The organism is Telluria sp. ZB4P34 (genome assembly GCF_059686055.1).
In genome coordinates, this window is record NZ_JCASIF010000010.1 from 1 (window position 1) to 56,537 (window position 56,537).

The window sequence follows — 56,537 nt, forward strand, 5'->3', positions numbered from 1 at the left end:
GCATGCCGCCAGCGTTCAATCTGAGCCAGGATCAAACTCTTCAGTTCAATCTCTGTTTGTTGACACTTTCGTGTCACCCTTATTTCTAAGGGGTCGCTCACTCAAGATACTGACCGTTATCCCATTGCTGAGACAACGCTTAATACTTTTGTGAACATTTGATAATTTAAGTATTCAACTGACCGGAGTCAGTTGGCACCTTCATCAAACGCCCACACTTATCGACTGTTGATTGTTAAAGAACTGTATTCTGTACTACCTTGCCGTGTTCGACGAAGCGTTGTGTTCGTCAGCAGCAGAGGAACGAGATTATGCAGTGTTTCGCGCTTCTCGTCAACCCCCTCTTCCACTTCGTCGCAAAAACATCTTGCTGGGCTTATCAACTTAACCATCTGATTTCGTTGATCTTTTTCGGCAACTCCCGAAGCGGAGGCGAACTATAGCAAACCGAAAGGGCGTCCGCAAGCCCCTGATGCGTGAACGCATCAGGGGCCCTGGATAGCCGACCTCGCGCTCGACAGCCCTACACATGGGGTAGGACGCGGCGCCATGCCACGAGGCACCATGAGGGGAACGCGGTCACAGCAGCCAGTCGATCGGCAGCCATGACAGGACCCGGACGCCGGTCCGCAGCCAGATCGTGGCGCCCGGCTCCTGGTCGTGGCGCACAAGCTTGCCCTCGGAACGCTCCAGCCAGTACAGCTTGCCCTGTTCATCGAGTCGCACCTCGTAAGCGGTGCCGGGCATGCTGTCGTCCAGCGTCCGGGCCAGTTGCCCCGCCAGGGCAGGACTGTCGATGACGAGCCCCATCTCGGTATTCAGGTCGATCGACCGCCTGTCCATATTGAACGAGCCGACATACACACTGCGACCGTCCACGCCGCTGGTCTTGGCATGCAGGCTCGACGCGGAGCTGCCGAAACGCCGCCTCCCTGCGGCTGGAAGTTCCGGTCCCCATCGGCGGCGCAGCTCGAACAGCGACACCCCGGCCGCGAGCAGGTCGCGCCGCCACTTCGCATAGCCTGCGTGCACTGCCGCCACGTCGGTCGCCTCGAGCGAATTGGTCAGGATACGCACCCGCACGCCGCCGCGGGCGATGTCGCAGAGCGCCTGTGCCCCCTCCTTCCCTGGCACGAAATATGGCGACACGATGTCGAGCTGCCGCGTCGGCTCACCGAGCAGCTTGCGCATGCCGACGGCCATCCGCTCCTCCGGCGCCGCCTTACCAAGCACTTTGCCGGGAGAATCGCTGACGAGGCGGGCAGTGCTCCACTCCAGGGGCAGCCGGCCCTGCACCAGTTGTTCGAGAAAAGGCGAGGTCCTGATCGCCTCCATGTAGCGCTGCGCCTCGGGCTGCGCGCCCAACCGGGCGGCGCCTGCGGCCAGTGCGGCGGAGTCCTCCGCCTTGGCCGGATCGACCAGCGCCGCGACGGGGTAGGCCGATGCGCTATTCCAGTAGCGGTCGAAGTCGCGGGACACGTCGCGCACCACCGGGCCGACTGCGAGCACGTCGAGGTCGACGAACAGCATCTCGCCTGCCGCCCCGAAGTATTCGTCGCCGACATTGCGACCGCCGACGATGCTGGCCTGGTTATCGGCGGTGAAGGACTTGTTATGCATGCGCCGGTTGAGCCGGCTGAAATCGGTAAGGTAGCCCAGCATGCGCCAGCGGCGTAACGCGAACGGATTGAACAGACGCACCTCGACGTTCGGCTCGCGGTCGAGGCCGGCGAGTACTGGGTCGAGTCCGGCCGTATTGTTATCGTCCAGGAGCAGGCGCACGCGCACGCCGCGCGCCGCGGCACTGCGCAGCGCGTCCGCCAACAGGGTGCCGGTCAGGTCCTTGCGCCATATGTAGTACTGGACGTCGAGGCTGCGCTCCGCGCTGCGGGCGAGCAGGATGCGGGCAGCAAATGCGTCGCGCCCATCGATGAGGGAATGGATGCCGGAGCGGCCGGGGTGGGCCGCCGCCAGCGGTGCGATGGCGAGGCCCAGGCGCGTGGCGCCGGTGTTTTCCAGCGCCACGGTGGCGGTACGCACGCCAAGGGGCGGCAGCGAAGTGCAGCCGGGAACAGCGACAGCAAGAATGACGAGCGCCGCCGCTCCCCACCGCCAGGCCGCTGCGTGAGCGCCGGCCGCCGACATCGCTTACATCCCTTCGAAGTTCGGCTTGCGTTTTTCGAGGAAGGCCGACATGCCTTCTTTCTGTGCCGGCGTGCCGAAGCCGGCATGGAAGTAACGGCGCTCGTAGCGCACGCCTTCGGTCAGCGGCATCTGGTAGGCCTGGTTGACGCAATCCTTGATCTGCATGGCGACCGATACCGGCATCTCGGCGATGCCCTGGGCGATCTTGATCGCTTCTTCCATCACGGTATCCACGGGGTACACGCGCGACACCAGCCCGGTGCGTTCCGCTTCGGCCGCGTCGATCATGCGGGTGGTCAGGAGCATGTCCATCGCCTTCGACTTCGAGATCGCGCGCGGCAGGCGCTGGGTACCGCCGGCGCCTGGGGTCACGCCAACCTTGATTTCCGGCTGGCCAAACTTGGCAGTGTCCGCTGCGATGAGGAAGTCGCACATCATGGCCAGCTCGCAGCCGCCGCCCAGGCAGTAACCCGACACCACGCCGACCACGGGCTTGCGGATGTTCAGGATGTGTTCCCAGTTGCGGCCGATATAGTTGCCCGGATAGGTATCCGCCGCGTAGGTGTAGTTCGCCATGGCCGCGATATCGGCGCCCGCGGCGAAGACCTTTTCGCTGCCCGTCAGGACGATGACGTTCACGGCCGGATCGGCATCGAACTTGTGCAGGGCCTCGCCCAGCTCGTTCATCATGTTGTCGTTCAGCGCGTTCATCGCCTTAGGACGGTTCAGTCGGATCACGACGACCTTGCCGTGGTTTTCGATCAGCAGATCTGCATATTCCATGTGAATCCCTTTTGAGGTTGGACGGATTGCCGGGATTGTAACGTCTCGCGCGGCGCGGAACACGGTATGATTATTTGTTCAGCAATATCCTGTGCGAGATCACCATCCTGTCATCCCTCACGCATTGGTTCACGCATCGCCTCAACCACTGGCTGCAAACGCGCATACGCGCCGACTCGGTGATGCGCAACCCCGACTTCCGCCGCTTCTGGTTCAGCAGCATCCTGGCCCACTTCGGCGCCCAGATCACGCTGCTGGCCCTGCCGATCTGCGCGGTCCTGATGCTGCATGCGACGCCGGCGCAGATGGGGACCCTGGCCGCCTTCGAATCCCTGCCTTTTCTCTTGTTCGGCCTGCCCTCCGGCGTGCTGCTCGACCGCAGCCGGCGCCTGCCGGTGATGATGGCCAGCGATGCGGTAGTGGCGATCGCACTGGCCAGCGTGCCGCTGGCCTGGTGGCTCGACATGCTGACGATCCCCTGGCTGTACGCGGTCGGCTTCGTGATCGGCGCCGGCCACGTGGTGGGCGGCAGCGCGGAACAGGTGTTCCTCACCTTCCTGGTCGGACGCAACGGCCTGGTCGACGCCCAATCGAAGTTCGCGACCACCGAATCGGCTGCCCGCGTCGTCGGCCCGGGCATGGCCGGCGGACTGGTGCAGCTGCTCGGCGCGCCGATCGCCATCCTGTGCAATGTGGCCGGTTTCATCGTCTCGCTGCTCAACCTGCGCCGCATCCGCGCGCGCGAACCGCAACCGCCGCCTTCGACCTCCCATCCGCTGCGCGACATCCAGGAAGGCCTGGCTTTCGTGTGGAACCAGCCCCTGCTGCGCACCCTCGCCTGGGTGTCGGCCTGCTGGCACCTGCTCTTCTATGGCTACACGGCCTTGCACGTACTTTTCGCCACCCGCGTGCTCGGCATGACGCCGGGAACCATGGGAATGGCGAACATGCTCGGCGGCCTGGGCGTGCTGGCCGCCTCGCTGCTGGTCAAGCCGCTGTCGCAGCGTTTCGGAACCGGGGGCGGCATCCTGGTCGGCCTGTGCGTGTCGGCGTTCGGCTTCGCGCTGGTGCCGGCCATCCCGCCGGCGCTGTTCGGCAGCGCGGGATGGACCGTGGCGGCCTACGCCATCGTGGTGTTCTGGATCGATTGCGGGGCGACGCTGTTCTTCGTTCCCTACATTGCGCTGCGCCAGCGCGTGACGCCGGACGCCGTACTGGGCCGGATGGTGGCGACGATGCGCGCCCTCACGGTGGCCGCCGCGCCGCTTGGCGCCCTGCTGGCGGGCGCCCTGGGCGAAGGCTTCGGCGTACGCGAAGGCATGGGCTGTATTGCCGCCGGCGCCGTGCTGCTGGCGGCCGGCGGCGTGTTCGGCACACGCCTGAAGGAGGCGAAAGCGTAAACGGCCTACTGCGGCGGGCGCGGCAACAGCACCCAGATCGTGCCGCGCTGCTTCATCTTGCCTGCCCGGTCCATGGCCTCCGGCCCGAAACCGTAGAAGAAGTCGGCCCGCACCGCGCCGCGGATGGCGCCGCCGGTGTCCTGCGCCATCATCAAGCGCTGCATCGGCACCTCGCTGCCAGCTTCCGTGGTCGCCAGGAACAAGGGGGCGCCGAGCGGCACGAAGGACGGATCGATCGCCACCGACCGGCCCGGCGTAAGGGGCACGCCCAACGCGCCCTTCGGGCCGAGCGAAGGGTCGGGCAGCTTCTCTTCACGGAAGAAGATCGTGCTGGGGTTCACGTTGAACAGCTCCTGGCGGCGCCCCGGATTGGCCGCGATCCAGGCCCGGATGCCCTGGGCCGTGGCCTGCTCGGCGGTGAGTTCGCCCTGCTCCACCAGCCAGCGTCCGATCGCCTTGTACGGATGGCCGTTCTGGTCGGCATAGGACACGCGCACGGTTTCCCCGCTGTCGAGCTGCACCCGGCCCGAACCCTGCACCTCGAGGAAGAAGGCCTCGACCGGATCGTTCACCCACAGCAGTTCCTTGCCGGCGAACGCTGCGCGCGCGATCTCGGCGCGGCTGCTGTAGGGCACCACGGTTTTGCCGGACAGGCGGCCGCGCAGGCGCATGCCCTTCAGTTGCGGATACAAGCCGCCCAGGTCGACCGTGAGCAGGTCGTCGGGCACGCGATAGAGCGGGGTCTGGTAGGCGCCGCCGCGCTTGCGCGAGCCGTACAGCATCGCCTCGTAGTAACCGGTGATCAGGCCGGTGTCGGCGCCGTCGGCGGCGCGCACCAGGTTCGGTACGAACCAGCTCTCGAAGAAGCGGCGCACGACGGCGCCATCGCGGGCATCGGTAGCGCGGGCCGCCGCGCAGACCGCTTTCCACTCGGGCTTGGCGGCGAGGCCGCGGCAGGACTGCAACAGGGCCGGCCACGCCTGGCGCAGGTCGTCCTGCTCCCAGCCCGGCAAGGCGCTGAAGCTCGCCGGCGTCATCAGGGGAGCGGGAGGCGCCGGAGGCTGGGCAGGCGGCGTCGGCGGGATTGGCTGGACGGGCGGCGCCGGCTGCTCCGGAACATAGACCGGGCCGACCGGCGGCGGCATCCGCACCGGTTCGGCGGGCCTGGCCGGCTGCTGTGGCTGCGGCGTGGTCGAGCAGGCCGCCAAAAAGGCGACGAGGGCAAGCGAAGCGGTTACACTGCGGCGTGTTGATGGCATAAGAACCTGAGGACTGAAGGACCGATATGTGGATCTTGATGGTGGAAGCCGGGGTGGCGCTGTTCCTGCTTGTCTTTATCGTCTGGTGGACGATGTTCGCGGGCCGCAAGGACGTGCCGCACGATGAGCCGGCGCAGCAGCCGGCGCAAAAGGATGGCGACGCCGGCGAACAGTAATCAGTGCAGCGCGCCCGGCTGGGCCAGCACGAACTCGGGAATCGGCACCTCGAAGCGGTGTCCGTCCTCGGCCACGCAAAAGTATTCGCCCTTCATCGAGCCTTGTGGCGTTGCCGCCTGGGTGCCGCTGGTGTACTCGAACTGCTGGCCAGGCTGCAGCAGCGGCTGGTGGCCGACAACGCCCAGGCCGTTGACTTCCTGTACCGCGTTGTTGGCGTCCGTGATCACCCAGTGACGCGAGATCAGCTGGGCGGCGACGCTGCCGGTGTTCGTGATCGTGATGGTGTAGCTGAACGCGTACTGGTCCCGTTCCGGGCTGGACTGCTCGGCCAGGTACTGGGTCCTGACCTTGACAGCGAATTCATAGGCGGGCATGGTGATTCCTTGCGTGATCGTCAACATTGGTGAAAGCGCCACGTGTGGCGCAAACGACAATCATACCGCGCGGCGCTATTCCCGGTCGCCCCGGGGCGCAGCGGGCATGCGCTTCCTCAGCGTAAAATAGCGGATTCTTCTTACCAGCACGACGCCATGACCACCTACCGCATCGCTCCCAGCATCCTGTCCGCCGATTTCGCCCGCCTGGGCGAGGAAGTGCGCAACGTCGTCGCCGCCGGCGCCGACATCATCCACTTCGACGTGATGGACAACCACTACGTCCCGAACCTGACCATCGGCCCGCTGGTATGCCAGGCGATCCGCCCGCACGTGCAGGTGCCGATCGACGTGCACCTGATGGTCAAGCCGGTCGACCGTATCATCCCGGACTTCGCCAAGGCCGGCGCCGACATCATCACCTTCCACCCGGAAGCCTCGGAACACATCGACCGTACCCTGCAGCTGATCCGCGACAACGGCTGCAAGGCCGGCCTGGTGTTCAATCCGGGCACGCCAATGCACTACCTCGAGCATGTGATGGACAAGATCGACATGATCCTGATCATGTCGGTCAACCCCGGCTTCGGCGGCCAGTCCTTCATTCCGGAAGCGTTGAAGAAGATCGCGATCGCGCGGCGCATGATCGACGAATCGGGCCGCGACATCATGCTGGAAGTCGATGGCGGCATCAAGGCCGACAACATCGCGGCGGCGGCCGCCGCCGGCGCCGACACCTTCGTGGCCGGCTCGGCGATCTTCGGCAAGCCGGACTACAAGGCCGTGATCGACGCCATGCGCGGCGAACTGGCCAAGGTCGGAAAATAATGCGGAACGGCGCCGCGGCAATCAAGGCCGCCATCATCGACCTGGACGGCACCATGCTCGACACGGTGCCCGACTTCGAGGCGGCCCTGAACGGCATGCGCGCCGACCTTGGCCTTGCGCCCATCACGCAGGACACCATCAAGCCGCTGGTCGGCAAGGGTTCCGAAAAACTGGTGCGCGACGCGCTGCTGCTCGACTGGGACGCGGCGCGCGTGGATGAAGTTTTCGACGAGGCATTGGCGGGCTACCAGCGCCACTACCTCGCCATCAACGGTCAGCGCAGCACGCTGTACGAGGGCGTGATCGAAGGCCTGCAGGCCATGCGCGACATGGGCCTGCGCCTGGTCTGCGTGACCAACAAGCCGATCGCGTTCACGCTTCCCCTGCTGGACCAGAAAGGCCTGGCGCCGTATTTCGAGCGCGTGTTCGGCGGCGATTCCTTCGCGAAAAAGAAACCGGACCCGATGCCGATGCTGGGCGCCTGCGCCGCACTCGACCTGCCGCCCTCGACGGTCGTGGCCATCGGCGATTCAGTTAACGACGCGGAAAGCGCGCGCGCCGCCGGTTGTTTTGTGCTCGCGGTGCCATATGGTTATAACCACGGACGGCCTGTACAAGAAATTAATTCTGATGGTATAGTGGGTTCGCTGTTCGAAGCAGCCGCGCTCGTATCTGCGCATAACCAGACCTCAACTTAAGTCATCTATACATGTTTTTCACCAAAAAACACACTGTCAACCAGACCGGCGCCCTTGAGGCCTGGCTGTGGCGACGCTGGCAATCCTGGGCTAACTGACCCGTCCCGATTGCTGCCGGTCGTGCTCGCGATGTGCGTCGACCTGCAGGTTTTTTGAAGTGAACCGCCGCCCCTCCCTTCCCCTGGGCGGTCTGGAGAAAAGCATGACCGAACTCGAATTCAAATCGCTGGCCAACCAGGGCTACAACCGCATCCCCCTCATCGCGGAAGCTTTTGCCGACCTCGAAACCCCGCTCACGCTCTACCTCAAGCTGGCCCAGTCCCAGCAGACCGGCAAGAACACCTTCCTGCTCGAGTCGGTGGTCGGCGGCGAACGCTTCGGCCGCTATTCCTTCATCGGCCTGCCCGCCTCGACCCTGATCCGCAGCACCGGCAAGCATCTGGACGTCGTCAGGAATGGCGAAGTGATCGAGACCTACGAGGGCAATCCGCTCGAATTCATCGAGGCCTACCAAGCGCGCTTCAAGGTGGCGCTGCGCCCTGGCATGCCGCGCTTCTGCGGCGGCCTGGCCGGCTACTTCGGCTACGACACGGTGCGCCACATCGAACGCAAGCTGGAACACAGCTGCCCGCCGGACGAACTGGGACTGCCGGACATCCAGCTGATGCTGACCGAAGAACTGGCGGTGATCGACAACCTGTCGGGCAAGCTCTACCTGATCGTCTACGCTGACCCGTCCCATCCGGAAGCCTTTGGCCGTGCGCGCCAGCGCCTGAAAGACCTGCGCGTGATGCTGCGCCGGAGCGTCGATGCGCCGGTCACTTCCAGCTCGGTGCGTACCGAGGCGGTGCGCGACTTCAGCAAGGAAGATTATTTGAAAGCGGTGGCCAGGGCCCACGAATACGTGATGGCGGGCGACCTGATGCAGGTGCAGATCGGCCAGCGCATCCGCAAGCCCTATGTCGATTCGCCGCTGTCGCTGTACCGCTCGCTGCGTTCGCTGAACCCGTCGCCCTACATGTACTACTACAACTTCGGCGACATGCAGATCGTCGGCGCCTCGCCGGAGATTTTGGTGCGTAACGAAGCCCTTCCCGACGGCGGCAAAAAGGTGACCTTGCGGCCGATCGCCGGCACCCGTCCGCGCGGCGCCACGCCGGAACGCGACACCGAACTGGCGGCCGAACTGCTGTCGGACCCGAAGGAGATCGCCGAGCACGTGATGCTGATCGACCTGGCGCGCAACGACATCGGCCGCATCGCGGAAACCGGCAGCGTCAAGGTGACCGACCGCATGGTCATCGAAAAATACTCGCACGTGCAGCACATCGTCTCCAACGTGGAAGGCAAGCTGAAGGACGGCATGTCGAACCTCGACGTGCTGCGCGCCACCTTCCCGGCCGGCACCCTGACTGGTGCACCGAAGGTGCGCGCGATGGAAGTCATTGATGAGCTGGAGCCAGTGAAGCGCGGGATTTACGGCGGCGCGTGCGGCTACCTGAGTTTCGGCGGCGAGATGGACGTGGCGATCGCGATCCGCACCGGTGTGATCAAGGACGGCAACCTGTACGTGCAGGCGGCGGCCGGCATCGTGGCCGATTCCATCCCCGAGATGGAATGGCAGGAAACGGAAAACAAGGCGCGCGCCGTGCTGCGCGCGGCCGAACAGGTGCAAGACGGCCTGGATGGGGAGTTCTGACATGCTGCTCATGATCGACAACTACGACTCGTTCACCTACAACATCGTCCAGTACCTGGGCGAACTGGGCGAGGACGTGCGCACCGTGCGCAATGACGAAATCACGCTGGCCGAGATCGAGAAGATGGCGCCCGAGCGCATCTGCATCTCGCCGGGCCCAAAGGCGCCGCAGGATGCCGGCATCTCGCTCGACATCTTGCGCGAATTCAAGGGCAAGCTGCCGGTCCTGGGCGTGTGCCTCGGCCACCAGGCGATCGGCGAAGCCTTTGGCGGCAAGGTCATCCGCGCCAGGCAGGTCATGCATGGCAAGACCTCGCTCATCGCCCACACCGGCGAAGGCGTGTTCAAGGATTTGCCCAGCCCATTCACCGTGATCCGCTACCACTCGCTGGCAATCGAGCGCGCTTCGCTGCCGGACTGCCTGGAAGTGACTGCATGGACCGACGACGGCGAGATCATGGGCGTGCGCCATAAGGAATACGACATCGAGGGAGTGCAGTTCCATCCCGAGTCGATCCTGTCGGAGCACGGCCACGCCCTGTTCAAGAATTTCCTCGCGCGCTGATGCGCCCGGCGCATCCGCCGCAAGGCGGCGCTGCGCCCATGCATTACGGCCACATTACGTCTAGTTGACTGGAACTGCCATGCCGATTACCCCACAAGAAGCCCTGCTGCGCTGTATCGAACACCGCGAGATCTTCCACGACGAGATGCTGCATCTGTTCCGCCAGATCATGTCGGGCGAGATGTCGCCAACCATGGTCGCGGCCCTGACCATGGGCCTGCGCGTGAAGAAGGAAACCATCGGCGAGATCACCGCCGCCGCCCAGGTGATGCGCGAGTTCTCGACCAAGGTGCCGATGGCCGATACCACCAACCTGCTCGACATCGTCGGCACCGGCGGCGACGGCGCCCACACCTTCAACATCTCGAGCGCCGCGATGTTCGTGGCGGCAGCCGCCGGCGCGCGCGTGGCCAAGCACGGCGGACGCAGCGTGTCTTCGTCCTCGGGCAGCGCCGACCTGATCGAGTCGCTGGGCGCCCAGATCGACCTGAAGCCGGAGCAGATCGCCCAGTCGATCGCGCAGACCGGCATCGGCTTCATGTTCGCGCCGAACCACCATGCCGCCATGAAGCACGTGGCGCCGGTGCGCCGCGAGCTGGGCGTGCGCAGCATCTTCAACATCCTGGGCCCGCTCACCAATCCTGCCGGCGCACCCAACATCCTGATGGGTGTGTTCCACCCCGACCTGGTCGGCATCCAGGTGCGCGTGCTGCAGCGCCTCGGCGCCCAGCATGCGATGGTGGTCTGGGGCCGCGACAACATGGACGAAGTCTCGCTCGGCGCGGGCACCCTGGTAGGTGAGCTGGTGGGCGGCGAGATCCGCGAGTACGAGATCCACCCGGAAGACTTCGGCATGGCGATGATCTCGAGCCGCAACCTCAAGGTGGCGAATACCCTCGAATCGAAGGAGCGTGTGATGGAAGCGCTGCGCGGCGAGCCTGGCCCGGCCACCGACATCGTGGCGCTCAACGCCGGCACCGCGCTGTATGCAGCCGGTGTCGTCGGGTCGATCGAGGAAGGCCTGGCGAAAGCGCGGGCGACGATCGCGTCCGGCGCGGCCGTCGCCAAGCTCGAGCAATTCGTCAGCGTCACGCGCCAGCTCGGCGGCCAGGCCTGAGGGGAGCAGCATGTTCGGCATCCATGACCTTCCCCTTTTCGTGATCTCCGGACTGCTGCTCAACATCATGCCGGGGCCGGATTCGCTCCTGATCATGACGCGCAGCGCCACCCAGGGCTGGCGCGCCGGCGTGGCGGCCTCGCTGGGCATCGGCGCCGGCACGCTGGTGCACATCTTCGCCGCGGCGCTGGGCCTGTCGGCGGTGCTGTCGACATCGGCGACCGCGTTCACGATGGTGAAGCTGGCCGGCGCCGCCTATATCTTCTACATGGCGGTCGGCCTGCTGCGGGCCCGCAAGTCCGACGGGGCCGTCGCGGCGCCGGTGCTGGCTGCCCTTCCCTACCGGAAGATCTTCGCGCAGGGTTTCCTGACGAATGTGCTGAACCCGAAGGTCGCCCTGTTCTTCCTGGCCTTCGTCCCCCAGTTCATCAGTTTCGACGCACCGAACAAGGCGCTCGCCTTCATCATCCTCGGCGCCATCTTTAACTTCAACGGCATGCTGTGGTGCTGCTTCCTGGCCTTGAGCACGGCCAAGGCCAGCGAACGCCTCAAGCTCAACCCGACTGTCGCGCTGTGGCTCAACCGGGTCACCGGCGGCCTGTTCGTCTGGCTCGGCGTGAAGCTCGCACTGTCCAGGCAACACTGAAAATTCTTATGTCCGATATCCTGAACAAGATCCTGGCCGTCAAGGCCGACGAAGTTGCCGCAGCGAAGAAGCGTCGCGACCTGGCCAGCCTGCGCCGCGAGGTGGAGAGCGACCTGGAAGCACGCCGCGCCATCCGTGGCTTCGAGAACAGCCTGCGCCAGCATATCGCTGCGGGCCGGGCCGGCATCATCGCGGAAGTGAAGAAGGCCTCGCCTTCCAAGGGCGTGCTGCGCCCGGACTTCCAGCCAGCAAGCATCGCACTAAGCTATGCCGAACACGGCGCCGCCTGCCTGTCGGTGCTGACCGACGTGCAGTTCTTCCAGGGCTCCGTGGACTACCTGCGCCAGGCACGCGCGGCCTGCACCCTGCCCGTCATCCGCAAGGACTTCATCGTCGACCATTACCAGGTGTACGAGGCGCGCGCGATGGGCGCGGATGCGATCCTGCTGATCGTATCGGCGCTCGACCACGGTCTGATGGCGGAACTGGAAGCCTGCGCGATCGAGCTGGGCATGGATGTACTGGTCGAGGTGCATGACGGCGAAGAACTGACGGCGGCGCTGAAACTGAAGACGCCGCTGGTAGGCATCAACAACCGCAACCTGCGCAGCTTCGAAGTGTCGCTCGAGACGACGCTCGGTCTGCTGCCCAGGATTCCGGCGGAGCGCCTGGTGGTGACCGAGTCGGGCATCATGGGCCCGGCGGATGTGCAGCGCATGCGAGAGGCGGATGTGCATGCCTTCCTGGTGGGAGAAGCGTTCATGCGCGCGCCGGAACCCGGGGTGGAACTGCAGCGCCTGTTCGGCTGACTGTACGCCAGCACCTGTCTTCACTGCTGATTCCATCGCCATTGCAACTCAGCGGAACTCCGGACGGCCTAAGCTTGCGTCGGAGAGCTGCAAAAGAAGAGGCAGGTAAACGGCGCCTGTCTCTTCCCGCGATGCCTGCCGGTCTGCCGGAAACGGTTCCAGCGCGCGAAGCGTCTAGTGCGATCCGCCGACAGCAGACGGTGCCGGCGGAATCACCCCTGCCTGTCCCGTACCCGGCGTTGCAATGGTTGTGGTCTGGCCCATCATCACCTGGAACACGTTCGGATAGTCATAGGCCGCGCCGGAGGCCATGTCCACGCCCGCGCCCACGACACCACCGAAGAGGACGTTGCCGAAGGCCATGCCCTTGGTCGACGACTTGACGGAAGCAAGGCCTGCTTCCATGCCCGGCTTCTCGCAGCGCACCGTCATGTCGCCGTAGGCGCGGCGCACGGTGACCGTACCCGGCGTCGTCACGTAATAGACCCCTTTGTCGTTCTCCAACTTGCACATGGCGCCATCCACTTTGCCGGTCGCTTGCAAGGTTTCGACCGAAACGATCTGGTTGGTGCCGCTGACGATGGAAGCACAACCGGTCAGGCTGGCGGCGACCCCGGCGATTGCAAGCGGAAAAATGGAGCGGAGAATGGTGGACATGTCGTTTCCCTGTCAGGAATACCGGCTCTCGGCCGGATTGTTATAGGAAGGACATTTATAAGGAAAGCGCACTGCGGAAGCAATATATATTTACCACGGGTAAATACTTGTTGCTTCAGCCTACCGGCGCCGGGCGTGCCGGCGCGAGAAGGGATTCACCGGCCGAGAACGTTCAACACCGCCAGGCTCATCGCCTGCGCGGCCGTCTTGATCGACGGCTCCGGCACCGGTGCATAGAAGGGAGAATGGTTGAATGCGATCGGCTTGCCCCCGGGACGCTCGGCATCGAGCACGGCCTTGGGGTCGTAAACGCCGGTAAAGAAGAACATCGAGGGCACGCCCTCGTTGACGAACAAGGAGAAATCTTCGCTGGCAGTCATGGCCGGCATGCGTTGGGCATTGGCGGCGCCGAAGGCGTCCTTGAACACGGCCTCGGTCTTGGCCACCAGCGCCGCGCTGTTAACGATGGCCGCGCCGCCGCTGATGAGCTGCACGTCGGGCGCCGGCGCCCCGGCCATGGCGGCGGAGGCGTTGGCGACGCGGCGCACGCCCTCCAGCAGCTTGGCGCGCACCGCCGGGCTGTACGAGCGGATGGTGCCGCGCACCTGCACGCTGTCGGGGATGATGTTGCCGACCGTGCCGCCCTGGATCGCGCCGATGGTCACCACGCCGAACTCCTTGGGATCCTTCTCGCGGCTCACTACCGTCTGCACGTCCACGACGAAGCGCGCGGCGATCGTGATCGGGTCGATCGACTTGTCCGGCGCCGAGCCGTGGCCGCCGCGGCCCTTGAACACGATCTCGATCGCGTCCGAGTTGGACGAGACGGGGCCGTCGTTGAAGCCGACGGTGCCGTGTGCCAGCGGCCAGGAATGCAGGGCAAACGCATAGTCCGGTTTGGGAAAGCGCTTGAACAGGCCGTCGTCCAGCATGGCTTTGGCGCCGGAGACGATCTCTTCGGCCGGCTGGGCGATGAAGACCAGAGTGCCCTTCCACTTCGCCTTCATCTCGGCAAGCGTGCGCGCCGTACCGAGCCAGCCCGCCATGTGGACGTCGTGGCCGCAGCTGTGGGTGACGAAGCTTTCGCGCCCGTCGCTCACGGCCCTGGCGCGGCTCGCATACGGCAGGCCGGTCTTCTCTTCCATCGGCAGGCCGTCCATCTCGGTGCGCACCAGCACCGTCGGGCCGGCGCCATTCTTCAAGACCGCCACGATGCCGGTCTTGCCGACCTTTTCCGTCACCTCGAAGCCGAGCTTGCGCATTTCAGCAGCCAGCTTGCCGGCCGTGCGCACTTCCTGGAAGGCGATCTCGGGATGGGCGTGCAGGTCCTTGTAGACCGTGTCGAGCCAGGGGTACATGGCGTTGACGCGGGTGCTGATGTCGGTTTTCAGTGCGGAGGGGAGTTGGGCGGATGCGGGTGCGGTGCACAGGGAAAGGACAGCGGCGATCAGGGCGGTTTTCAAATGAGCCTCAGGGCGGATTCTGGTTGAACGCGCGGTCGGCGGAGCCGACCACCCTACGGAAGGCGAAGCGGCAGCCACACCGCCGCATCTGGTCAGACGCTGCTCGGTCGCGTCAAGGCAGCCGACTTCTTGCCGGCGACGGCCTGCGACAGCGTGATGCAGGGCACCCGCTCGCCTTGCAAGGTGAGGTCGAAGGCCATCAGTTCGTCGCGGCGGAAGGCGTGCACGGTGACTTTGTCGCCGACGCGGTAGCGGCACAGCAGCGTGTCCACATTGGACGGGTTGCCGGTAGCGCGCAGGCCGTCGATGGCGATCACGACGTCGTGCGCCGACAGGCCGGCGCGGTGCGCGGCACCGCCTTCGTGCACCTGGGTCAGCTTGGCGCCCAGCGGGTCGCGGCCGATGCCGGCGTCCAGCGACGGCTTGCCGCCCTTGCGCTCGTCCACCAGCTTGACGCCGAACGGGGCGTACAGCTTGGCCAGCGGCAGGTCTTCGGTGCCGCGCACCCAGCGCTCGAACAGGGACCGCAGGCGCGCGCCGCCCACTTCGTCGAAGATCGCCTCGACCTCCGCTTCCGTCACGCCGCGGCCGGCGCCCTGGTAGAAGTCGCGTCCGAAGCGCTCCCACAGCGCCCGCATCACGTCGTCGAGCGACTTCGCACCGTTCGTCCTGGCGCGGATGGTCAGGTCGAAGGCCAGCCCGATCAGCGAGCCCTTGGTGTAGTAGCTGATGATCGCGTTCGGCGAGTTCTCGTCCTGGCGGTAGTACTTGCTCCAGGCGTCGAAGCTGGAATCGGCCACGCTCTGCTTGAGGCGGCCGCTGCCGCGCAGTACGCCGCCGACGGTCTTGGACAGCAGCTTGAAGTAGGTCGCTTCGCCGATGATCCCGGCGCGCACCAGCATCAGGTCGTCGTAATAGCTGGTGAATCCCTCGAACAGCCACAGCAGCGGCGTGTAGTTCTCCACCTGCAGGTCGTAGGGTGCGAAGGCGGCCGGCTTGATGCGCTTGACGTTCCAGGTATGGAAGTACTCATGGCTGCACAGGCCGAGGAAACGCAGGTAGCCTTCGCCCGGTTCGGCGCTCTTCGGGGTGGCCAGGCTCGGCAGGTCGGCGCGTGCGCAGATCAGGGCGGTGGAGGCGCGGTGCTCGAGGCCACCGTAGCCGTCGCCGACCGCCATCGTCATGAACACGTAGCGGTCCATCGGCGCGCGCTTCGCTTGCGGCTCGAAGAAGGCGATCTGCGTTTCGCAGATGGATTTCAGGTCCGCCTGCAGGCGCGCCAGGTCCAGGTTCGGTACACGGCCGGTGACGACGATGTCGTGCGGGATGCCGTGCGCCTTGAACGTGGCCAGCTCGAAGTCGCCCATCTCCACCGGGTGGTCGATCAGTTCGTCGTAGTCGCCCGCCACGTAGGTGCCGAAGCCATAGCGCTTGGCGCCCAGCTCCTTCATCGCGGTGGCGACGCGCCAGCCTTTGGCGACCGGGTCGCCCGGGCGCTGGATGTCGACCTGGTGGGCCAGGGCTTCCTGGCCCACCACGCGCAGGAACACGCTGGTACCGTTGAAGAAGCCGTGGGTCTGGTCGAGGTGGGCGGCGCGTACCGACAGGTCCCAGGCGTACACTTCGTAGTGCAGGGTCAGCGGACCGCTTGCCCGCGCGGCGCGCCAGGAATGCTTGTCGAGTTTCGTGAGCCCGACATCCGCCCCGCCGCTCTCGGCGCGGATGCGCACGATGTTGCGGGCGAATTCACGGATCATGTAGCTGCCCGGGATCCAGGCCGGCAGCGCGAAAACCTGCCCTTCGGGATCGGGCGCGGCCACCGTCACGCTGACGTTGAACAGGTGGCCGGCAAGGTCTTTCGGAACGATGGTGTACAGGATGGCGGGCTGCTCGGGCTTCTTTTTTTGGGAAGATTTTTTCATGTTGGTATGAAGGTCATGCGGCCGGAATATGCGCCCTAGTGTAATCGGATTCGATCAGGTCTGGAAAGAATGACATGCCTATCTCATGCCGGCAGGTCCGCGGGCGTGTCGATGTCGCGCAGGATGCCCGGATCGTTCACGGCGACTTCCCGTACCGGATGCGCCAGCAGCAGCCGGCGCGCGCCCTGGTCCCCGTGCATGGCGAGCAGCGCGACGCGATGAAGGGCGCTGAAGGCGACCGGATTGCCGCGCCTTCCCGCGTGTACGGGTACGGCAATGCCGGCACCGGCCAACACCGCGTCGCGCAGCAGCATCAGCGTGGATGCGTCGACCCAAGGCATGTCGCCCAGCCCTACCAGCCAGCCGTCGGCCGGCAGCGAGTGGCGCACGGCATGAGTCAGCGAGGCGCCCATACCGGTGTCGGCGTCAAGACACACGGTCACGTCGCAGCCGAGCGCGCGCAGGATGCCAGCCACGCCGCCGTCATCGGGCGGCACGACCGCAATCACGCGGGAACAGCAGGACAGGAGCAGGCGGCTACTCGCGGCCACCACCGGCTCGCCGCCAGGCAGCGCCTGGAGCAGCTTGTTGCGCGCGCCGAGTGGATCGAAGCGTCGGCCCCGGCCGGCGGCAAGCAGGATGCCGGTCAGGGCCTTCGTCATCAGGCCGAGGCCAGGTCGAACGGCAGCTTGCGCAGGCGCTTGCCGGTCAGCTGGAACACGGCATTGGCAAACGCCGGCGCCAGCGGCGGCAAGCCCGGCTCGCCGACGCCGGTGGGTTTGTCGTTGGACGGCACGATGTGCACCTCGACCTGCGGCATCTCGTGATGGCGCGCCACCACGTAGTCGCCGAAGTTCTGCTGCTCGACCACACCGTCCTTGAGCGTGATGGCGGCGCCCGGCAGGGTCATGCCCAGCCCCATCAGTGCGCAGCCCTGTACCTGCGCCTCGATCGACAGCGGGTTGACCGCCTGGTTGCAGTGGACGCCGGCGACCGCACGGTGCAGCTTGGGCACGCCGTCGACCACCGAGGCCTCGACCACCCAGGCAACCACCGTGCCGAAGGATTCGTGCATCGCCACGCCCCAGGCGCGGCCCTTCGGCAGCTTCTTCGTGCCGTAGCCGGACCTGGCCACCGCCAGGTCGAGCGCGGCGCGATGGCGCACGTGCTGTTCTCCCATCAGCCTCTTGCGGTAGTCGACGGGATCGACCTTGGCGATATGCGCCGCTTCGTCGATCAGCGTTTCCATGACATACGCCGTGTGGGTTGCGCCGACCGAACGCCACCACAACACAGGCACGTTCTGCTTGACGCCCTCCACCGCCAGGTTCAGCGGCACGGCATACGGCCGGCCCATCCCTTCGATGGTGCTGCCGTCGACGCCGTTCCGGACCATCATCGGCTCGAGCAGCGTGCCGGCCGCGATCGACTGGCCGACGATCTTGTGGTCCCATGCGACGATCTGGCCGTTCGCATCGATGCCGATGTCGGCGCGGTGCACATAGGCTGGGCGGTAATAGCCGCCGCGGATGTCGTCCTCGCGGCTCCACACCACCTTCACCGGGCCGGTCTTGCCGGCGGTACGCCAGGCCTTGGCGATGCGCACCGTGTCGCCGATCCAGTCCGAGGTCGGCACCGCGCGCCGGCCGAAGCCGCCGCCCGCCATCATCGTGTTGATCGTCACCTGTTCCGGCTTGAAACCGAGGAGCGTTGCGGCGACCTGCTGGTCCACGGTCTGGAACTGGGTGCCGGCCCAGATGACGCAGGAATCAGTCTTCAGGTCGACAACGCAATTGAGCGGTTCCATCGGCGCGTGCGCCAGGTAGGGGAATTCGTAGACCGCGGAGATCTTGTGGGCCGCGCCGGCCAGCTGCGACACGTCGGCCTTGCGCGCAACCGCGCCGCCCGGCGCGCTGGCCAGTTTGCGGTATTCCGCCAGTTGCTGCGCACTACCGACTTTCTCGACCGCGCTCGTATCCCACTCGACCTGCAATGCGTCGCGGCCCTGCTTGGCCGGCCAGTAGCCGTTCGCGAACACGGCCACGCCCCGGGCGCCACGGTCCAGGTCCACGTCCAGCACGGCGACCACGCCCTTGACCGCGCGGGCGGCTGCCGCATCGAACTTCGCCACTTTTGCGCCGAACACCGGCGGGCGCGCCACCAGCACGGTAAGCGTGTTCGCCGGCGCGAAGTCGATGCCGAACTGCTGGCGGCCATTCGACTTGGCGCGCGCGTCGAGTCGGCGCATCGGCTTGCCGATATAGCGGTAAGCCTTGGGCTCCTTCAGCGTCACGGTGGCCGGCACCGGCTGCTTCATCGCCGCCTCGGCCAGCGAACCATAGCTGGCCTTCTCGCCCTTCGGCCCCAGCACGACCCCGTTCGCGGTGCTGCACTGGCCCGGTTCGACCTTCCACTGTTCGGCCGCCGCGGCGATCAGCATGGCGCGGGCGCGCGCGCCGATCTCGCGGTACTGGTTGAAGCCCCGTGCGATGCTGGCCGAGCCGCCGGTGAGCTGAACGCCGATGGCCGGATCCTTGTAGGGCTCGCCCGCCGGCGCCAGCTCCCCGCGCATCTGCGCCCAATCGGCATCGAGCTCCTCGGCGATCAGCATCGGCAGCGCGGTGTTCACGCCCTGGCCGAACTCGAGGCGGTTGACGATGACGGTAACGGTGTTGTCCGGCGCAATCCGAAGAAAAGCATCAGGCGCATACACCTTGGCGCCACCGGTCTGGGCGAAGCTCTCCCCACCCGGCAGAAAAAATCCCAGCACCAGTCCGCCGGTGGCGGCGGCGCCGGTCTTCAGGAAGCCGCGGCGCGACAGCCCGGCGCCGGCTGCGCCTGCGAGGGAGGCACGGTCGATCCAGTCGAATTTCATGGCGCGCTCCTCAGGCGAGGGTCTTGGCGGCATCCTTGATGGCCGCGCGGATCCGTTGGTAGGTGCCGCAGCGGCAGATGTTGCCGCTCATCGCATTGTCGATGTCGGCATCGCTCGGGCGCTTGTTGGTGCGCAGCAGCGCCGCGGCGCTCATCACCTGGCCGCTCTGGCAGTAGCCGCACTGCGGCACGTCGTGCTTGACCCAGGCGTCCTGCACGGCCTTGCCGACCTTGTCGTTTTCCATCGCCTCGATGGTGGTGATCTTCAAGCCCTGCGCGCTCGATATCGGCGTGACGCAGGAGCGGATCGGGTTGCCGTCCAGGTGCACGGTGCAGGCGCCGCACAAGGCTGCGCCGCAACCGAACTTGGTGCCCGTCATGTTGAGGTTGTCGCGCAGCGCCCAGAGGATGGGCGTGCTCGGGTCGGCATCGACCTGGAGGTCGCGCCCATTGATATTCAATGTGACCATGTACTGCTCCCTGTTTGAACTACCCTGTTTTTGTTTGTAACGATCTTGCCTCGGTTGACGAGCATCGCACGCGATACGATCACCGGCTACCACCACTGCGGGGGGGAGGGCGTCATTCCAGGCGCTGCCCGAAACTATCCCGCCTGCCCTGCTACTTCAACGACTGCAGTTTTGCTTCCAGGCCCTTCAGGTCGATGGCGCCCGGAATACGCGAACCGTCGCTGAAGAAAACGGCCGGGGTGCCCTGGATACGCAGTTTCTGGCCGAGCGCCAGCACCTTGTCGTTCGGCGACTCGCAGGCGGCCGGCGTGTTAGGGGGCACCTTGTTGTTGATCATCCACTCATCCAGGGCCTTGACGCGGTCAGGCGCGCACCAGATGTTCTTCGACTTGACGAAGGAATCCTCGGACAGGATGTTGTACAGGAAGGTGTAGATCGTGATGTTGTCGACTTCCTTGAGCGTGGTCTGGCGCAGGCGCTTGCAGTAGCCGCAGTTCGGGTCCTCGAACACGGCGATGACGCGCTTGCCGTTGCCCTTCACCTGCTTGAGCGCGAGCTCGAGTGGCAGGTCGCTGAACTTGATCTTGTTGATCTCGTCGACGCGGGCGCGGGTCAGGTTGGTCGAGGTCTTGGTATCGTAGACGTGGCCGATGAACAGGTACTCGCCCTTCTTGTCCGTGTACAGGATGTCGCCCGCGACGCGCACTTCGTACAGGCCGGAATATGGGGTTTCGCGCACTGCTTCGATCTTGGCGCCGCCCAGGCGCGGTTCGAGCGCCTTGCGGATGCCTGCTTCGGTGGTGTTCTGCGCCTCGACGCAGGATGCGAGCAGGCCCGTCGCCAGCAGAACGGCGACCTTGGTTTTCAACATGACAATTCCTTCAAAGTTTACTTGCCCATTGCATGCGCCATCAGGCGGCGCTTAACGGCAGGCAATTTATCGAGCAAGTTTAATCCCAAATTACGCACCACGCGCAGGGGTTCGAGATTGGCGCCGAACAAACGTTCGAGCCCGTCGGTTGCCCATTGCATGAGCAGGACGTCTTCCTTGCGCTTGCGGGCGTAGCGGGCGAGCACGCGCTCGTCGGCGATGCCGCGCCGGTCCTCGCGCTTGCGCAGCACCTCGAGCAGGTCGACGATGTCCCCGAAACCCAGGTTCATGCCGTGGCCGGCCAGCGGGTGCACGGCGTGGGCGGCATCGCCCACCAGCGCCACGCGCGGCGCCACCACGGAATGCGGACGCACCAGCGCCAGCGGCACCGCCTTGACGGCTTCCGGCTGCAGGGGACGCAGGGCGCCGAGCTTCTCCTCGGCGTATTCGGCGAGGCGGATCGCCATTTCGCCGAGCGACTCGTCCATCAGGGTGTCGGCCAGCGTCTCCGGCGCCGACCAGACCAGCGAGACGCGCTTGCCCGGCAGCGGCAGCAGCGCGATGATGCCGTCTGCGCAGGTAAACCATTGATAGGCGACGCCGTGGTGCGGCTTGTCGCAGGCAAAATTGGTGACGATGGCGCGCTGGTGGTACATGCGGTAGTCGACGCCGATGTCGCACTGCCCGCGCACCCAGGATTCGCGCCCGTCCGCGCCGACCACCAGCTCGCAGGCGATCCTGGCGCCGTCGTCCAGCAGCACTGTTGCGCCGAGCTCGCTGCAAGTGAGCTCGCAGGCGCCGCCGGATACCATCTGGACGTTGGCGGCGAACTTGAGCGCCGCGTCCAGGGCGCCGTTCAGGTTGCTGTCCTCGACGATCCAGGCCAGCGTGCCGACATGCGCGCCGAAGGCGTCGAAACCGAGGTGCCCGCCCTGCTGGCCATCTCCCTTGATGTCCATGGCGTCCACCGCCTGCACCCGCGCCAGGTCGAGGGCGCCCCAGACCTTGAGCGAGGCGAGCAGGTCGTGCGCCGTGTGGTTCAGGGCGTAGACGCGCACGTCCCAGGGTTGGTCAGCCGCCGACGAAATGGGGGCGTGCTCCCCTTCCGGCGCCGGGCGGGCCGGCGGCACCAGCAGGGTGACGCTGTAGCCTGACTGGGCAAAACCGAGGGCGGCAGTCTTGGCAATGGCGCCGTTGCCGACGATGCAGACGTCGCTGCGATACTGGGCGGTGGTCGTATTCATGAAATACATTATAGCGAGATGTCAACAGCGCGCCCGGCCCTGCGTGGCGCATTCGGGGCTTGCGCGGATGAAAAACGCTGGCTATAATCATGCCTCTCTTGGCCTGGTAGCTCAGTTGGTAGAGCAGAGGATTGAAAATCCTTGTGTCGGTGGTTCGATTCCGCCCCGGGCCACCAAGATTCAGGAAAGCGCCACCTCCGGGTGGCGTTTTTGTTTCCAGAGGTTTCCCATGCACAGCCTGCCGCCCTGCCCGCAATGCCGCTCCATCCTGACTTACGAAGACGGGACCGGCCAGTACGTCTGCCCGGAATGCGCCCACGAGTGGCCGGTGCAGGCGGCGGCCGAAGCAGGACGGATCTGGCGCGATGCCTCCGGCAACATCCTGCAGGACGGCGATACGGTCACCGTCATCAAGGACCTGAAGCCGAAAGGCTCGGGTGGCGTGATCAAGCAAGGTACCAAGGTCAAGAACATCCGCCTGGTGGACGACGACCACGACATCGATTGCAAGATCGACGGCTTCGGCGCCATGAGCCTGAAGTCGGAATTCGTGCGCAAGGCGTAAAACCGGGCGTGCCCAATCAAAACGCCACCGCATGCGGTGGCGTTTTGCTTTACAGCGATGTTATTTACGCTGCGCTGCGGACTTGTCGCGCGGGGCGCGGAACTCCGACTCCGGCGCCCAGTTCGGCCAGCTGCCCGAGTTGGCGAGGTCGGCGCCCAGTGCGTACAGCAGCTCCAGGTCGCGGGCCAGGCCGGTGAAGGGCCAGCGTGGGTCGAAGTTGTCGGCGGGCTGGTGGTAATGCTTCTCGGTGTACGCCGTTTCGTCCGCCATGCCGGCCCGGGTGCCGCCCTCGACCCAGTTCTTGCCCGAACCGAAGGAAATCGCCGGCACACCGCGTTTGGCGAACGGGAAGTGGTCGGAACGGAAGAAGTAGCCAGCTTCCGGCTTCGGATCCGGGGAGTAGCTCATGTTCCAGCCCTTCGCCTTGGCCGTCAGCTGGTCGAGCAGCTCCAGTTTTGCGCTGCCCGAGATCGTGAAATCACGCGCCGGACCGTGCGGGCTCAGGGCGTCCATGTTGATCACGGCCACGGTCGATTCGAGCGGATACAGCGGATTCGACGCGTAGTACTCCGAGCCGAGCAGGCCCTTCTCTTCCGCCGTCACCGCCAGGAACACGACGCTACGCTGCGGCGCCGGCCCCTTGCCGTAGACGCGGGCCAGTTCCAGCATGGCGGCGATACCGGTCGCGTTGTCGACGGCGCCGTTATAGATCTTGTCGCCCTTGGCGTCCGGCTGGCCCACGCCCAGGTGGTCCCAGTGGCCGCTGTAGATCACGACCTGCTTCGGCTGCTTGCTTCCTTCGCGGATCGCCACCACGTTCTTCGACGTGACGACCTGGGACTCGGTCGTGTAGTCGGCCGACAGCTTGACGCCTTTCAGCTCGACCGGCTTGAAGTCGCGCGTCTGGGCCTGCTTCTTGGCCGCTTCGAAATCGAGTCCGGCCGACTTGAACAGGGAAGCTGCCAGGTCGCGCTGGATCCAGGCTTCCATCGGCGCATGCGACTTGCGCGGGTCCTTGCGCACCACGTCGTACATGACGTTGGTGTTCGAGTTCTGCACCGTCGGCCAACCGTAGGAAGCCGGCGCGGTCTCGTGCACGATGATGGTGCCGAGCGCGCCGCGGCGCGCCATTTCCTCGTACTTGTAGGTCCAGCGGCCGTACAAGGTCATGGCCTTGCCGCCGAAGTCGCCCTTCCCGGTTTCGAAGTCCGGGTCGTTGATCAGGACCACCGCCAGCTTGCCCTTCAGGTCCATGCCCTTGAAGTCATCCCATTTGCGTTCCGGCGCGGTTACGCCGTAGCCGACGAAGACCAGCGGCGCATCCTTGAAGGACACCTGCTTCAGCCCGCTCATCGAGGCGCGCACGGCCATGTCCGGCCCCTGCTTCAGCTCGCGGCTGGCGCCGCCTGCGGTGAGGGTCAGCTTCACCGGTCCCTTGATCTCGAAGCGGCCGAGCGGCACGTCCTGGGTCCAGGCGCGCTTACCGCCCACCAGGTCGCCGCCCGGCTGCAGGCCGGCAGCCTTGAACTGCTGCACCAGGTAGTCGACGGTCCTGGTTTCGCCGGCCGTATTCGGGGCACGGCCTTCGAATTCGTCCGAGGACAATACCTTGACGTCCTGCGCCAGGCGCTTGGGATCGAAACGCGGACCTTCGGCGGCCTGCGCGGCGGCTGCAGCCAGGCCCATCAGAACAAACGTAGCGTATTTCAACACGGTCTCCATTGTGTAATGTGTAGCAGGTAAAACAGTAGCACAGGCTGCCGCCTGTCACGAGGCCGGATAGGTATAGGTCGAGCCGATCCCCAGCGGAATGTCCAACGCCCAGAACCCGAGCAGGAACGAGGTCCAGAGCACCAGCATCGCGACCGAATATGGCAGCATCAGGGCGATCAGGGTGCCGATGCCGGTCGACTGCACGTATTTGCGGCAGAACACGATAATCAGTGGGAAGTAAGGCAGCAGCGGCGTGATGATGTTGGTCGAGGAATCGCCCACCCGGTAAGCGGCCTGGGTGAAGTCTGGCGACACGCCGAGCTCCATCAGCATCGGCACCATGACCGAGCCGATCAGCGCCCATTTCGCGGACGCCGAGCCGACGAACAGGTTGACCGTCGCCGTCAGGAGAACGATGCCTGCCAGGGTGACGCCCATTGGGAACGCCATTTCCTTCAGCCACAAGGCGCCCTTGATCGCCAGCAGCGCACCCAGGTTGGACTGCCCGAACGCAAAGATGAATTGTGCGCAGAAAAAGGCCATGACCACGTAGTAACCCATGCCGCTCATGGCATGGCTCATCCCCTTGACGATGTCGCGGTGGTTCTTCGCCGTGCCGGCGACGTAGCCGTACACCACGCCCGGAATCAGGAAGAAGATGAAGATGAGCGGAACGATGGATTGCATCAGGGGCGCCGAGGCGTGCGTGATCTGGCGCGTGTCCGGCGCCCGCCATGCCGAGCCTTCCGGCACGATCGACAGGACCAGCAAGGCCAGGCTGGCGACCATCGCGATGCCGGCCCAGCGCAATCCCTTCAGCTCATTGGGCTGCAAGGCATCCATCTTGGGCAAGTCTTTCGGATCGGCGTCGATGGCCGCCGTTTTCTTCAGGCGCGGCTCGATGAGCTTGTCGGTCAAGAACCAGCCGACCGACACTACCAGGAACAGCGATGCCGTCGTGAAGTAGAAATTATTGAGGGGATTGATGACGATCGAGGCCGCGGCAGGGTCGGACGAGAGCCGCGCGGCGACCTGGGTCAGGCCGGACAGCAGCGGGTCGAGGCTGGACGGCAGGAAGAAGGTGGCCGAGAAGCCGCCGGACACGCCGAAGAAGGCGGCCGCGATGCCTGCCAGCGGATGGCGCCCTGCAGCATAGAAGATGACGGCCCCCAGCGGGATCACCAGCACATAGCCCGCATCGACGGCGATGTGGCTCAGCACGCCGACAGCAACCAGCACCGGCGTCAGCATCAGCTTCGGCGTGATTGACAGGATCTTGCGCAGGCCGGCGTTGATGAAGCCGGTGTACTCCGCCACGCCCAGTCCCAGCATCGCTACCAGAACCACGCCCAGCGGTGGAAAGGTGACGAAGGTGTTGACCATGCGCGAGGTGAAGTCGGTCAGGGCGGTGGGCGCCAGCAGGTTCTTGACCTGGATCGCCTGGCCCGACCTGGGGTCGACCTCATTGAACACCATGCCGGACATGGCCCAGGACACGAGCCCGACCACGGCCAGCAGCAGGGCGAACAGGATCGCGGGGTCGGGCAGTTTGTTGCCGACCACTTCGATCACGTTCAGGATGCGGTTGAGTGCGCCGGTTTTCACGGCAGGAGTTTGCGTTTGTTCAGGCATTGCTTACCCTTGTGTTCAACGATGTGAATGATGTTGTAGAAACTTCAGCCGGCGACGCGCCGGAGCACGAACTCCGCGCGCGGCTTGTCATGCCGGTTCAGGCGGTAAGTCAGCACCTTGCCATCCTCGCTGAGGCTGACGGTCCAGACATTGGTCTCGGCGCCGGGCACGAGCCTGGCGGTGTAGTCATCCGCAAGGAAAGACTGCGCGCGCGCCGACCCGCCATCCTTTGCCATGCCGCCGTACATGGTGACCCTGTCCGGCGTGCCGTCCGGGTGGCGATGGTCGTGCCGCAGCTCCAGTCCGGCAGCCGGACGGGTGAAGATCCAGGTGCGCGAGCGGTCTTCGCCGACCCGCACCGGCATGCGCACGCCGTCTGCCGTACAGACGACTTCGGTCGATATCTTCTTGTTGGCGAATTCGCTCTTGGGGTCGATCGCATACGACAGCCCTCCTTCGAAGTGCTGGCCACACATGCCCTGGAGCGTGGCCATGAACTGGTCGCGCGCGTCCGGCGGCGGCGCGGTGGCGCAAGCGGCAAGCAGGCCGGCAAGCGCGAGCGTGGAAAACATGGACTTCGTCATGACGATCACCAGTGAAACAAAGCTCAAGAGTAGCACAGCAGCTCGACAGTAAATTCCATGTCCCGGAGCAGACGCTGCTGCATCAAATGCGGTTCACCAAATCTCAACAGTCGGTTCAACTCCACAGCCGAAGCATATATGAACCGCTGTTGTGCAATATTAAACGGTTCAACGATGGACAAACCTGTTCAAAGCACCTAAATTGAACATTGAACATCGGTTCACCCAACTCAAGGAGCTCAACATGAAAAAAATGGTACTTGGCGCAGCGCTGGTCTTTTCCCTGTCCGCAGCACATGCCGCAGACATCGTGGACACGGCAAAATCGGCAGGCAGCTTCAACACCCTGATCGCGGCCGTGCAGGCGGCTGGACTGGTCGACACGCTCAAGGGCCCGGGCCCGTTCACCGTGTTCGCCCCGACGGACGAAGCCTTCGCGAAGATCCCGAAGGCCAAGCTGGACGCCCTGCTGAAGGACAAGGCAGCCCTGACCAAGGTGCTGACCTACCACGTGGTGCCTGGCAAGGTCATGGCCGCCGACGTCAAGCCGGGCGCGGTCAAGACCGTGGAAGGCAGCAGCCTGATGGTCAGCGCCAAGGGCGGTACGGTCTCCGTGGACAAGGCCAAGGTCGTCAAGACCGACGTGGCAGCCGACAACGGCGTCATCCATGTTATCGATTCGGTGATCATGCCGAAATAAGCGCCGTACAAGCCTCCCCCAGGCGGATGCCGGCCAGCGACGCTGGCCGGCATTTTTATTGGCGCTGTCAACGCTATGTATGGATGAGAGAGGAACTGCTGAGCCAATCCGCTGTCGAACACCAGTCACGACAGACGGGAAACGAGCATGCGATCGCCTCAGTTCACGAAGTGGTTTGCCAACCTCCCTGCGCTGAATGTCCCCCAGCGCCTCAAGACGCTCGCGGCCCTGCAACCGGCCGCCGGGCTCGACCAGGTAGTCTCGCTCATCACCGAAATCGGCGCGGCAGCGCGGCGCTGCCCAAGTTGCGCCTGTGACCGATACCACCGGCACGGCCAGGCCAACGGCCTGCAGCGCTACCGCTGCCGCGCCTGCGGCCGCACGTTCAACGACTTAAGCGGTACGCCGCTGGCACGGCTGCGGCTGCGCGACAAATGGCTGGATTACCTGGGCGCCATGCTCGAATCGAAGTCGGTGCGGGCAAGCGCCCGCCAGGTCGGGGTGCACCGCAACACGGCATTTCGCTGGCGCCACCGTTTCCTGCAGCGGCCCAGGGACGACCAGCCGCGGCAGCTCAGTGGCATCGTCGAGGCCGATGAAATGTTCTTGCTGGAATCACAGAAGGGCTCGCGCAAGCTGGACCGGCCAGCGCGAAAACGCGGCGGCAAGGCGGGCAGGCGCGGCATTTCACGCGAGCTCGACTGCATACTGGTGGCGCGCGACCGTAGCGGACAGACCGTCGACGCTGTAACGGGCCGCGGCGCGCTGACGGCGCCGCAACTGGAGCGCCACCTGCTGCCCAGGCTGGATCGGCAAGTGCTCCTGGTAAGCGACGCGCATGCGGCGTACCGCAGCTTCGCCCGTAAGCACGGCATCGCGCACGAGGCGGTCAACCTGCGTGCCGGCGTGCGGGTTCGACGGGGCGCTGCCGGCGCCATCCACGTGCAGAACGTGAACAGCTACCACCAGCGCTTCCGGCAATGGCTGAGCCGGTTTCGGGGCGTGGCCTCGCGTTACCTGCCCAACTACCTGGGCTGGCGCCGGGCGCTCGATGGCAACCGGGTAAGTACCGCGGAGCAACTGCTGCGTATTGCGATCCGGGTCATCAATATATATCGCTGACAGCGCCTTTTTATTGCCAGCCGCAGCGATGCGATAATGCCGCATCGACCACTCACCGCGGAGAAGCCATGCCCCATATCGCCGGTATCGACCACGTCCAGGTCGCCATTCCGCCAGGCGCGGATGACGCGGCGCGCGCCTTCTATGGCGGCGTGCTCGGCCTTGCCGAGATCCCCAAGCCCGCGCCGCTGAACGCCTCGGGCGGCGCCTGGTTCGTGACCGGCGCCACCCAGCTGCACATCGGCGGCCAGGCTGGTTTCGTGCCGGCCACGAAAGCCCATCCAGCCTTCATCGTCGAGGATTTCGAGGACTATTGCGCCCTGCTGCGCGAGCGCGGCGTCACAGTACGCGAAGAAGTCCAGGTCGGCGGCCGGCGTCGCGCCGGCATCGAGGACCCGTTCGGCAACCGCATCGAGCTGATCCAGGCAGCCGGGGCGGCGAACGGCTGATCCTGCCGGCAGCCGCGCCTCGCGCTTGCATCCCGGCAGCCGGCCGGACATGGCAGTCGGGTGAAATAAAATCACGCCATGTCGCCCTCGGGCCCAGCACCCTATAGAATACTGCGCATGGAATATCCAATCGATGCTCAGGTAAGCAGTTTCACCGAGCTCCTGCTCGACGCGGTCTGCGTGGTCGATGCCAGCGGCAAGTTCCTGTTCGTCAGCGCCGCCTGCGAGCGCATCTTTGCTTACACCCAGCAGGAAATGGTGGGCCGAACGGTGGCCGACCTGGTCTTCCCTGCCGACCGCGAGCGTACCCTGGCCGCCGCCCAGGCGGTCATGAACGGCCAGCCCCACATTCATTTCGAAAACCGCTACCTGCGAAAGGACGGCGGCATCGTCCACCTCATGTGGTCGGCGCGCTGGTCGGAAGCGGATCAGGTGCGGGTGGCGGTCGCCCGCGACATCACCGAGCTGAAGCAGGCGGAGGCCATGCAGGCAGCCCTGTATGCGCTATCCGAAGCAGCCCATGCGAACGACGACCTGCCGGGCCTGTTCCGGCGCAGCCACCAGATCATCGGCGGCCTGCTGTCCGCGGCCGGGTGCGCAGTCGCGCTATCCGATGGTCCGGACGGCGCGCTGCGCGTTGCCTACCGGGCCGGCGATCCGGTGCTCGACACGCCCATGCAACAGCTGTGCGAAGACGTCCTGGCCAGGCAGAAGCCATTGCTGCTGGCGCCCACGAAGGACGCGGATGGTCCGGCGCCGGCGCCGGGCGTGTGCATGCTGGGCGTTCCACTGCTGGCCACGGAGGGCAAGCTGGGCGTGCTTGTCCTGCACAGCGGCAGCGAAGGCGCCGCATACCGCGGCCAGGATCGCAGCCTCTTGATGTTCGTGGCCAACCAGCTTGCCGCCGCCATCCAGCGCAAGCAGCTGCTGGCCCGCCTGCACCACATGGCGATGCACGACGAACTCACGCGGCTTCCCAACCGGCGCCTGTTCCACGATCGGCTCGGCTCGGCGCTCGCACGCGCCCAGCGCCAGCATACCCGGCTGGCGCTGCTGTTCATCGACCTGGACCGCTTCAAGCAGGTCAACGACCGGCATGGCCACCTGGCCGGCGACCGCCTGCTGCAAGAGGTCGCGCGCCGCATCGGCGCCTGCGTGCGCGGCAGCGACACGCTGGCGCGGCTGGGCGGCGACGAGTTCGTGATCTTGATGGAGAATCTCGTCTTGCCCGCGGACACGGCGCCCCTGGTGCACAAGATCGGCCTGGCGCTGTCCGCGCCCTTCGAGCTCGGTGACGGCCTGGTACTGGCGGCGTCGGCCAGCATCGGCGTCGCCTGCTATCCCGAACACGGCCACAGCATCCAGCAGCTGATGTGGCGTGCAGACCAAGACATGTACGAAGCCAAGCAATCCGCGTTCGGCACGCCCGAAACAACGGCCGCTCCCGGCTGAGCCCGCGCGACATCAGCCCGGCGCCGCATCGACGGCCAGGCGCGCCGCTCCCCTCAGGATGCCGATGGCGCGAAGATTGCCTGCAGGTCGTCCGCACCTATGGCGGGCGACAGGCCTCCTTCGGCATCCAGCAAAGCCTGCGCCAGTTCGCCCTTGCGCCGCTGCATGTCCTGGATTTTTTCCTCGAGCGTACCGTGGGCGATCAGTTTATTGACGAACACCGGCTGCTCCTGGCCGATGCGCCAGGCACGGTCGGTGGCCTGGTTTTCGCTGGCCGGGTGCCACCATGGATCGTAGTGGATGACCGTATCGGCCGCGGTCAGATTGAGCCCGACGCCGCCTGCCTTCAGGCTGATCAGGAATACCGGGGCTTGTCCCTGCTGGAAGGCGGCGACTGGCGCAGCGCGATCTTCCGTTTCGCCGGCGAGCAACACGAACTCGACGGCACGTGCGCGTAATTCTTCCGCGATCAAGGCCAGCATGCTGGTCAATTGCGAGAACACCAGGACGGCCACGACATGCTTGCAGCCTCCGCCCCCCACACTGGACAACTGCAGTCGCTGTCGAAGCGCATGCCATGGCGGTCTGCCTCGACATGGATCGTCTGCTCGTAGACTTTGCCATGACTGCCTTCGACTTCGCCAGTCATCATATTGTCGAAGAAGTCGACATCGACGACCATGCCTTGGCGTGCATCGCGCTCGCCACGCGAAAACGTAGCGGGGTCGAACTGGCGGGTAATATCCTCGAGCGCGTAGCGCATGATAAGTCAGGCGAGAATGCAGGAACAGCATGCATTCTCGCCGATGCGCGCGACCGCGTTGCCGGCGCGGACAAACCGCCGGCTACGCGATCGCGACGCGGACAGGCTTACCAGAAGATCACGCGGTCCTTCGGCTCCAGGTACATCTTGTCGCCCGGCTTGACCTCGAAGGCTTCGTAGAAGCCCGGGTGGTTGCGCAGGCTGCCGTTGACGCGGTATTCCGACGGCGAGTGCGGGTCGGACTTCACCTGCGAGATCAGCGCCGCGTCGCGCGCCTTGCCCTTGCGCGCCTGCGACAGGCCCATGAACAGGCGCTGTTCGGCGGTGAAGCCGTCGATGGTCGGACCCGGCTTGCCCTTGAGGTAGATCTTGTAGGCGCGGCTGGCCATGATGGCGCCGGCGTTGTCGGCGATGTTCTCGCCCAGGGTCAGCTCGCCGTTCAGGTTGTAGCCCGGCAGCGGGCTGTAGCCGGCGTACTGCGCCACCAGCACCTTGCCGCGCGCCGCGAACTGCTTTGCGTCTTCCTCGGTCCACCAGTTGCGCAGGTTGCCGTCGCCGTCGTACTGCGAACCCTTGTCGTCGAAGGCGTGGCTGATCTCGTGGCCGATCGAGATGCCGACCGAGCCGTAGTTCACCGCCGGTTCGGCGTTGGCGTCGTACAGCGGGTACTGCAGGCGCGCGGCCGGGAACACGACCTCGTTCAGGGTCGGGCTGTAGTAGGCATTGACGGTTTGCGGCGACATGCTCCACACGCTGCGGTCGACCGGCTTGCCGAGGCGGCCAGTCACGTAGTCATGGCCGAATTCGCGCGAGCGCATCACGTTGCCCACCAGGTCGCCACGCACGACCGTCAGCCTGGAATAATCGCGCCACTTGTCCGGGTAGCCGATCTTGACGTTGATCTTGGAAAGCTTGATCTGCGCCTGCTTCCTGGTTTCCGGCGACATCCACTCGAGCTGCTCGATGCCCTCGCCGAAGGCGGTGATGAAGTTCTTCGCCATGTCCAGCACCTGCTGCTTGCGCTCCGGCGGGAAATGCTGGGCCACGTAGGCCTTGCCCACCACTTCGCTCAGGTTGCGGTTGATCTCGGCGATCGCCAGCTTGTCGATCGGGCGGTTGGCGGTGGCGCCGCCCAGCACCGCGCCGCGGAAGGCGAAGCTCTCGTCCACGAAGGGCTTCGACAGGTAGGGCGCATAGGCGCTCAGCAGGCGAAATTCGAAGTAAGGCTGCCAGGTATCCATCGGGGTGGAAGCGACCAGCTTGTCCAGGGCCGCCATGTAGCTCGGCTGGCTGACGATGATCTCATTGGCCTTGCCCGCCACGCCCACACCCTTCAGGTAGACGTCCCAGTCGATGCCCGGCGCCAGCTTGCGCAGCCCGGCCACGCTCATCTTGTTGTAGCGCTTGACCGGATCGCGGTTCTCGACCGCGCTCCACTGCGCGCGCGCGATCTCGGTTTCCAGCGCGACGATGCGGGCCGCCTTGGCCTCGGCGTCCTGGTGGCCTGCCAGCGCCAGCATCTTGCCGACGTGTTGCTGGTACTTGTTGCGGGTGTCCTTCAGGCGCGCTTCGTCCTGCAGGTAGTAATCGCGGCTGGGCATGCCCAGGCCGGATTGCGAAACGCTCACGATGTAGCGGGTCGAATCCCTGTTGTCCTGGCCGACGCCCATGCCGAAGGGCGCGCCCGCGCCGATGCGCTCGAAGCGGGCCATCAGCGCAGCCATGTCGCGCTTGTCCTTGATGGCCCTGATGCGCTCCAGTTCGCCCTTCAGGGGCGCCAGGCCGAGCTCATTGCGGCGCTTCTCGTCGACGTAGCTGTTGTAGAAATCGCCCATCTTTTGCGCTTCCGAGCCGGCCCTGGCGTTCTTCTGGCTTGCTGCTTCGCCGATGATGGCGCTGACCTGCTGCTCGACGCGCTCCTGGGCGATGCTGAAGGCGCTCCAGCTGGAACGGTCCGACGGGATGTCGACGTCCTTCAGCCATTTGCCCTGGGTGTAGCGGAAGAAGTCGTCCTGTGCGCGCACGCTGGTGTCCATGGCCGCGACGTCGATGCCGGAGGCCGCGCCTGCCACCGCCGCCGACGGCGCCGGGGCCGCGGGGGCCGCTTCATATGCGCCCGCTTGGGACGCTACCACGAACAGGCCCGCGATCAGGGTGCTGCACAGCTTACGATTCATGTCTCTCTCCAGGATTGTTGGTATTGGGAACCGAACGATCCTAATCCAACTGAAGGAGGGATGCCAAGGTCATTTTTGTATGCATGTTGTTTCAGGACGCCCGTCAATACAGGCCTCCTGCGTGTCGGCCTTACTTGCCGCGCACCACCTGCAGCTTCACCTTCTTGCCCTGGCGGTAGGTGTACAGGGTCATCGCGGCGTCGCGCAGGTCGCCCTTGGGATCGAAGGCGATGCTGCCGGTAACGCCTTCATGGCGGATGGCTGCCAGCGCCGGCAGGAAGCGCGCCGGTTCGGTCGACCCGGCCTTTTGCATCGCGCCGGCGAACACCATCACCGCGTCGTAGGCATAGGGCGCGTAGGTCTCGACCGGCGTGCCGTAGCGCTGGCGGAAGCGCTCGGTGAAGGCATGGAAGGCGGCTTCCTGGGCGCCGGTGACGCCGCCCGCGACCGCGCAGAACACCTTGTCGTCGCCCAGCGCGTCGCCGGCCAGCAGCGGCAGCTTTTCCGAGCAGACGCCGTCGCCGGCCACCAACCTGGCCTGCACGCCGAGGGTCTTCATCTGCTTGAGCATGGGGCCCGCCACCGCGTCCATGCCGCCGTAGAAGACCAGGTCCGGCCGCTGGGAGCGGATCTGGGTCAGGATGGCGCTGAAGTCGGTCGCCTTGTCGTGCGTGAACTGGCGGCTGACGATGGTGGCGCCGCCGCTGCTGCGCACTTCGCGCATGAACTGGTCGGCCAGGCCCTGGCCGAAGGCGGTGCGGTCGTCGATCACGGCGATGCGTTTTGCCTTGAGCGCGCCGAGGGCATGGCGCGCCAGCGTACGCCCGATCAGCTTGTCGTTGGCCACTACCCGGAAGGCGGTCTTGTAGCCCTGGCTGGTGTACACCGGCGTCGTGGCGGCCGGGGAAATCTGCGGGATGCCGGCGCTGGCGTAGATTTTTGAAGCCGGCACGGTCGGTCCGGAATTCAGGTGGCCCACCACGGCGGCCACGCGGGCATCGACCAGCTTCTGGGCCACCACCATTCCCGTCTTGGGATCGCTGGCATCGTCCTCCGGCTGCAGCACCCATTTGATCTTGCGGCCGCCGATCGCGATGCCCCTGGCGTTCAGGTCATCGATCGCCATGCGGGCGCCGTTCTCGATGTCCTTGCCCTGGTGGGCGCCGGGTCCGGACAGTGGGGAGGCGGTGCCGATCCGGACTTCGGTCTGGGCGCCGGCCGGCGCGGCGGCGAGCAAGAGGCAGGACAAGACGGCAGCGGCAGAACGCATGGCACCCTTTCTCGGTTGGATGCCTTCGATTGTACTGCCGTGCCGGCGTGGAACCAACCGCCATGCGTGCGCACGGCAGGGCGGCGTCGGGGCGTCGGTGCGCCGGGGTTCCGGAAGCGGCGATATACTGGATTCATAGCCTGATCGACATGCAAGAATGCATGCCGATGCCGCGCCATATTTTGTTTCCGGTGCGCTATTAATCACTGGCGCTTGCGGACGACACCAACAATTCACTACTGACAGGGGGTAGCATGCCAACAACCTGGATTCTTTCGGCCAATAACGGCCGCGCAAGGTTCTTCGCCGAGTCCGGCTCGGCCGAACCGCTACAGGAAATCGAAGACATGATCAACTCCGCGGCCCAGCTGCGCACGGTCGATACGGAGACTGACCGGCTCGGGCCACGCGCCGCCGGCGACAGCCGGCACAGCGTCGGCGGCCACCAGCCCGCCGGCTTTCAGCATAATGCCCAGGCCGGCGCGCCAACCAGCATGTACCAGCCGGCACAAACGCCGGACCAGCATGCAGCCGACCTGTTCGCACGGGACGTTGCGGCCTATCTGCTGAAGGCGCAGAACGACGGCCGCTACCAGCAGCTGCTGATCTCCGCTTCGCCGGATTTTCTGGGCGTACTGCGGACCAAGCTTGATCCCGCGGTCCAGAAGCTGGTCAAGGCCGAGTACAACAAGGACTATACCCATTCGGGGCCGCAGCAGCTGCGGGAGCAGCTGAAAGCCCACCAGGCCAAGACCGCCGAGTAGGCTTGCCCTGGAGTCGATTGCGTCCTGAACGCCAGCTGCGGCTGGCGTTTCTTATTCAGCGATCCATTGCATACTGCAATCCGGCCTGTTCCGCACAAATCCGGTTGCGCCCACTCTGCTTGGCCACGTAGAGCATGGCGTCCGCCTGCAGGAACAGTTCGTTCTCGCTGCGGTATTCGGGATAGCCGGCCACGCCGCCGCTGAAGGAGAAATGGCGCAGGTCGCCGGGAGCGACCTCGAAGGGAATTGCGCAGAAGGCCTGGCGCAGCGCGTCGAGCCGGCGCCTGCCCTGCTCCAGGTCGCAATCCCAGAACACCATGACGAATTCCTCGCCGCCGAAGCGGCTGAGCAGGTCCCATTCGCCCATCTGCGGCGCCAGCGTCAACGACAGGCGCTTGATGACGATGTCGCCGAAGTAGTGCCCCCAGGTGTCGTTGATGGTTTTGAACTTGTCGATGTCGATCACGCCCAGGGCCAGCGGGCATCCCTCCTGGGCGGCGCGGCGGATCAGGTCCTGCGCCTTCCTCTGCAGGCCGACCTTGTTGAGCAGGCCGGTGGCCCGGTCCTTGCCGATCAGGTCCTTGTTGATGCGGATCTTGTTGGCGCGGCTGACCAGCTGGGCTTCCAGCAGTCCCGGCTCGCCCGTCGCCAGTACGGTGTCGAAGCCGTCCGCCAGCGCGCGCCGCGTGAGTGCCGCATCCGGGCGGCATTGCAGCAGCGCGGTCTCGCGCACCGGGTCGGCTTCGATATTCTTCTGCAGCACGCGGACGATGGCGCCGGTGCGTCCATATTCGTGATCGGTGACCAGCACCAGGTCGGGCCGCAGCTCCTTGACGCGCAGGTGCAGGGTCTGCCCGTCACGGTGGCGAATGACTTCGACGCGGCGCTGCAGCAGCGCCGCCTCGTCCAGCCCCGGCACGTCGCCGAGCACCACCAAGCGCACCAGGTCGCCGCGCTTCTTTTGTACGAACAGGTTGAACAGCTTGTCGACGAACACGTCGTTGGCGATCGGCTTTTCGGCATAGGCCAGGCAATTGCTGTCGACCAGGCGCTGTTGCAGGAGGAAACGGCTGCCCTGGCGCGCGCTCTGCAGGTAGACGTAGCTGTGGTCGGCAGGGAGGCGCTGCAGCAGTTCGCCCAGCATCAGGGTGCGGCGGCCCTCCGGCATGTCGGCCTGCATATTGTGCAGGGCGTCGAGGTCGATCACGTAGAGGTTGTCGCCGCCGTCGCTGGCCACTGCCTCCACGAAGCGCGACACGTCGTCGAAGAACAGGATGTCGAAGTCGTACTTGTGGGCGTGCAGGAGCAGTTCGTCCCGGTTGTCCTTGATGAAGAAGCTCTGGGATAACAGCAGAACATGGTTCCTGTACAGCGGTACGGCTTGCATCATGTTTCCTCGACTTGCTGGCTGATCTGCATACCGGTGCCTCGCGGCGCTGCGAGCCGGCCTACGTCCTGCGTCCTGCGTCCCTCAAAATTATTGCAGGAATGATCATTGTGTCCTCGTCCGCAGCAAAAGGCAACGTTGTTTGTGGACAACTAGTTGTCGATGGCCTCGCTCCGCCTTGGATGATTTGAATAGGCGAGTTTGATGTACCACAAACGGGCGTGCATTTAGGTTGCCGTGCGCCAGTCGCTCGGGGTGGCATTGCTGCGCACGGGCGGCCTCGACAAGCCGAAGGGGTGTTTCCGCGATTCGCTGGCGCGCACGCCCAGCAACGGCTGGGCACTGCGCGGCCTGGTCGAGGTCTACCGGAAGCGCGGCGACACGGCCGCCTTGTCGGCGGCGCAGAAGCGCTTCGCCACCACCTTGCTGGGCGAACCGGACGGTCCCGCGCTCACGCGCCTGTAGCAGCTTGTTACAGTAGCGTCCTTTGTCGGCGCCGGCGGCACTGCTATAGTGGATGCGTGCGACAGAAGCGTCACGCCGTCTGTCCAGCCCTGAGAACGCTGACCTGTGGTCGGCGTTTTTGCTTTGGGGCCGGCTTGCTTAGCTGCTAATTTAACTGCTAATTTAACTGCTAATAATTTCCTGTCATTTCAGCTGTTTCAGCTCCCGTGATGCCGGTGTGTCGACGCTGCTGCCTGCATCCGCTAGCATTGCATGGCCGCCTTTCGACGCGGCTGGGGATCGATCTTGTTTCCGACCTTGTTGAGCGCTTTACTCCAGGCGCGCCGCTTAGGGCGCGCCGCCCTGCCTTGCCTGGCAGCGCTGGCCACATGGCCCGGCGTGGCCGCGGCCGTGCCGTCGCCGGCCTACGGTGCCGAGCAGCTGGGCACCCTGATCAATGCCTACCGGATGGCGCCGGGCAGTTGTGCCGGACGCACGGCCGCGCCGGCGAACGCCTTGGCGCCGCACCCGGCGCTGGCCGGGGTACGCATCGGCCCCGCCACTTTCATCGAGTCCGCGCTCGAGCGTGCCGGCTATGCCTCCGACCTGGCCGCATCGGTCAGCGTGAGCGGCCCGGAAACGCCGGAGGACGCGATGGCGGTGCTACAGGAAAAATATTGCGGGACCCTGCTCGACCCGCGCTTTGCGGCCGTGGGCAGTTATCGCAACGGCAAGGAATGGACCGTGATCCTGGCCCGTCCAGCTCCACCGCTGCCTTCCGACACCTTCCCCGACTGGCACGAGGCGGGCAAGGCGATCCTGGCGGGCGTGAATGCAGCGCGCGCCAGCGCGCGCAGCTGCGGCAGCCAGCAGTTCGCGCCGGCGCCGCCGGTGAGCTGGAATCCCAGGCTGGGCGAGGCCGCGCTGGCCCATAGCCGGGACATGGCGGCGCGGCGCTACTTCAGCCACCGGGCCAAGGACGGCAGCCAGCCGGCCGACCGCGCCGCGCGGGCCGGCTACGCCTGGCAGCGGGTCGGCGAAAACATCGCCTTCGGCCAGAGCTCGCCTGACGAAGCCATGGCCGGCTGGCTCGACAGCCCTGGGCACTGCGCCAACATCATGAACCCGAGCTTCACCGAGATGGGCGCGGCCTACGGTGTCGCCGCGGAAAAGCGCAGCGGCATCGTGTACTGGACTCAGGTATTCGGCAAGCCCCGCTGAACCGGCCCCTGGCGCTCATGCGGTAGAGGCCCTGTCCCTCGGGGGGCGGACTTCTGTCCAGGTCCCGCCTGTCCCTTGCCTGTCCCGCCGCTATGTGTCCAGAAGGGCAAACCGGACGCGCATCGGCGCGCGCTTTGGATAGACTGGTCGGCAACGTGACAGGATGTGCATGCGAAAGTGCGTGCGCACAAGAAACCAGCACGCGGCAGGCCCTGCGCGCTGCCGCGTCAAACTACAGGCATCCCATGCAACCCAAGCTCGGCCTCGTCTGCATCACCGCGTCCAGGGACGTTCGCTACCGTACGGTCACGCGCAAGCGCCTGCTCGAGCACAGCCTCGACGCCCAGCGCAAGCTGCTCGAAGACCTGTACCGCGACAACATCCAGACTCTCGACAATGCCCTGCGCTATTGCGAGGCGGAAGGGATCCGGCTGTACCGCCTGCCCTCCTCGATCTTTCCCTTCGCGGACGAGGATATCGGACGCGAGGTGCTGGCGCCCTTCGCCACCACGCTCGGACGTTCGGGCCGGCGCGCGCTCGAGCGAGGCATCCGGCTGGTGATGCATCCGGACCAGTTCGTGGTGCTCAGTTCCGATTCGGAAGGGGTGGTGGCGAACAGCGTCAAGATCCTGCAAATGCATGCCGACATCATGGACTTGCTGGAGCAGCCGCGCTCGCCGTGGGCCCTGCTGGAGATTCACGGCGGCAAGGGCAATCGCGCCGACGCCCTGGTCGAGCGCATCGCCGCCCTGCCGGACGCGATCCGCTGCCGCCTGGGGCTGGAAAACGACGAGTATGCCTACGGCGCCCAGGAAATCGCCGACATCTGCCTGCGCGCCGGCGTGCCGATGGTGTTCGACGCCCACCATCACGTGGTGCATGCGAAGCTGTCGAGCTACGAGGACCCGAGCGTGGGGGAAATGCTGCTGAAGGCGCGCGCCACCTGGGCCAATCCGGACCACCAGCTGGTGCACATCTCCAACGGCCGCGAAGGCTTCAACGACCGCCAGCATTCCGACCTGATCGAGGTCATGCCGTCGTCCTACCTGCAAGCGCCCTATATCGAGATCGAGGCCAAGCTCAAGGAAGAAGCGATCCGCGGGCTGCGCGCCTGGTCGGCCGCCGCGGTCGCCTAGCGGGCCGGCGCCACCCGCTCCAGCCAGGGCAGCACGGCCGCCAGCAGCGCCTGCGGCGCCTCGATGGGCAGCATGTGGCCGCTGTCCTCGATCATGGCGAACTCGGCGCCCGGGATGCCGGCATGCAGTTCCTCGGCTTCCTCGCGGCTGCGCAGCCGGTCCTGCCCGGCCGCCACGACCAGGGTCGGGCAAGCGATCTCGTGCAGGCGCCCGAGGTCCCCCGCGCGCACGATCGCCGACTGGCGCCGGAACACCTCGCCGCCCAGGCGCACGCCCATTGCCCGCACCCGTTCGATCATCGCCGCGTTGTCGCGCTGCTTCGGGTGCAGCGAGGTGGCGATCGCCACCCGGCTCAGGCCCGAGAACGCGACCGAGGGCGCGGCCTTGCCGACGTTGGCGCGGCTCTGGCGCAGTGCAGGCGAATCGGGGCGGGTCGAGGTGGCGATCAGCACCAGCGCCCGCACCCGGCCGGGCGCCAGGCGCGCGATCTCGCGGGCGACGTAACCGCCCATCGAGAAGCCGACGAGGATGAAGCTGTCGGGCGCCGCGGCGAGTGCGCGTTCGGCCATCGCTTCGATGCTGGTGTCGTGGCGCAGGTCGGCATGGAGGACCGGCCCGAACCTGCCGAGCGGACCGAGCACGTCGTCCCAGAGGGTGTCATCGGCCATGTAGCCGGGTACGAGCAGGATGGACATCGCGCCATGATAGCAAAGGGGGCGCGGGGGGCCGCCCGCCCGGCAGGGTCGTCAGGTGTTGCGCGACTGCGCCTGCGACACGTTGCTGCCCGGCGGCACGCTGTGCGTGAGCCACACGTTGCCGCCGATGGTCGAGCCGGCGCCCACCGTGATGCGTCCCAGCACCGTGGCGCCGGCGTAGATGACCACGTCGTCCTCGACGATCGGATGGCGCGGCGCCCCCTTCACCAACGCGCCGTCGGCGTCCACCGGGAAGCGCCGCGCGCCCAGCGTGACCGCCTGGTAGAGGCGCACGCGCTGGCCGATGATCGCCGTCTCGCCGATGACCACGCCGGTGCCGTGGTCGATGAAGAAGCTGGCCCCGATCTGCGCGCCCGGATGGATGTCGATGCCGGTCAGCGAATGGGCGATGTCGGCGGTGAGGCGCGCCAGGAAGGGCACGCCGAGGCGGTGCAGGCAGTGCGCCAGCCGGTGGTAAAGGATGGCGATGGTGCCCGGGTAGCACAGCATGATTTCCGCCACCGACCTGGCCGCCGGGTCGCCCGCCAGCGCGGCCTGCACGTCGGACACCAGCAGCGCGCGGATGGCCGGCAGGCTGGCCGCGAACGCGCGCGTGATCGCCTGCGCCCGCTCGGCCAGCGCGATGTCGAGGGCGTCCTCGCCGCCGTTGACGTCATCCGGAGAAAACCGCAGCGCGCGCCGCACCTGCCCCACCAGGCGGTCGAGCGTGACGTTGAGCGTGTCGCCGACGAAATAATCGATGCTCTCGTCGTTGAGGTCGGGACGCCCGTAGTGGGTGGGGAACAGCGCCGCCGCGACGCCGTTGACCACCTGGGTCAGGACCTCGCGCGAGGGCAGCTCGCGCACGCGCCCCTGGTGGCGGATGTTGTGGGTCGACTCGCGCGAGGTGCGCAGGGCGTCGATGACGGGGCCCAGGTGCCACTGCACGGAGCCCATGGAAGTCGGGAATTCGCTGTTCATTCGCCGAGCCTAACCGCTTTGCGCAAGGGCGAAAACGATTTAGATCACACTTAGATATAAGAAAATTGTCGTTGAGCCAATATGCATGGAGCTGGGCAATTCGGTAAGATCGGGTGGACGAGCTGCCGAGCTTATTTCCGAGAGTCCCGCATGAACCTGCCTTCCCACCAGCTGTCGATGACGGTCCTGATGACGCCGGACACAGCCAATTTTTCCGGTAACGTCCACGGCGGCACCATCCTCAAGCTGCTCGACCAGGTCGCCTATGCCTGCGCCAGCCGCTATGCTGGCCGCTACGTCGTCACGATGAGCGTCGACCAGGTTACCTTCCGCCAGCCCATCCACGTCGGCGAACTGGTGACCTTCCTGGCCTCGGTGAACTATGCCGGGCGCAGTTCGATGGAGATCGGCATCAAGGTGATCGCCGAGGACATCCGCTCGCAGGTGGTGCGCCACGTGAACAGCTGCTTCTTCACCATGGTCGCGGTAGACGACGATCGCAAGCCGGTGGCGGTACCGCCCTTGCAGCCGTCCACGCCGATCGAAGAGCGCCGCTACGAGGAAGCCAAGGCCCGCAAGGAAGCCCGGCTGGCGCTCGAGCGCCGCCATGCGGAGCGGGCCGCGGCGCGCTCCTGATCCAGCCCGCGGCATCCCTCCCGTGCGTCGGCATGCGCCACGCACCGCTACCATCATGGTTCCAACCCATCGGGAGCACGCGTGAAACCTGCCTTGCTTGCGCCATTGCTATGTTCTCTTCTTCTGTTGCCCGTGCTCGAGGCCGGCGCCGCCGGCGAGGCCGCCACCGCTGCCCGTCCGCTTGCCACCATCCCCGCGCTCGACCTCAAGCGCTACATGGGCACCTGGTACGAGATCGCGAAGTTCCCCAACCGGTTCCAGGACAAATGCGTCGGCTTCACCACCGCCACCTACAGCCTGCGCCAGGACGGCCGCGTCGCCGTGCTCAACCGCTGCCGGCGCGCCGACGGCGGCACCGACACGGCCAGCGGCGTCGCGCGCCAGCCGGGCGGGCCGACCTCGCCGCGGCTGGAGGTGCGTTTCGCGCCGGCCATCCTGTCCTGGCTGCCGATGGTCTGGGGCGACTACTGGGTGATCGACCTCGACCGCGATTACCAGCTGGCCGCGGTGAGCGAACCGAAGCGCGAATACCTGTGGATCCTGTCGCGCTCGCCGAAGGTGGACCCGGCCGCCTACGACGCCCTGCTGGGCCGCCTGAGGGCGCAGGGGCTGGACATGAACCGGCTGACGCCCACGAAGCAGGGAGAATGAGGTCATGTGGGCAGTTTCACGCAAGCACTACCACCCCGCCAAGGCATGTGCTAGAATTCGAGCCCTTGGCCTGGTAGCTCAGTTGGTAGAGCAGAGGATTGAAAATCCTTGTGTCGGTGGTTCGATTCCGCCCCGGGCCACCAAGAACAGCATCAACGAGACGCCAACCCATGAGGTTGGCGTTTCCGTCTTTCGGGTAGCCATCCACCCTTTCCAACGCTTGCGCCGCTCCTGCACGGCAAGGTCCGACCCATCCGTGACAAGCGCCGCCGGCCACCAGCACGCCGGCCACAGCGTTCATCTGTTCAAATGTATTCGCCATTCAGGTCCGGCACCTGCATCGATGGCGAGCCGCCTGCATTCCGACGCCGACCTTGGGGTCCAAGATGAAATATTCTTCTGTACATCAGTTTTTGCAGCAAGTTGCCGATCGCAACCCGGGCCAGCCTGAATTCCTGCAGGCCGTCACCGAGGTGATGGAGAGCCTGTGGCCCTTCATCGAGCAGCATCCCAAATACGCCGGGCACGGCCTGCTCGACCGGCTGGTCGAGCCCGAACGCGTGCTGATGTTCTGCGTCTCGTGGGTGGACGACCACGGCCAGGTCCAGGTCAACCGCGGCTACCGCATCCAGCACAGCATGGCGATCGGCCCGTACAAAGGCGGCTTGCGCTTCCATCCTTCGGTGAACTTGTCGGTACTGAAATTCCTCGCCTTCGAGCAGACCTTCAAGAACGCGTTGACCACCCTGCCCATGGGCGGCGGCAAGGGCGGCTCCGATTTCGACCCCAAAGGCAAGAGCCCGGGCGAGGTCATGCGCTTCTGCCAGGCCTTCATGAGCGAACTGTTCCGTCATATCGGTTCCGACACCGACGTTCCTGCCGGCGACATCGGTGTCGGCGGACGGGAAGTCGGCTACCTGACCGGCATGATGAAAAAGCTGAGCAACCGGGCCGACTGCGTGTTCACGGGCAAGGGGCTGAGCTTCGGTGGTTCGCTGATGCGTCCCGAAGCTACCGGCTACGGTACGGTGTACTTCGCACAAGAGATGCTCAAGACGCGCGGACGCTCGTTCGACGGCCTGCGCGTGAGCGTGTCCGGCTCGGGCAATGTCGCGCAGTATGCAATAGAGAAAGCCATGTCCCTGGGCGCCCGGGTGGTCACGGTATCGGATTCAAGCGGAACCGTCATCGACGAGGCGGGATTCACGGCCGAGAAACTGGCCGTCCTGATGGACGTGAAGAACCACCTGTATGGCCGCGTCAGCGACTACGCCGAACGCACCGGTGGCCGTTTCGAAGCCGGCGTGCGCCCATGGCACGTGCCGGTCGACGTGGCGCTGCCCTGCGCCACCCAGAACGAACTGGAGGCTGCGGATGCCGCCGTCCTGATTGGGAACGGCGTGCTGTGCGTGGCCGAGGGCGCCAACATGCCCTCGACCATCGAAGCGGCCAAGGCCTTCGAAGCGGCCGGTGTGCTGTATGCACCGGGCAAGGCCAGCAATGCCGGCGGTGTCGCCACCTCGGGCCTGGAGATGAGCCAGAACGCCGAGCGCATGCGCTGGCCGGCAGAGGAAGTGGATGCCCGCCTGCTGCAGATCATGCAAGGCATCCATGCGGCTTGCCTGGTCTACGGTGCACGGCCTGACGGCAGCGTCAGCTATGTGGACGGGGCGAACATTGCCGGCTTTGTGAAAGTCGGCGACGCCATGCTGGCCCAGGGCGTGATCTGAGCAGGTTCGACGCCAACCCATGCAGGTTGGCGTTTCCTTTCCGAACCGAGGCAATCGATCCTCAGTCTTTCCTTTCCCTGAACTCGCCGTCGATCACCGTGTCGTCCCTGCCTTGGCGAGGCTGTCTGCCGGTAAATCTGGCGACCGACGCCAGCATGCGGTCGAACAGGGCGCGCCGCAACCAGGGCAAGGTGAGGACAAACACCGTCGTAAAGCCCGTAAACGCTGCGGGCGCGAGCTCGCCGCGCGACAGGAAGTGGAGCAAGCACAGTGCCAATAAACCCACGATGACTGGCCGGCGCACCGGTTTCGGCAACAGCCCGGCGATGCGCAGCTTGCCTTTGCTGATCCAGGGGAATCGTGCAAGGACTGCGGCAAGCAGCAAGCCGGCCGCCACCCGACCCGTGCCGAGATAGTCGGCCAGGACCCCGACCACCAGGAAACCGGTGTAGGTCATCGTGCTGGCCAGGGCTGCCAGCAACAGGAATGCAAGCGCGGCCGTCAGCCTGGGCTGACGGATTACCGCTGCGATCAAGAAACGTAGAATTTGCGTACTCCAGAAATGGGCATCGAAAGGCTGGCGCAAATTGTAGCAGCGCCCTGCCCTGCCGCACTGTTCAACTGGCGCCGCCCTGCGCCTGCGCCATCTCGAGCGCGGGCAAGGTCACCGTCAGGAAGGCCGACACTTGCGCCACCAGGTCGGCGGCCTGCTGGCGCACCTGCCCCATTTGAAGCACCGACAGCTCGGCCTGGCGCACTGCCTGCTGGATCAGCGTGCGGCGCTGGATGAGCGCATCGTGCAAGGTAGCGTCCGGTGCGCCGCCGGCAAGCGTCGATACGACGGCCAGCACGGCCCCGTGCAGGCTCAGGTTCCTGGCCGACTCTTCCAGCGTGCGCACGGCGGCGTCACTATCGGCAATGAGCTGCAGGAGCTGCGCGCGGGCCGCGCCCAAGGCCGGCTTGTACTGCGCGGGCGACATCGGACGACGAAACAGCTTGCCGAACATGCCGGCCGGCGCCCGGGTGCTTTCCAGCGCGGCCTCGAGCAGCGCAGGCACGCCCATCCGGGTAAATGTCAGCACCAGTTCGGTGATGGGCTGGAGCAGCGCGGCCTGCTCCATGAGCGGCTCCTCCGCCCACTCCGTGACGAGCGAGAGCCTGAGCGGCAGGATGCGGCGAAACAAGGCTGCAAGACGCTGCTCCGCCTGATCGAACAAGGCCGGGAAGTCCTTGTGCGCCATCGCCAGCGCGTCGCGCACCGCCGGGTGATCGTCGCTGTCGAACAGGACCCTGGCCGCAGCCTTGGGCGGCACGCTCGATGCCGGCGCCGGGGGAAGATCGTCGAAGGACAGCGCCCTGGGCGGGGCGTCCGGGGCAGGTGGCGCAGCCTTGGGTTCCTGCGCATCGCCGAAGTCGAAGGCACGGGGCACGGCCGGAGCACCGCTTGGTTCGGCAGGAAGCGCGGGCTCCCCGCCGAAGTCGAATGCCTTGGGCGTTGGCGCTGTCATCGGCTAGGTGGCTGTCGCGGCCATGCACATCGGAAGGCAGAACTCAGACGGTGCCGCCGAGCTTGCGGATGAAGCTTGCCAGGTTGAGCTTGAAGCCGGCGCCCACGGCCTGGAAGCGCCATTCGCCATCCTTGCGGTACAGCGAGCCGAACTGCAGCGCGGTCTTGTCCGAATAGTCCGCATCGAGGTCGTATTCCGCCAACACTGCGCCGGTCTCGTCGTTGTACACCTTGACGTAGGCGTCGGTCACCTGGCCGAAGGTCTGCTTGCGCACTTCGGCATCGTGGATGGTGACGACGATCGGCATCTCCACCACCTCGGCGTCGACCTTCCCCAGGTCGACGGTGATGACTTCGTCGTCGCCATCCTTGTCGCCCGTCCGGTTGTCGCCGGAGTGGACCACCGCGCCGTCCGGCGAGGTGGTGTGGTTGTAATAGACGAAGTGGGCGTTGCTGATCATGACCGGATTCTCGCTCGCATCGCGCCTGCACAGGAATACCGAGGAATCGAGGTCGAACGGCTGGCCCTGGACCGCGTTGACTTTCCATCCGAGGCCGATACGCACGCGCTGCAAACCCGGAGCGGTCTTTTCGAGGTTGATGCGATGGCCGGTGTGGAGCGTCGTCGACATGGGCTTTCCTTCTATGGTGAAAATGTTAGTCAAGAGACAGTCGTGGAGAACCGGGCAATCAGCTCGCGCTCCAGTTCCTGCAGTTTCGGCAGCTCGGCCTTGCGGCGCTGCTGGCCTTCGTTCGAGATCTGCTCGAGCTTGTCGAAGGCGGTCACCAGCTGGGTCTGGACGTGCTGGGCGGTTTCCAGGCTCACCAGCGAACGCTGCTTGACGCGGGCCACCGTCTCGGTATTTTCCAGCAGCATGTCGGCCTGGGCGCGGAAGGCCGCGTCGGTGGCGTCGTAGGCGGCGTTGGCCACCGCCGCGCTCTGCTTGGCCTCCAGTTGCAGCAGGTAGAGCGAGAACACGTTGCGCCAGGCCGGAATCGACACGTTGACGATGTCGGTGAAGGTGTCGGTCAGGGCCCGGGCATTGTCTTGCGACAGGCGGATCTGCGGCACCATCTGCGTGGCCATCAGCATGGCGCGCTTCAGGTCGTCGATGCGCTTTTCCAGGCGCTCGAGACGGCGCTTGAGTTCGGTGGCCTGCTGCGCCTCGAAGGCGTTGCCAGGGGCAGCCTGCTGCGCGACGGCCTGCCGCAGCCGCTCGGCCCAGGCTTCGCCCTTCTTCACGTCGGCATCCAGGCCCTGGTAGTAGGCTTCCAGGCCCTTGTACATCTCGTCGAAATCCTGGATGCGCGCCCGGTGCACGTTGGCATGGCGCGTCATCTCCGTCACCAGGGTGTCCATGCGCGATTCGACCACCTGGTACTGCGACAGCATCTTTTCCTTCACCGAGCCGAACATGTTCGTCAGGCGCGACACCAGGCCGCCCGAGCGCAGCCTGGCCGGGTCCAGGCCCTTGGAGGTCGCTATGAGTTCGTTCAGCTGCGTGCCGAACACGTCGGCATCCGAGGCCCGCACCGTCCCCAGCAGCTTGGCCGACACCTTGGCCACGCCCGCGCCCGTGGAGCCGCCGAGGGCTTCGATCGCCTTGTCGTCGATGCCGGAGATATCGACACGCACCAGCGGGGCCGGGCTCGCCTCCGGGCGTATCGCCGGCAGCGTGTCCGCGGCCGGAGCGGGATCCAGCAAGGACGGAAAGGCGGGCGTCGCAGGCGCCGTGGGTGCTGCGTTCGCTTCTTCGTCGGAGGAGAACAGCGGTTTCATGGCATTCCTTCAGGGTGAAGTGACAACATGAATAGCTTACCACTGGACAATCAGGCAAAGCGAGTCCCGCTTTGCCGCCAGGACGGGCTCAGCTGGCTCTCCATGCGCACTGCATGGCCGGTGTGCCGGGTGACGATCCAGTATAAGCAATTCGGATAGTGTCATCACGCGCATCGCGCAGCATGCGCCGGATGGTCATGAGCTTGACCGCCGGGCACTGCCGCGCCGCGGATCACACGGAGAAGCAAGGCTGCCCGCTCCGGCCGGTAGCACTGCCTTGCTTCAGGCCTTCTTGAGCGCGTCCGCCTTGTGCGCCGCCTCGGCGCCTGTCTTGTCGCTCACCACCAGGTATTCGGGATGCTCGCGCGAAGCTGCCACATGGTGCCCCTTGATCTCGGTGGGCGCGGTCAGCTTCTTCTTGACCGTGCCGTGCACCGGTCCTTGCGACGATTGCCATTGCACCTTGTCGCCTGCTTTGAATCCGTCTGCCATCGCCTAACCTCCAAAGTAGATTCGAGGCCCATGCCTGTCCTGGAAATGTACCGCACCAGAACCGGCATGAACCGGGATCCGTATTGGAGCATGGATTACGCAAGCGCCTCGCACACCAGGCGCGCAAGGCCAACGATAAAGGCCCGGCATTGCCGGGCCCCGAGGGTTTGCTTCGCTGCGCAGATCAGCCGAATTTTCCCGGCATCGGCAAGCCTTCCGCCAGCGCCAGCCTTTCCATCGCCGACTCCAGCACCGCCCGCGCCCGGGCGGAAGCCAGCTCCAGTTCACGGTGCAGGCGCGCGTCTTCCTGGTTGCGCGAGGCACATTGTGAGCTGTAGCGCTCGAAGCTGCCAATCATCATGAGGATTTCGGACAGGTGGCGCGGGCATTCGCAGGACAGGCGGTTGCCGGCCGCCACGATGGCGGCCAGCGCCTCGTCGTCGAAGCGGCGCGGCGCCACCGGTTCGGCAACCGGCTCCGGCATGGGCAGGCCCTGCCCTGCCAGCGCCGAACGGCACAGCAGCACCAGTTCGCCGACCTCGGCCGGCACGCGCGCCACCAGGCAGCCCTCGGCGCGCAGTGCGCGGATCGTGGCGCTGCCGCAGAAACGGTACAGCACCACGGTCGCACCCGGACGCGTGAGCTCGCGCGCCCTCGCCACCTGGGCCACGGCGGTCTCGTCGAGTTCGGACGATTCGATCAGCAGCACATCCAGCGCCATGCCGTCGCCGGGCGCCGTTACCTGGTCGAGCCGCGCGCAATGGCGCTGCACCTGCAGCGCACGGCCGTCGCGGCCGCTGGCGGCGATGCGGCGCGCCAGGCTCTCGCCGACCGCGAACACGCGCATCGGTCCGCTGACTTCGGTTGCGCGGGCAGCATTCGGCGCGATCATCTCTTCCAGCCGCTCGACCGGCAGGCCGGTCAGGACACCGATCGGGTGGCCGAGGTCGACCAGCTGCTTGAGCAGGCCGAGGCGCCGTACCTGCTCGGCGGTATACAGTCGTTGCCCATGGGCCGAACGCTGGGTATCGGACAATGCGTAGCGCCGCTCCCAGACCCGCAGCGTCTCCACTGGCAATCCCGCTAGGCGCGCTGCAACGCCGCTACGGTAGGTCACCTCGCGGTTCTCCCCTTGCCGTTCATCCATTCGATCATTCATATGACCCGCCCTTGAACAGTTACTTGATGAGTATCCCGCTACAAAGGCGAGACATTGCAAGTCTAACTCAAAATCGTCAAAGATTGCTGTTCAATCACGTGTCGCGCGTGCTTACCAGGTGAAGTCGTCCGGGATCTTGTACTCGGCGTAAGGATCGTCGGCATCGACTTCCGTGCTGGACTGCTTGACCTGGATGACGCTGGCCGCGTCGCGCTCCGCGATCTTCTCGCCGATGACCTTCGGCACCAGCTCGTAGTTTCCGTTCAGGAAGACGATGACAAGGCGCCCGGCCACCAGGTGTTTCTGCACTTGTTCCGACACATAGATGCGCTCGATCTTGCTACCGTGGGTAAAGTTGTAGGCGAGGTCGCCCTTGCCTGCGCCTTTGCCCGCGCCTTTGCCCGTTCCGGCGCGCGGCTGGCGGTTCTGTTCCACCAGCTGGGCGATCTGCGCCTTGACCGCCTTCTGGGCAGCGGCGGCGTCGCGCTGGGCATTCAGTTCGCGGGCGCGCTCGGCGTGCTTGCGCTGCATTTCCAGCGCAGCCTCGCGCGCCTCGTTGACCGATTCCTGGCCGGTGCGGCGCTCGATCTTTTGTTGTTTGCTCTTGTCCTGGTTGGCCAGCTTGACCTTCTTCTTGTCCACCAGGCCGGCTTTCAGCAACTGCTCCTGCAGCGAGACCATCTCGTACTCCTTGTTGAAGCTGGCCGGCACGGCGCCGGCCGGCGCAAAGCCGCTAGCATAACAAAACGCGCCGCCTGCGGGACGGCGTCATCCCCCGTGGTGCAGTTACAACGGCGGGTCGTAACTTTGTGTAAAACCCCTTATTTGAACAGCATGAAACGGTGCGCGCGCGTGGACAGGAATAGATGAGTCAGGGATAGTTGGGGCCCCATTCGACTGTCATCAACATTGCGCCATGTCCGAACACCTGCACCTCGATACGATCCACACCGGCAGCCAGTCGCGCCGCGCTGCCGCCACGGGCGACACCACGGCCCCAGTCGTCACTTCTTGGCCGCAGAACGGGCATGGCGCAGAGGCGCCCCTGGTGATCGTGTTCAACGAACCCATAAAACTGAACGGCGGCACCATCACCTTGCGCACCAATAGCGGCGGGGCCTATACCGAAACCCTGGTGGGCAGCCCCTATGTGACAGTGTCGGGCAACACGCTCAGCTTCGACCCGCCGCAGCGCCTGGCCTACGTTACCTGGTATTCGATCGAGCTCAGCGCCAACGCCATCACCGACCTGGCAGGTAATCCGGCCAACGGCGGCGGTACGCTCTACGGCAGCTTCCAGTCGGGCCGCAGCCCGGTGGCGCTCAACCTTACCGGCACCGCCGGGAGCGACACGCTTGAAGGCAGCGACCTGGGCGACACCATGGACGGCAAGGGTGGGCAGGACACGCTCAACGGCTACGGCGGCGACGACACCCTGACCGGCGGCGACGAAGCCTCGAGCCAGTTCTACAGCAACGGGGACCGGATCAACGGCGGCGCTGGCAACGATACCCTGTACGGCGGCAACGGTGGCGACTGGCTGTGGGGCGGCGAAGGCAATGACCGCCTGTACGGCGGCGCCGACAACGATAGCCTGAACGGCGACGAAGGCGACGACCTGCTCGACGGTGGCGGCGGCAACGATTCGCTCAGCGGCGGAAGCGGCAACAACACCCTGCTCGGCGGCGACGGCGACGATATCCTGAGCGCAGACAGCGGCAGCAGCGGCAAGCTCGATGGCGGCGCCGGCAACGACCGCTTGTCCGGCTATGGCGGCGCCATCGACTACGAAGGCGGCGCCGGCGACGACGAGATCGCGCTGCGGCTCATGGCCTCCGGTCCGGCATCGAGCGTCGTACGCGGCGGCGACGGCAACGATACCGTGCGTGTCGAGTTCTACTCGTTCGTACAGGCAGCGCTCTCGATGTCAGGCGGCAGCGGCGCCGACACCTTCGTGGTGCAGGCCTACAGCAACCTGGATGGCAAGGTAACGCTGGAGATCACCGACTTCACGCCGGGCGTGGGCGGCGACGTGCTCGACCTGCTGTCGATGTTCGGCATGCAGCCGGGCGTCAATCCCTTCGATAGCGGCCACCTGCGCCTGGTAGCGTCGGGCGCCGATACCCTGCTGCAGGTACGCGACGGCGTCGATCCCACCCTCCTCTCCACCCTGCTGACCCTGAAGGGCGTGCAGCCGGCCCAGCTGACAGCCGCCAACTTCAGCGGCGGCATCGACCCACGCGGCGGCACCGTCGGCCTTGCGCTCACCGGCACCGCCGGCAACGACACGCTCAAGGGCATGCTGCTCGACGACACCCTGCGCGGCCTGGATGGCGACGATTCCCTGTACGGCGAAGGCGGCAACGACCTGCTCGAAGGCGGCGGCGGCAAAGACACCCTGGAAGGCGGCGCCGGCAGCAATACCCTGCGCGGCGGCGAGGGCGACGACATCCTCAACGTCAACTCGAACGGCACCAATCTCGCTGAGGGCGGCGCCGGGAACGACCGCCTCACCGGCGGCTCGGGCACTGATACGCTACTGGGCGGCATCGGCGACGACGAGCTGTCGTTCCAGTCGCACACCTTTGGCGGCCCCGCTCATGTCGTGACCATGGATGGCGGCGACGGCGCCGACACCCTGCGCTTCGGCTATGCGTCGGGCCCGGCGAGCATCGTGGCCAGCGGCGGCGCCGGCAACGACGATTTCGTCATCTCCAACTACACAGGGCTGCGGATCACCGACTTCGGCGCCGGCGACCGGCTCGACCTGCGTCCTTTGCTCGGAAGCAGCAACCTGTCCGGCAATCCCTTCGGTGCACTCGGCTTCATGAAAGCGGTGCAGGAAGGCAGCGCGGTGCGGATCTACGTGGACGACGATGGCGCCGCTGGCAGCAACGCGGACTTCCGCCTCGCCGTCTCGCTCGACAACACCCAGCTCGGCACGCTGACGGCCGCCGCCTTCGCTGGCGGTTTCGACCCCAGCGGCACGACCCAGGGCCTGAACCTTACCGGCACCGAGGGCGACGACACGCTTAGCGGGGAGTCGCTGAACGACACCATCAACGGCCTCGACGGCGCCGATCTCATCGACGGCGGCGCCGGCGACGACCAGCTGTACGGCGGTGACGAGAGCGTGATCGGTGCGGGCGACCGCATCCTGGGCGGCGCCGGCGACGACCTGCTGCGCGGCGGCGCCGGTGGCGACATCCTGGACGGCGGCCACGGCAAGGACACCCTGTACGGCGACAGCGGCGACGACCGCCTCGACGGCGGCGCCGGCGACGACCGTCTTGAAGGCGGCGACGGCCGCGATGTCCTGTCCGACAGCGAAGGCAACAACATCCTGATCGGCGGCGCAGGCGACGACCAGCTCAGCAGCGGCTCGTCCTGGCAGGACCTGCCCGCCGGCGGCACGCTCGACGGCGGCGCCGGCAACGACATGCTGTACGCCGGGGGCACGGTGAAAACCGTGTTCGGCGGCGACGGTAACGACGAGCTGGCGATCGACGCGCGTGGCAGCGCCGTCAACAGGGTGGTGCTGGAGGCCGACATGGGCGCCGGCGACGACCGGATCCGCTTCGATGCGTATTCCAGCGATGCGCGCGCAGCCCGTATCACCGGCGGCGCAGGCAGCGACACCTATCTCTTCAGTCCGGGCGAGGGCTGGCCCGTCGTGACCATCACCGATTTCCAGACCGGCGCCGGAGGCGACGTGCTGGAGCTGTTCTCGTTCAGCTACAGCTTCACGGAGGGGAACCCGTTCGGTGCGGCCAGCCATGCCCGCCTGGTGCAGGACGGCAGCCGGGTCTTGTTCCAGCTCGATGTGGACGGCGCCGCCGGTGCGCAGACCTTCGCCACCCGCATCGTGTTCGAGAACACCAGCGTAGCCAGCTTCACGGCAGACAACTTCACCGACGGCGCCCGTCCCGACGGCGCCGAAACCGGCCTGAGCATGATCGGCACGGCTGCGGACGACAGGATACTGGGCGGCCGCCTGAACGACACCATCCGCGGCGGCGCCGGCAACGACGACCTGAACGGCAACGGCGGCGGCGACCTGCTACAGGGCGAGGACGGCGACGACACCCTGGACGGCGGCGCCGGCAAGGACCGCGTGGAAGGCGGCGCTGGCAACGACGTCATGGGCGGCGGCGATGGCGACGACGAGCTGCTGGGCGGGGCCGGCAACGACCAGCTGAGCGACAACAGCGGCAGCAACATCCTGCGCGGCGGCGACGGCGACGACCTGCTCGACAGCTGGTCGAGCAGCTACAACCAGCTGTTCGGCGACGCCGGCGACGACAGGCTGTCGACCAACCGCGGCAAGGTCTTGCTCGACGGCGGCGCAGGCAACGATCACTTTCAGATCAGCGGCGCCTGGTCGAACGACGTGCCGCAGGAAGTCGACGCACGCGGTGGCGAGGGCATGGACAGCTTCGTGCTTCAAAGCACCAGCACCAGCTCGGCAAGCGCGAAAATCCTCGTGGCCGGCGGCGCCGGCATCGATACCTTCATTCCCTTCGCGAGTGGCTTCGCGTCCAGCGCCACGGTCACCGATTTCACCATCGGCCCCGGCGGCGACCTGATCGACATCGGCCACCTCGCCGTACCGACGGCCGGCAACCCCTTTGCCGCCAACGGCAGCGTGCGCCTGGTCCAGCGCGGCGCCGATACGGTGCTGCAGGCGCGCCTTGCCGCCACCGCCGCCTCTGAGTTCATGGATGCGCTGATCTTACGTAACGTCAACAAGGATACGCTGACGGCCCATAACTTCCTGTACGGCTTCAACCCGAACGGCTCGTCCACCGGCATGAGCCTGTCCGGCACCACGGGCGCCGACACCCTGCACGGCGGCTGGGGCATTGACACCCTGAACGGCAGCGGCGGCGACGATGTCCTGACCGGCTCGATGGGCAACGACGGGTTGAATGGCGGCGACGGCAACGACCAGCTCGACGGCGACAAGACCTCGCCGGAACTGCCGCAGCGCAGCGGCATCTCCTGGCCTACCGAGGGCAGTGGCGACGACGTGCTGGACGGCGGCGCCGGCAACGACATCCTCACCAGCTCCTGGGGCAACGATACGCTGCTGGGCGGCGCCGGCGACGACCTGCTCGTCATCCCCCAGGACAGGGGCTGGACCACGCCGGGCGAAACGATCGGCTACCGCGTGACCCTGAACGGCGGCGACGGCAACGACCGCATCCAGGTCTTGCGCGGCCATGTGCCCGGCCCCGACCTCACCATGACCGGCGGCGCCGGCAGCGACACCTTCGAATTGCGCGCGCCGCCCACCTCGGGCGCCTGGACCATCACCGACTTCCAGGGTGGCGCCGGGGGCGACGTGCTCGACATCTTCGAGAGCCTGGGCTGGTTGCGCCAGTCGCCGTTCGCGACCGGCACGCTGCGGCTCGAGCAGCGCGGCGCGGACACCGTGATCGGCTTCGACGCCGACGGCGCCAGCAACCAGGCCTATGGTTTCACCGACTTCCTCACCCTGAAGAACGTGGACAAGTCCACCATCACGGCCGACAACATGCGCTACGGCTACCAGCCGGACGGCACGCCGCAAGTCCTGGGGCCGGTGGTGCAGGGCGGCGCCGGCAGGGACCGCCTGCTGGGCGACGCCGCAGCCAACCAGATCCACGGCGGGGCCGGTAACGACGTGCTGGTCGGCGCCGGCGGCAACGACCTGCTGCAGGGTGGCGCCGGGGCCGATAGCGCGGTGTTCGGCGGCGCCCGCGCGCAGTACGCGCTGCGTGTCATGTGGCAGGATGAAATGATCGTATCCGACCTGCGCGCCGGCGCCCACGACGGCATGGACCGCCTGCTCCAGGTCGAGCGCCTGGTCTTCGCCGACACGGCGCTCGCGCTGGACACCGGCTTCGAGGGCGTCGCCGGCCAGGCCTACCGCATCTACCGCGCCGCCTTCGACCGGGCGCCGGACGCGGGCGGCCTCGGCTTCTGGATGGAGATGATGGACCGCGGCACCACGCTGGTGGACATCGCCGGCGGCTTCGTTCGCTCCAGGGAGTTCGTCGACACCTATGGCGCGGCGCCGACCAATGCCGAGATCGTGACCCGGATGTACACCAACATCCTGGACCGCGCACCCGAGCAGGCCGGCTACGCGTACTGGCTCGATGCCCTGGACAAGAAGGTGGTCGGCGTAGCCGAGATGCTGGCCATGTTCAGCGAGAGCAACGAGAACCGCTGGGCGGTGGCGGAATTGATTGCCGGCGGGGTCGAGTACCAGCCCTACGGCGGCTGAGGGCAGGCCGCGCGCACGGACTGCGTGTGTTGCGCGGCTACCTCACATATTTCGCCACGACACCGCGTTTGGCAGCATAATCGCTGTAATAACAGCAATCCTGTCACGCGATGTCCTGTCGTTTTGCTCCGCCCGCGCAACCTGTCCGTCCCCACCCGGCGCCATGACCGTCAAGGCTCCCTCCCGCGTATCGCGCCTGTACGAAGTCATGGACCTGATGCTCGACTCGGTCGGCGAGCCGCTCGCCCTCGAGGGCCTGGCGGCATCGGCCAGTTATTCCAGCTACCACTTCGACCGCATCTTCCGCGAACTGACCGGCTTTTCGGCGGTGGAGTACCAGCGCAAGCGGCGCCTGCGCCGCGCCGCCCACCAGTTGCGCCACGAACCGGACGTGCCGATCGTGCGCATCGCCCAGGACTGCGGCTTTCCGTCGAACGCGGCCTTTGCCAAGGCCTTCAAGCAGCAGTTCGCGATGTCGGCCAAGACCTGGCGCGAAGGCGGCTGGCGCGCGTACATGGACCAGCAGGTCGGGCGCGAGAGCGACGTCAGCTTCTTCGTCGCCGAGCCGTCCAACCTGGACGCGATCCTGGCGCCCTACTGCCCTCCCGAACCGGGCAGCATCGCCGCCCGCATCGAGGTGCGCAGCCTGCCGGCCGTCACGCTGCGCTACCAGCGCTTCTTCGGCCAGTCCGGCGCCGCGCTCTCGATCGCCTGCAACACCTTCATCTGCGAGCGCGAACGCCTGGACGGCATCGCCCTCGGCGATCCCTGGTACGGCGTGTTCGACGAAGACCCGGGCTTTACGGGCGAACGCGAGTACTGCTACGACTTCGGCCACACCGGCGAACCTTCGGACGCCAGCCTGGGCATGCGCGTGCTCCCTGCCGGCACCTACGCCTGCCTGGAATTCCGCCACGAGTGGCCGCGCTTCCGCTCCATGTACGAGGACTGGCTCGACCGCCAGTCCGTCTGGCGCTTCGACAGCACGCGCCCGCATATCCAACAAGTCGAGCGCGACGGGCCTGCGGACGGCTGCGCCGGCAAGTGGCGCGGCCTGCTGGCGCTGCCCATCAAGAAGCGCTAGGCGAATCCTTCGGCGGCGCCTCGATGCGCATGAAGCGGCTCATCGCCAGCACCGGCAGCGCGCACACCAGCACCCACAGGAAGAAGTCGCGGTAGCCCAGCCATTGCTGAATGTCGCCGCTGATCATCTTCGACAGCACGAAGCCGAGCTGCATGAAACCGGTGCCGAGCG

General features: G+C 65.9%; 52 protein-coding genes, 2 tRNA genes and 1 pseudogene (1 of these 55 running past the window's edge). 25 read left to right on the plus strand and 30 right to left on the minus strand.

Features of this window, described 5'->3' with window-relative positions:
- Positions 1-579: 579 nt before the first annotated feature.
- Both AC56KL_RS16185 and AC56KL_RS16190 read right to left on the minus strand, forming a co-directional pair.
- The gene (locus tag AC56KL_RS16185; protein WP_497181191.1) at positions 580-2,145 is read right to left on the minus strand and encodes a phospholipase D family protein; all 1,566 of its coding nucleotides are present in this window, start codon (positions 2,143-2,145) and stop codon (positions 580-582) included.
- Between the two features lie 3 nt (positions 2,146-2,148).
- Positions 2,149-2,928 (minus strand): enoyl-CoA hydratase, encoded by a 780-nt coding sequence (locus tag AC56KL_RS16190; protein ID WP_497181192.1) that lies wholly within the window; start codon positions 2,926-2,928, stop codon positions 2,149-2,151.
- A 74-nt stretch (positions 2,929-3,002) separates the two neighbouring features.
- Here AC56KL_RS16190 and AC56KL_RS16195 point away from each other — a divergent pair, with 74 nt between their 5' ends.
- Positions 3,003-4,328, plus strand: a complete 1,326-nt coding sequence (locus AC56KL_RS16195) for an MFS transporter (protein WP_497181193.1) — start codon at positions 3,003-3,005, stop codon at positions 4,326-4,328.
- 5 nt (positions 4,329-4,333) lie between these two features.
- On the opposite strand, the gene mltA is transcribed toward AC56KL_RS16195, so the two are convergent.
- Positions 4,334-5,587, minus strand: coding sequence for a murein transglycosylase A (mltA, locus tag AC56KL_RS16200; RefSeq protein ID WP_497181194.1), 1,254 nt, complete (start codon positions 5,585-5,587; stop codon positions 4,334-4,336).
- 26 nt (positions 5,588-5,613) lie between these two features.
- Here mltA and AC56KL_RS16205 point away from each other — a divergent pair, with 26 nt between their 5' ends.
- Positions 5,614-5,763, plus strand: coding sequence for a hypothetical protein (locus AC56KL_RS16205; RefSeq protein WP_497181195.1), 150 nt, complete (start codon positions 5,614-5,616; stop codon positions 5,761-5,763).
- Here AC56KL_RS16205 and apaG read toward each other — a convergent pair whose 3' ends face one another.
- Positions 5,764-6,138, minus strand: coding sequence for a Co2+/Mg2+ efflux facilitator ApaG/CorD (gene apaG / locus AC56KL_RS16210; RefSeq protein WP_497181196.1), 375 nt, complete (start codon positions 6,136-6,138; stop codon positions 5,764-5,766). It abuts the gene before it with no gap.
- A 156-nt stretch (positions 6,139-6,294) separates the two neighbouring features.
- On the opposite strand from apaG, the gene rpe reads away from it, so the two are divergent.
- The 7 genes from rpe (at position 6,295) to trpC (ending at position 12,500) form a co-directional block, all read left to right on the plus strand.
- Positions 6,295-6,966 (plus strand): ribulose-phosphate 3-epimerase, encoded by a 672-nt coding sequence (gene rpe / locus AC56KL_RS16215; protein ID WP_497181197.1) that lies wholly within the window; start codon positions 6,295-6,297, stop codon positions 6,964-6,966.
- Positions 6,966-7,664, plus strand: coding sequence for a phosphoglycolate phosphatase (locus AC56KL_RS16220; protein ID WP_497181198.1), 699 nt, complete (start codon positions 6,966-6,968; stop codon positions 7,662-7,664). Before rpe ends, AC56KL_RS16220 begins: the two co-directional genes overlap by 1 nt.
- 202 nt (positions 7,665-7,866) lie before the next feature.
- Positions 7,867-9,363 (plus strand): anthranilate synthase component I, encoded by a 1,497-nt coding sequence (gene trpE / locus AC56KL_RS16225; RefSeq protein ID WP_497181199.1) that lies wholly within the window; start codon positions 7,867-7,869, stop codon positions 9,361-9,363.
- Position 9,364: 1 nt separating this feature from the next.
- The gene (locus AC56KL_RS16230) at positions 9,365-9,928 is read left to right on the plus strand and encodes an anthranilate synthase component II (protein ID WP_497181200.1); all 564 of its coding nucleotides are present in this window, start codon (positions 9,365-9,367) and stop codon (positions 9,926-9,928) included.
- Positions 9,929-10,007: 79 nt separating this feature from the next.
- On the plus strand, positions 10,008-11,045 hold the full coding sequence (gene trpD / locus AC56KL_RS16235; RefSeq protein ID WP_497181201.1) for an anthranilate phosphoribosyltransferase: 1,038 nt from the start codon (positions 10,008-10,010) through the stop codon (positions 11,043-11,045).
- Between the two features lie 10 nt (positions 11,046-11,055).
- On the plus strand, positions 11,056-11,691 hold the full coding sequence (locus AC56KL_RS16240) for a LysE family translocator (protein WP_497181202.1): 636 nt from the start codon (positions 11,056-11,058) through the stop codon (positions 11,689-11,691).
- An 8-nt stretch (positions 11,692-11,699) separates the two neighbouring features.
- Positions 11,700-12,500 (plus strand): indole-3-glycerol phosphate synthase TrpC, encoded by an 801-nt coding sequence (gene trpC / locus AC56KL_RS16245; RefSeq protein ID WP_497181203.1) that lies wholly within the window; start codon positions 11,700-11,702, stop codon positions 12,498-12,500.
- A 174-nt stretch (positions 12,501-12,674) separates the two neighbouring features.
- Here trpC and AC56KL_RS16250 read toward each other — a convergent pair whose 3' ends face one another.
- The 8 genes from AC56KL_RS16250 to AC56KL_RS16285 form a co-directional block, all read right to left on the minus strand.
- Complete coding sequence (locus AC56KL_RS16250; RefSeq protein WP_497181204.1) at positions 12,675-13,157, minus strand: hypothetical protein; 483 nt, start codon at positions 13,155-13,157, stop codon at positions 12,675-12,677.
- 155 nt (positions 13,158-13,312) lie between these two features.
- Positions 13,313-14,620: an amidohydrolase gene (locus AC56KL_RS16255; RefSeq protein WP_497181205.1), complete on the minus strand. Its 1,308-nt coding sequence runs from the start codon at positions 14,618-14,620 to the stop codon at positions 13,313-13,315.
- A gap of 92 nt (positions 14,621-14,712) precedes the next feature.
- On the minus strand, positions 14,713-16,542 hold the full coding sequence (locus AC56KL_RS16260) for a M61 family metallopeptidase (RefSeq protein WP_497181206.1): 1,830 nt from the start codon (positions 16,540-16,542) through the stop codon (positions 14,713-14,715).
- 83 nt (positions 16,543-16,625) lie between these two features.
- Positions 16,626-17,204, minus strand: coding sequence for a nucleotidyltransferase family protein (locus AC56KL_RS16265; protein ID WP_497181207.1), 579 nt, complete (start codon positions 17,202-17,204; stop codon positions 16,626-16,628).
- A complete protein-coding gene (locus tag AC56KL_RS16270) occupies positions 17,204-19,417 on the minus strand; it encodes a xanthine dehydrogenase family protein molybdopterin-binding subunit (RefSeq protein WP_497181208.1) in 2,214 nt (737 codons plus the stop codon). Before AC56KL_RS16270 ends, AC56KL_RS16265 begins: the two co-directional genes overlap by 1 nt.
- A 10-nt stretch (positions 19,418-19,427) precedes the next feature.
- Positions 19,428-19,886 carry a (2Fe-2S)-binding protein gene (locus tag AC56KL_RS16275; RefSeq protein WP_497181209.1) on the minus strand — a complete coding sequence of 153 codons (459 nt, stop codon included), beginning with the start codon at positions 19,884-19,886 and terminating at the stop codon, positions 19,428-19,430.
- A gap of 151 nt (positions 19,887-20,037) precedes the next feature.
- Positions 20,038-20,757, minus strand: coding sequence for a DsbC family protein (locus tag AC56KL_RS16280; protein ID WP_497181210.1), 720 nt, complete (start codon positions 20,755-20,757; stop codon positions 20,038-20,040).
- Between the two features lie 17 nt (positions 20,758-20,774).
- Positions 20,775-22,010, minus strand: a complete 1,236-nt coding sequence (locus tag AC56KL_RS16285; protein WP_497181211.1) for an FAD-dependent monooxygenase — start codon at positions 22,008-22,010, stop codon at positions 20,775-20,777.
- A 91-nt stretch (positions 22,011-22,101) separates the two neighbouring features.
- Here AC56KL_RS16285 and AC56KL_RS16290 point away from each other — a divergent pair.
- Positions 22,102-22,177: transfer RNA gene (locus AC56KL_RS16290), tRNA-Phe, on the plus strand.
- A 53-nt stretch (positions 22,178-22,230) separates the two neighbouring features.
- A complete protein-coding gene (locus tag AC56KL_RS16295) occupies positions 22,231-22,566 on the plus strand; it encodes a zinc ribbon domain-containing protein YjdM (protein ID WP_497181212.1) in 336 nt (111 codons plus the stop codon).
- 60 nt (positions 22,567-22,626) lie between these two features.
- On the opposite strand, the gene AC56KL_RS16300 is transcribed toward AC56KL_RS16295, so the two are convergent.
- From AC56KL_RS16300 to AC56KL_RS16310, 3 genes are all read right to left on the minus strand, one after another.
- A complete protein-coding gene (locus tag AC56KL_RS16300) occupies positions 22,627-24,276 on the minus strand; it encodes a M28 family metallopeptidase (RefSeq protein ID WP_497181213.1) in 1,650 nt (549 codons plus the stop codon).
- 57 nt (positions 24,277-24,333) lie between these two features.
- On the minus strand, positions 24,334-25,884 hold the full coding sequence (locus AC56KL_RS16305) for an AbgT family transporter (protein WP_497181214.1): 1,551 nt from the start codon (positions 25,882-25,884) through the stop codon (positions 24,334-24,336).
- Positions 25,885-25,955: 71 nt separating this feature from the next.
- A complete protein-coding gene (locus AC56KL_RS16310) occupies positions 25,956-26,495 on the minus strand; it encodes a hypothetical protein (RefSeq protein WP_497181215.1) in 540 nt (179 codons plus the stop codon).
- A gap of 244 nt (positions 26,496-26,739) precedes the next feature.
- On the opposite strand from AC56KL_RS16310, the gene AC56KL_RS16315 reads away from it, so the two are divergent.
- From AC56KL_RS16315 to AC56KL_RS16330, 4 genes are all read left to right on the plus strand, one after another.
- The gene (locus tag AC56KL_RS16315) at positions 26,740-27,195 is read left to right on the plus strand and encodes a fasciclin domain-containing protein (RefSeq protein ID WP_497181216.1); all 456 of its coding nucleotides are present in this window, start codon (positions 26,740-26,742) and stop codon (positions 27,193-27,195) included.
- Positions 27,196-27,342: 147 nt separating this feature from the next.
- Positions 27,343-28,317: an IS1595 family transposase gene (locus AC56KL_RS16320; protein WP_497181217.1), complete on the plus strand. Its 975-nt coding sequence runs from the start codon at positions 27,343-27,345 to the stop codon at positions 28,315-28,317.
- A 68-nt stretch (positions 28,318-28,385) separates the two neighbouring features.
- Complete coding sequence (locus AC56KL_RS16325; protein ID WP_497181218.1) at positions 28,386-28,766, plus strand: VOC family protein; 381 nt, start codon at positions 28,386-28,388, stop codon at positions 28,764-28,766.
- 117 nt (positions 28,767-28,883) lie between these two features.
- Positions 28,884-30,218, plus strand: coding sequence for a diguanylate cyclase domain-containing protein (locus AC56KL_RS16330; RefSeq protein ID WP_497181219.1), 1,335 nt, complete (start codon positions 28,884-28,886; stop codon positions 30,216-30,218).
- Positions 30,219-30,271: 53 nt separating this feature from the next.
- Here the strand turns inward: AC56KL_RS16330 and AC56KL_RS16335 are convergent.
- The 4 genes and pseudogenes from AC56KL_RS16335 to AC56KL_RS16350 form a co-directional block, all read right to left on the minus strand.
- Positions 30,272-30,727 (minus strand): annotated as a pseudogene (locus tag AC56KL_RS16335) (DEAD/DEAH box helicase); the annotation flags it as partial.
- Entirely contained in the window at positions 30,706-30,981 is a 276-nt protein-coding gene (locus AC56KL_RS16340) for an SWIM zinc finger family protein (protein ID WP_497181220.1), read from the minus strand. The gene AC56KL_RS16340 and the pseudogene AC56KL_RS16335, both read right to left, overlap by 22 nt.
- Positions 30,982-31,088: 107 nt before the next feature.
- Positions 31,089-33,158, minus strand: a complete 2,070-nt coding sequence (locus tag AC56KL_RS16345) for a M13 family metallopeptidase (RefSeq protein ID WP_497181221.1) — start codon at positions 33,156-33,158, stop codon at positions 31,089-31,091.
- 130 nt (positions 33,159-33,288) lie between these two features.
- The gene (locus tag AC56KL_RS16350) at positions 33,289-34,428 is read right to left on the minus strand and encodes a branched-chain amino acid ABC transporter substrate-binding protein (RefSeq protein ID WP_497181222.1); all 1,140 of its coding nucleotides are present in this window, start codon (positions 34,426-34,428) and stop codon (positions 33,289-33,291) included.
- A 254-nt stretch (positions 34,429-34,682) separates the two neighbouring features.
- Here AC56KL_RS16350 and AC56KL_RS16355 point away from each other — a divergent pair, with 254 nt between their 5' ends.
- Entirely contained in the window at positions 34,683-35,192 is a 510-nt protein-coding gene (locus AC56KL_RS16355; RefSeq protein ID WP_497181223.1) for a host attachment protein, read from the plus strand.
- A gap of 55 nt (positions 35,193-35,247) precedes the next feature.
- Here AC56KL_RS16355 and AC56KL_RS16360 read toward each other — a convergent pair whose 3' ends face one another.
- Positions 35,248-36,579, minus strand: a complete 1,332-nt coding sequence (locus AC56KL_RS16360; RefSeq protein WP_497181224.1) for a GGDEF domain-containing protein — start codon at positions 36,577-36,579, stop codon at positions 35,248-35,250.
- A gap of 237 nt (positions 36,580-36,816) precedes the next feature.
- Here AC56KL_RS16360 and AC56KL_RS16365 point away from each other — a divergent pair, with 237 nt between their 5' ends.
- From AC56KL_RS16365 to uvsE, 3 genes are all read left to right on the plus strand, one after another.
- Positions 36,817-37,044 (plus strand): tetratricopeptide repeat protein, encoded by a 228-nt coding sequence (locus AC56KL_RS16365; protein ID WP_497181225.1) that lies wholly within the window; start codon positions 36,817-36,819, stop codon positions 37,042-37,044.
- Between the two features lie 300 nt (positions 37,045-37,344).
- Positions 37,345-38,244, plus strand: coding sequence for a CAP domain-containing protein (locus AC56KL_RS16370; RefSeq protein WP_497181226.1), 900 nt, complete (start codon positions 37,345-37,347; stop codon positions 38,242-38,244).
- A 245-nt stretch (positions 38,245-38,489) separates the two neighbouring features.
- On the plus strand, positions 38,490-39,380 hold the full coding sequence (gene uvsE, locus AC56KL_RS16375) for a UV DNA damage repair endonuclease UvsE (protein WP_497181227.1): 891 nt from the start codon (positions 38,490-38,492) through the stop codon (positions 39,378-39,380).
- Here uvsE and AC56KL_RS16380 read toward each other — a convergent pair.
- Together AC56KL_RS16380 and epsC are read right to left on the minus strand one after the other, a co-directional pair.
- Positions 39,377-40,075 (minus strand): alpha/beta fold hydrolase, encoded by a 699-nt coding sequence (locus AC56KL_RS16380; protein ID WP_497181228.1) that lies wholly within the window; start codon positions 40,073-40,075, stop codon positions 39,377-39,379. The genes uvsE and AC56KL_RS16380 overlap by 4 nt on opposite strands.
- A 51-nt stretch (positions 40,076-40,126) precedes the next feature.
- Entirely contained in the window at positions 40,127-41,056 is a 930-nt protein-coding gene (gene epsC / locus AC56KL_RS16385) for a serine O-acetyltransferase EpsC (protein ID WP_497181229.1), read from the minus strand.
- Positions 41,057-41,206: 150 nt separating this feature from the next.
- Here epsC and AC56KL_RS16390 point away from each other — a divergent pair, with 150 nt between their 5' ends.
- The 4 genes from AC56KL_RS16390 (at position 41,207) to gdhA (ending at position 44,073) form a co-directional block, all read left to right on the plus strand.
- A complete protein-coding gene (locus tag AC56KL_RS16390) occupies positions 41,207-41,692 on the plus strand; it encodes an acyl-CoA thioesterase (protein WP_497181230.1) in 486 nt (161 codons plus the stop codon).
- 81 nt (positions 41,693-41,773) lie between these two features.
- Positions 41,774-42,343 carry a lipocalin family protein gene (locus tag AC56KL_RS16395; RefSeq protein WP_497181231.1) on the plus strand — a complete coding sequence of 190 codons (570 nt, stop codon included), beginning with the start codon at positions 41,774-41,776 and terminating at the stop codon, positions 42,341-42,343.
- 67 nt (positions 42,344-42,410) lie between these two features.
- Positions 42,411-42,486 (plus strand) — tRNA-Phe (locus AC56KL_RS16400).
- Between the two features lie 243 nt (positions 42,487-42,729).
- Complete coding sequence (gene gdhA, locus AC56KL_RS16405) at positions 42,730-44,073, plus strand: NADP-specific glutamate dehydrogenase (protein ID WP_497181232.1); 1,344 nt, start codon at positions 42,730-42,732, stop codon at positions 44,071-44,073.
- A gap of 61 nt (positions 44,074-44,134) precedes the next feature.
- Here the strand turns inward: gdhA and AC56KL_RS16410 are convergent, their stop codons facing one another.
- From AC56KL_RS16410 to AC56KL_RS16440, 7 genes are all read right to left on the minus strand, one after another.
- Positions 44,135-44,659: a hypothetical protein gene (locus AC56KL_RS16410; RefSeq protein WP_497181233.1), complete on the minus strand. Its 525-nt coding sequence runs from the start codon at positions 44,657-44,659 to the stop codon at positions 44,135-44,137.
- A gap of 31 nt (positions 44,660-44,690) precedes the next feature.
- The gene (locus AC56KL_RS16415; protein ID WP_497181234.1) at positions 44,691-45,581 is read right to left on the minus strand and encodes a hypothetical protein; all 891 of its coding nucleotides are present in this window, start codon (positions 45,579-45,581) and stop codon (positions 44,691-44,693) included.
- Between the two features lie 43 nt (positions 45,582-45,624).
- The gene (locus AC56KL_RS16420; RefSeq protein ID WP_497181235.1) at positions 45,625-46,212 is read right to left on the minus strand and encodes a TerD family protein; all 588 of its coding nucleotides are present in this window, start codon (positions 46,210-46,212) and stop codon (positions 45,625-45,627) included.
- A 29-nt stretch (positions 46,213-46,241) separates the two neighbouring features.
- Positions 46,242-47,360, minus strand: a complete 1,119-nt coding sequence (locus AC56KL_RS16425; RefSeq protein ID WP_497181236.1) for a toxic anion resistance protein — start codon at positions 47,358-47,360, stop codon at positions 46,242-46,244.
- 282 nt (positions 47,361-47,642) lie between these two features.
- Positions 47,643-47,852 carry a hypervirulence associated TUDOR domain-containing protein gene (locus AC56KL_RS16430; RefSeq protein WP_497181237.1) on the minus strand — a complete coding sequence of 70 codons (210 nt, stop codon included), beginning with the start codon at positions 47,850-47,852 and terminating at the stop codon, positions 47,643-47,645.
- 184 nt (positions 47,853-48,036) lie between these two features.
- On the minus strand, positions 48,037-48,999 hold the full coding sequence (locus AC56KL_RS16435) for a MerR family transcriptional regulator (protein ID WP_497181238.1): 963 nt from the start codon (positions 48,997-48,999) through the stop codon (positions 48,037-48,039).
- Positions 49,000-49,122: 123 nt separating this feature from the next.
- A complete protein-coding gene (locus AC56KL_RS16440; RefSeq protein WP_497181343.1) occupies positions 49,123-49,692 on the minus strand; it encodes a DUF2058 domain-containing protein in 570 nt (189 codons plus the stop codon).
- A gap of 235 nt (positions 49,693-49,927) precedes the next feature.
- Between AC56KL_RS16440 and AC56KL_RS16445 the strand changes: the two genes are divergently transcribed.
- On the plus strand, positions 49,928-55,282 hold the full coding sequence (locus AC56KL_RS16445) for a DUF4214 domain-containing protein (RefSeq protein ID WP_497181239.1): 5,355 nt from the start codon (positions 49,928-49,930) through the stop codon (positions 55,280-55,282).
- Positions 55,283-55,445: 163 nt separating this feature from the next.
- A complete protein-coding gene (locus AC56KL_RS16450; protein WP_497181240.1) occupies positions 55,446-56,366 on the plus strand; it encodes a helix-turn-helix domain-containing protein in 921 nt (306 codons plus the stop codon).
- On the opposite strand, the gene AC56KL_RS16455 is transcribed toward AC56KL_RS16450, so the two are convergent.
- On the minus strand, positions 56,353-56,537 hold the 3' end of the coding sequence (locus AC56KL_RS16455; protein ID WP_497181241.1) for an MFS transporter. It continues 1,129 nt past the right edge of the window; the window shows 185 of its 1,314 coding nt (coding positions 1,130-1,314); its start codon lies beyond the right edge, outside the window; it ends in the stop codon at positions 56,353-56,355. The genes AC56KL_RS16450 and AC56KL_RS16455 overlap by 14 nt on opposite strands.

Bases quoted from the DNA above. Each gene is read 5' to 3' on its own strand.
- AC56KL_RS16430 (WP_497181237.1), bottom strand. From the start codon at position 47,852: ATGGCAGACGGATTCAAAGCAGGCGACAAGGTGCAATGGCAATCGTCG.
- gdhA (WP_497181232.1), top strand. From the start codon at position 42,730: ATGAAATATTCTTCTGTACATCAGTTTTTGCAGCAAGTTGCCGATCGC.
- AC56KL_RS16230 (WP_497181200.1), top strand. From the start codon at position 9,365: ATGCTGCTCATGATCGACAACTACGACTCGTTCACCTACAACATCGTC.
- mltA (WP_497181194.1), bottom strand. From the start codon at position 5,587: ATGCCATCAACACGCCGCAGTGTAACCGCTTCGCTTGCCCTCGTCGCC.
- AC56KL_RS16265 (WP_497181207.1), bottom strand. From the start codon at position 17,204: ATGACGAAGGCCCTGACCGGCATCCTGCTTGCCGCCGGCCGGGGCCGA.
- AC56KL_RS16185 (WP_497181191.1), bottom strand. From the start codon at position 2,145: ATGTCGGCGGCCGGCGCTCACGCAGCGGCCTGGCGGTGGGGAGCGGCG.
- uvsE (WP_497181227.1), top strand. From the start codon at position 38,490: ATGCAACCCAAGCTCGGCCTCGTCTGCATCACCGCGTCCAGGGACGTT.
- AC56KL_RS16295 (WP_497181212.1), top strand. From the start codon at position 22,231: ATGCACAGCCTGCCGCCCTGCCCGCAATGCCGCTCCATCCTGACTTAC.
- AC56KL_RS16190 (WP_497181192.1), bottom strand. From the start codon at position 2,928: ATGGAATATGCAGATCTGCTGATCGAAAACCACGGCAAGGTCGTCGTG.
- trpD (WP_497181201.1), top strand. From the start codon at position 10,008: ATGCCGATTACCCCACAAGAAGCCCTGCTGCGCTGTATCGAACACCGC.
- AC56KL_RS16325 (WP_497181218.1), top strand. From the start codon at position 28,386: ATGCCCCATATCGCCGGTATCGACCACGTCCAGGTCGCCATTCCGCCA.
- AC56KL_RS16355 (WP_497181223.1), top strand. From the start codon at position 34,683: ATGCCAACAACCTGGATTCTTTCGGCCAATAACGGCCGCGCAAGGTTC.
- AC56KL_RS16415 (WP_497181234.1), bottom strand. From the start codon at position 45,581: ATGACAGCGCCAACGCCCAAGGCATTCGACTTCGGCGGGGAGCCCGCG.
- AC56KL_RS16275 (WP_497181209.1), bottom strand. From the start codon at position 19,886: ATGGTCACATTGAATATCAATGGGCGCGACCTCCAGGTCGATGCCGAC.
- AC56KL_RS16285 (WP_497181211.1), bottom strand. From the start codon at position 22,010: ATGTATTTCATGAATACGACCACCGCCCAGTATCGCAGCGACGTCTGC.
- AC56KL_RS16350 (WP_497181222.1), bottom strand. From the start codon at position 34,428: ATGCGTTCTGCCGCTGCCGTCTTGTCCTGCCTCTTGCTCGCCGCCGCG.
- AC56KL_RS16425 (WP_497181236.1), bottom strand. From the start codon at position 47,360: ATGAAACCGCTGTTCTCCTCCGACGAAGAAGCGAACGCAGCACCCACG.
- AC56KL_RS16260 (WP_497181206.1), bottom strand. From the start codon at position 16,542: ATGAAAAAATCTTCCCAAAAAAAGAAGCCCGAGCAGCCCGCCATCCTG.
- AC56KL_RS16270 (WP_497181208.1), bottom strand. From the start codon at position 19,417: ATGAAATTCGACTGGATCGACCGTGCCTCCCTCGCAGGCGCAGCCGGC.
- apaG (WP_497181196.1), bottom strand. From the start codon at position 6,138: ATGCCCGCCTATGAATTCGCTGTCAAGGTCAGGACCCAGTACCTGGCC.
- AC56KL_RS16240 (WP_497181202.1), top strand. From the start codon at position 11,056: ATGTTCGGCATCCATGACCTTCCCCTTTTCGTGATCTCCGGACTGCTG.
- AC56KL_RS16280 (WP_497181210.1), bottom strand. From the start codon at position 20,757: ATGTTGAAAACCAAGGTCGCCGTTCTGCTGGCGACGGGCCTGCTCGCA.
- AC56KL_RS16445 (WP_497181239.1), top strand. From the start codon at position 49,928: ATGTCCGAACACCTGCACCTCGATACGATCCACACCGGCAGCCAGTCG.
- AC56KL_RS16320 (WP_497181217.1), top strand. From the start codon at position 27,343: ATGCGATCGCCTCAGTTCACGAAGTGGTTTGCCAACCTCCCTGCGCTG.
- AC56KL_RS16340 (WP_497181220.1), bottom strand. From the start codon at position 30,981: ATGCGCTACGCGCTCGAGGATATTACCCGCCAGTTCGACCCCGCTACG.
- rpe (WP_497181197.1), top strand. From the start codon at position 6,295: ATGACCACCTACCGCATCGCTCCCAGCATCCTGTCCGCCGATTTCGCC.
- AC56KL_RS16315 (WP_497181216.1), top strand. From the start codon at position 26,740: ATGAAAAAAATGGTACTTGGCGCAGCGCTGGTCTTTTCCCTGTCCGCA.
- AC56KL_RS16220 (WP_497181198.1), top strand. From the start codon at position 6,966: ATGCGGAACGGCGCCGCGGCAATCAAGGCCGCCATCATCGACCTGGAC.
- AC56KL_RS16390 (WP_497181230.1), top strand. From the start codon at position 41,207: ATGAACCTGCCTTCCCACCAGCTGTCGATGACGGTCCTGATGACGCCG.
- AC56KL_RS16380 (WP_497181228.1), bottom strand. From the start codon at position 40,075: ATGTCCATCCTGCTCGTACCCGGCTACATGGCCGATGACACCCTCTGG.
- AC56KL_RS16250 (WP_497181204.1), bottom strand. From the start codon at position 13,157: ATGTCCACCATTCTCCGCTCCATTTTTCCGCTTGCAATCGCCGGGGTC.
- trpE (WP_497181199.1), top strand. From the start codon at position 7,867: ATGACCGAACTCGAATTCAAATCGCTGGCCAACCAGGGCTACAACCGC.
- AC56KL_RS16330 (WP_497181219.1), top strand. From the start codon at position 28,884: ATGGAATATCCAATCGATGCTCAGGTAAGCAGTTTCACCGAGCTCCTG.
- AC56KL_RS16205 (WP_497181195.1), top strand. From the start codon at position 5,614: ATGTGGATCTTGATGGTGGAAGCCGGGGTGGCGCTGTTCCTGCTTGTC.
- AC56KL_RS16310 (WP_497181215.1), bottom strand. From the start codon at position 26,495: ATGACGAAGTCCATGTTTTCCACGCTCGCGCTTGCCGGCCTGCTTGCC.
- AC56KL_RS16360 (WP_497181224.1), bottom strand. From the start codon at position 36,579: ATGCAAGCCGTACCGCTGTACAGGAACCATGTTCTGCTGTTATCCCAG.
- trpC (WP_497181203.1), top strand. From the start codon at position 11,700: ATGTCCGATATCCTGAACAAGATCCTGGCCGTCAAGGCCGACGAAGTT.
- AC56KL_RS16435 (WP_497181238.1), bottom strand. From the start codon at position 48,999: ATGGATGAACGGCAAGGGGAGAACCGCGAGGTGACCTACCGTAGCGGC.
- AC56KL_RS16450 (WP_497181240.1), top strand. From the start codon at position 55,446: ATGACCGTCAAGGCTCCCTCCCGCGTATCGCGCCTGTACGAAGTCATG.
- AC56KL_RS16440 (WP_497181343.1), bottom strand. From the start codon at position 49,692: ATGGTCTCGCTGCAGGAGCAGTTGCTGAAAGCCGGCCTGGTGGACAAG.
- AC56KL_RS16345 (WP_497181221.1), bottom strand. From the start codon at position 33,158: ATGAATCGTAAGCTGTGCAGCACCCTGATCGCGGGCCTGTTCGTGGTA.
- epsC (WP_497181229.1), bottom strand. From the start codon at position 41,056: ATGAACAGCGAATTCCCGACTTCCATGGGCTCCGTGCAGTGGCACCTG.
- AC56KL_RS16420 (WP_497181235.1), bottom strand. From the start codon at position 46,212: ATGTCGACGACGCTCCACACCGGCCATCGCATCAACCTCGAAAAGACC.